Consider the following 57,671-nt stretch of genomic DNA (forward strand, 5'->3'; position numbering starts at 1 on the left):
CACGTGGAGCTGACGAATACTAATCGATCGAAGACTTAATCAATTTATTTCAACGTTTTGCGAAGCAAAATCATTTACTTACTATCTAGTTTTGAATGTATAATCATTCTCTTGTCTGGTGACAATGGCAAGGAGGTCACACCTGTTCCCATGCCGAACACAGAAGTTAAGCTCCTTAGCGCCGATGGTAGTTGGATTTACGTTCCGCTAGAGTAGGACGTTGCCAGGCAAATTATTGAGACCGAAAGGTCTCTTTTTTTATGCATAAAAACAAAACCGAAGGTTTAATAAGATAAAAACAAATAAAAGTGTAATAGCTTTACGAAGAGAAAGCGTTTGAAGCTGATGAATTGAAAAAATTGAGAAGCGAGTTTAGTTGAGCTAAAAAAGCAAGCAATTTTAGAAAATGAAGAAAGATGCGAGCGCTTGACTCGAAGTGAAGTAAGTTTCTTAGCGCCATGGTAGCAGATTTACGTTCCGCTAGAGTAGGACGTTGCCAGGCAAATTATTGAGACCGAAAGGTCTCTTTTTTTATGCATAAAAACAAAACCGAAGGTTTAATAAGATAAAAACAAATAAAAGTGTAATAGCTTTACGAAGAGAAAGCGTTTGAAGCTGATGAATTGAAAAAATTGAGAAGCGAGTTTAGTTGAGCTAAAAAAGCAAGCAATTTTAGAAAATGAAGAAAGATGCGAGCGCTTGACTCGAAGTGAAGTAAGTTTCTTAGCGCCATGGTAGCAGATTTACGTTCCGCTAGAGTAGAACGTTGCCAGGCAAATTAAAGAAAACACTCCCATCTCAAGGAATGGGAGTGTTTAATATTCAAATTAAAAGTGAGTATAACATTTTATTCTCATTGATATAAATATTTGATGGATCAAAATCATGAACATTATTTTTTAGTTGGTTAAGGTCATCATGATTCTTAAGTTGAATACCGATAATGACAGTACCAGTGTTTTGAGAAGTTTTCTTTAAATATTCAAACTTAGTAATATCATCCTGAGGTCCTAATACATCGTTAACAAATTCCTTCAATGCACCAGGACGTTGAGGAAAGTTAAGAATAAAGTAATGTTTCATCTCCTCGTAAAGTAATGAACGTTCTTCAATTTCTTTCATTCGATTAATATCGTTATTACCACCACTAACTACACATACTACTGTCTTACCTTTAATTTTTTCCTTATAGTGCTCTAATGCTGAAACACTTAATGCACCTGCTGGTTCAGCAACTATGGCTTGTTTAGAGTACATATCTAAAATAGTTGAACAAACAGCACCTTCATCTACTTGAATATAATCGTCTACAAATTTTTTAGCTATATCATAAGTGATATCACCAACTCGTGCCACAGAAGCACCATCTACAAACTTGTCAATATGATCAAGTGTCACTATTTTGTTTTGGACAACAACTGATTCATACATGCTACTAGCGCCAGAGGGTTCGACACCAATAATTTTAGTTTGTGGACTATATTGATTCATATAAATACTAATACCTGAAATCAAACCTCCACCACCAATAGCAGCAAATAGATAATCGAACGTAATTGAATCATTACTTGATTGATTCAAAATTTCTTTTGCTAATGTTCCTTGTCCAGCTATTGTATCTACATTATTAAAAGGGTCGATAAAAGTCATGTGATTTTGTTCAGTATAAATTAAAGCTTCTTTTAAGCAATCATCAAAAGTATCTCCAGTTAATATGATTTTAACGTTTTTAGAACCAAAAAATTTAACTTGTTTAACCTTTTGAAGAGGTGTGGTAACAGGCATGAAAATCACAGCTTTTAAATTTAATGCTTTAGCAGTATAAGCAACACCTTGAGCATGATTTCCAGCACTTGCGCATGTAATGCCTTTTTCTTTAGCTTCACTTATTAGAACAGAAATTGCATTATATGCACCTCTAAGTTTGAAAGAGCGAACCCATTGTAAGTCTTCTCTTTTTAAATACACATTACAGTCATATTTTTGAGAAAGATAGAGATCGAATTGTAAAGGTGTCTCTTTAACAACATCTTTTATTCTTAAGTATGCATTTTCTACATCTTCAGCATTTAAAGTTGTCTTCACAGTCATTTTATCTCAACCTTTATTTTTGTTTTCATATTGTTCTATTAAATCTTCATATTCTAATGTTATGGCTATATCATCTAAACCATTAACTAATTTATGTTTCCATGTTTCATCAATTTGAAAGTTAAATGATTTATCATTAGCTGAAACAGTTTGATTTGGTAAATCAATGGTAATTTCTTTTTGAGAAGCTAAATATTTTCTCTCGTTTTCACCTAAAGTAATAGGTAACATGCCATTTTTTGTACAATTCATAAAGAATATGTCACTAAAGCTACCAGCTATAATAATATTGAATCCATAATCTTTTAAAGCCCACGCAGCATGTTCACGACTTGAACCACAACCAAAATTGTCACCAGTGATCAAAATAGTAGCACCAGAGTATTCAGGTTTATTCGGATTAAAATCTGGATTATTTGTACCATCAGGAAGGTATCTCCATTCGTCAAATGCAAAAGGACCGAAACCACTTTTAGTTATTCGTTTAAGATGTACTTTGGGAATAATTTGGTCAGTATCAATATTGTCATTAAACAATGGTACAACTTTTCCTGTATAAGTTGTAATAGTTTGGATATCCATTACTAAACAACCACCTTTCTAACATCTACGAATCTACCTTTAATAGCCGCTGCAGCAGCCATAGCAGGGGACACTAGATGCGTTCTAGCGCCTTTACCTTGTCTTCCTTCAAAGTTACGATTGCTCGTAGAGGCACAATGTATGCCTTCAGGTACTTGATCAGGATTCATACCTAAACACATTGAACAACCTGGTTCTCTCCATTGAAATCCTGCATCTTTAAATATTTTGTCCAAACCCAATGCTTCGGCTTCTTTTTTAACTGAGCGAGAGCCAGGTACAACGATTGCAGTTATTTTTGGATGGACTTGTTTACCCTTAACGATTCGACTAGCTTCTACTAAGTCTGATAATCTTGCATTAGTACAAGAACCTAAGAACACATAACCTAAATCAATATCTTCAGCTTTTTGGCCTGGTTTTAAGCCCATATATTGATAAGCGCGTTCATCATTAATATTTTTAATTTTGGGGAAAGGTGTATTAAAACTAACACCCATTTCAGGATTTGTTCCCCATGTAACTTGAGGTTCTAAATCTGTAACTTCAAGTTTGATAACTTTATCAAATTTAGCATCGGCATCAGTATATAATTGACGCCAATCATTGATAGAACGGTCAAAATTTTGAGCATATTTTCTGCCATTGACATAAGCAAATGTCGTTTCATCTGGTTGCATCAATCCATATTTAGCACCAGCTTCAATAGCCATGTTGCAGATAGTCATTCTAGCTTCCATAGACAGAGATTTAATCGTTTCACCTGTAAATTCAATAGCGTACCCAGTACCAAAATCCACACCATATTGACTAATAAGATACAAGATAATATCTTTCGCATAGACGCCTTTTGGTAATTGACCTGTAACGTCTATCTTTAAATTTTTAGGTTTAGTTTGCCAAAGTGTTTGAGTAGCAAATACATGTTCAACTTCACTTGTCCCAATACCAAATGCAATTGCACCAAAGGCCCCATGCGTGGCAGTATGTGAATCACCACAAACGATTGTTTTTCCAGGTTGAGTGAGACCTGTTTCTGGACCTACCATGTGAACAATACCTTGTTCATCAGAACCCATATCAAATAATTGAACACCAAATTCTTTTGCATTCTTTTGAAGAGTAGTAATTTGTTTGTTCGCAATTTCATCTTTAATATTAAAAATATCTATTGTAGGAACATTATGATCTAAAGTTGCAAATGTTAAATCAGGACGTCTCAATTTACGATTTTGAAGTCTTAAACCTTCGAAAGCTTGTGGAGAAGTCACTTCATGAATTAAGTGTAAATCAATATATAATAATTGAGGTTCACCTTCATTCCCGGTTAAAACATGTTTATTCCAAACTTTATCGAATAACGTTTGTCCCATAAAAGCATTCCCCCTTATTAATAATTCTTTTTTAATTCATTGAATATATCTGATGTAGTATAGTGCCCATTTAAATCTTTAGTTGTTTTACCATCTTTAATAAGTTGATATACATCCTGTTCTAGTTCAGACGCCGCATCATCAAAGTTAAAACTTTCACGTAAACACATTGCTAATGAGAGTATCATACCAAATGGGTTAGCTAGATTTTGATTTGCAATGTCGGGTGCTGAACCATGTATAGGTTCATAAAGTCTTGGTCCTTCTAAACTAAAACTTGCAGAAGGTGATAAACCTAATGAACCTGGAATGGTAGAAGCTTCATCACTTAAAATATCTCCAAATAGATTTTCAGTAACAATGACATCAAAATTAGTAGGTTGGGAAATTAACTGCATGCTACAAGCATCAACTAGTAAATGATTCACTTTAACATCAGGAAATTCATGACTAATTTCATTAATAGTTTGACGCCAAAGTTTACTTGTAGCTAACACATTTTCTTTATCAACTGATGTTAATTTTTTCTTTCTTTGAGATGCTAATTCAAAAGCTACCCTTGCAATACGTTCAATTTCCTTTTTAGTATAAGTTAGTGAGTCTAGTGCACTTTGATTATCAATATGCCGTGGTTCACCAAAATATAAGCCACTAGTTAATTCTCTCACTATGATAAAATCCGTTCCTTTGACACGTGATTCTCTAATTGGAGAAAAATGACTTGTACCTTCAGTAACTTTAGTAGGTCGTATATTGGCGAACAAACCTAGAGATTTACGTAATGCTAATAATCCTTGCTCAGGTCTATTATTAGGATCAGTCCATTGAGGACCACCTACAGCACCCAATAAAATTGCGTCAGCATTTTTACAAGCATTTAAAGTATCATCAGGAAGGGGAACACCATGCGAATCTATGGCTGCACCTCCAAAATCATAAGATGTTAATTGATAATCAAATTTATATTTTTTACTGATTAGTTCTAATAATTCTAACGTACCACTTAAGATTTCTGGTCCTATTCCATCACCAGGCAAAGCTACAATATTATAAGTCATTACAGATTACCTTCCTTTTTGTGAATTTCATTAGCGTATTTAGCATGTGCTTCTACATATGCTTTGCAAGAGGCATATAACACATCATAATCAATACCAATACCATTAACAGGTTGACCTTCAATAGTTAATGAAACATGTACTTCTGCTTGAGCGTCGGTACCTTCAGTGACAGAATCAATACGGTAATCAATGAGTTCACTTTTATGTTTAAAAATTCGATCAACTGCATTATATATAGCCACAATTGAACCAGTTCCTATACTTGAATCTTGATAAATATTACCATTTTTATCTTTTATAACGACAACAGCACTTTGTAAACCATTGGAAACAAACTGTAATTGAAGCGTATCAACTTGATAAATTGCATTTTGCTCATGTTCAGTACCTTGGATAATCGCATGTATATCTCGATCAGTTACACTTTTCTTTTTATCGGCAATGGCTTTGAATTGTTTAAATAATTCAGCCTGATTTTGTGGTTCAATATCGTATCCTAAAGATTTCAATTTTTCAGCAAAAGCGTGTTTACCTGATAGCTTACCAAGAGGTAAATCATTTTTACTTATACCAACAAGTTGTGGCGTCATGATTTCATAAGTTTCTGGATTTTTTAAAACACCATCTTGGTGAATGCCAGACTCATGACTAAAAGCATTTTGACCAACAATGGCTTTATTTCTAGGAACGCGTATGCCAGCATAACGAGATATAATATCAGAAGTGTTTTTTGTTTCTGATAGTTTCAATCGTGTTTCATTGCCATAGTGATCTTTACGGACATACAGTGCTAAAGCTAATTCTTCTATAGCAGTATTGCCTGCTCGTTCACCGATGCCATTTACTGTTCCTTCGATTCGTGTGGCACCATTTTCAATAGCAGCCAGACTATTAGCAACTGCCATTCCTAAATCATCATGACAATGTGCACTATAAGTAATGTTTTGTTTAGAGTTAATGTTCTCAATCAAGGTTTTAAAAATTCGACCATATTCATTTGGATAACTATAACCGACTGTATCTGGGATATTAATGATTGTAGCACCACAGTCTACTGCCATCTGTACGCATTTTATTAAGAAATCTGTATCAGGTCTTGTAGCATCCTCAGGTGAAAATTGAACGACATCAAAGTATTGTTTGGCGTAACTGACGTGCGCTTTAATTGATTCCAAAACCTGTTGTTGAGTCATTTTGAGTTTATGCGTTAAGTGAATAGGTGAAGTTGCTATAAAAACGTGAATAACTGGTTTTACAGCATCTTTTGTAGCTTCATAAACAGCATCGATATCTGATTTTTTACAGCGTGCTAAACCACATACAGCTGTTTTAGTTAAAGTATTTGATATAGCTTGAACAGACTTAAAGCTACCAGCACTTGAAGCAGGAAAACCTGCTTCAAGTATATCCACACCCCACGTTTCTAACTGTTTGGCAATCTTTAATCGCTCATCAAAAGAAAAGTTAACTCCAGGTGTTTGTTCACCGTCTCTTAATGTTGTATCAAAAATTTGAATATGGCTTTCCATCGTTAACAACCCCTTAGCTTTTATTTTTGAATACTTTTAGATTTAATGAATGGCATCATTTTTCTTAATTCACGACCAACTGCTTCAATTTCATGACCGTGTTGTTGTTCACGTAATTTATAGAATTCTTTAAAGCCATTTTCATTGTCTTTAACAAAGCTATTTGCAAAATTACCATTTTGAATATCTTTTAATACTGCTTTCATATTGTCTTTAACATCAGGAGTGATGACTCTAGGTCCTGAAACATAGTCACCATACTCTGCTGTGTTAGAAATTGAGTAACGAACGTTCTCCATACCGCCTTCATACATTAAATCAACAATTAACTTCATTTCATGTAATACTTCGAAATATGCTAATTCTTTTTGATAGCCCGCTTCAACTAAAGTTTCAAAGCCACTTTGGATTAATTTATGAATACCACCACAAAGTACTGCTTGCTCACCGAATAAATCTGTTTCAGTTTCTTCTTTAAATGTTGTTTCAATTACACCTGCACGCGTAGCTCCAATACCTTTTGCATAACTTAATGAAATATCGCGTGCTTGACCAGTAGCATCTTGTTGTACACCAAATAGTGCTGGTACAGCAGTTCCTTCAACAAAGGTACGTCTTACTAAATGACCAGGTCCTTTAGGAGCTACTAAGAAGACATCAACATCTTTAGGTGGTTTGATAACTTCAAAGTGGATATTAAAACCATGCGCAAATGCTAGGGCATTTCCAGCTTCTAAGTTAGGTTCAATTTCATTTTTATAGACATTTCCTTGGATTTCATCTGGCAATAACACCATGATGACATCTGCTTGTTTAACAGCTTCTGCAACTGGATAAACATCGAAGCCATCTTCTTTAGCTTTATCAAAAGAATGACCAGGGCGAATACCAACAATAACGTCATAACCATTGTCTTTAAGGTTTTGTGCATGCGCGTGTCCTTGTGAACCGTAACCGATAATTGCAATTTTTTTACCTTGTAATGCATCTTTCTCAACAGATTGATCATAATAAACTTTAGTCATATTACATTCCTCCAAAAATTTAAATAACTTAATATTTAGAATATTCTTAAAATTTTAGATAAAGAAATTATCTAAATTATGTGATGTTAGTGGTGATTTATTTAATTATACTAGCGCATCAATGTACAGCTTATCTCAGTTATGACTAATATCTTGAACTTCGAGTACACTGACTTGTTTTTTTAACTTCGCAATTAAAATTTTAAATATAGCTTCATCTTCAATATCTGCAGTAATTTGCATATCAGAGATACCTTTTTCTTTAGATGGTTTAACTGTTAATTCATTAATATTATATTGTAGTCTAACGAATGCACTTGTAATTCTGTTTAATGTGCTCACTTGATCGGTTACTTTTAAATGTAAAATTCGTTTCATTCTAACCCCTCCATTTCATGGTTCGCTTTGCCACTTGGAATCATAGGATTAACTGGTTCAGTAGGTGAGATTCTCACTTCGATTAGCGCAGGTCCACTATAATTAAATGCTGAATCAAGTGTTTTAGTTAGTTTATTTGGATGATCAACTAAGAAACCTTTAACACCATATGCTTCTGCCATCTTCATGAAGTCAGGTTGATCATTAAATACTGAATGAGAGAATCGATGGTTAAAGAATTTATCTTGCCACTGTTTAACCATACCTAATGTGCCATTATTGATTAGAACGATTTTTACATTGAGTCCGTATTCAGGCAGTAACGCTATTTCCTGATTTGTCATTTGAAAACCACCATCACCAACAAAGCAAATAACTGTTTTATCGGGTTCAGCTAATTGAGCACCGATAGCTGATGGAATACCAAAGCCCATAGTACCTAAACCACCGCTAGTAACCCATTGACCATGATGTTTGAATGGATAAAATTGAGCTGCCCACATTTGATGTTGACCAACATCAGTAGTAACTATAGCTTCACCGTTTGTAATTTTTCCTATATATTCAATAGCTTCTTGAGGTTTGCAAAATGTGGCATCAGCTTTTTTATATTTAAAAGGATGTTTGTGCTTATTCTCAATACAATGGTTAACCCAGTGTTCATGGGAAGTTTTATTTGTAAATTTTTGAGATAAAGCTTCTAGTACTTTTTTGCAGTCAGCAACTATCCCTAGGTCAGTCGAAATCACCTTGTTAATTTCTGATTCATCAATATCCACATGAACTACGGTTGCATGAGGAGCAAATTCATTAGGATTACTTGCTAATCTATCATCAAACCGACTACCTAAATTAATTAATAAATCACATTCAGTTAAAGCCATATTACTTGCATAGGAGCCATGCATACCACCCATACCTAGAAATAGTGGATTGTCATAAGGAATAGCTCCCAGACCTAAAAGTGTAGTAGCTACTGGAATTTGATGTTTGGTTACAAATTGAGTTAATAATTCATTAGATTGTGAATGATTGATGCCAGCGCCTGCTAAGATAAGTGGTTGTTTTGCATTCTCTAAATATTGAATTAATTGACTAATATCTTTATCTTTAGGATTTTCAATGACATTATATGCCGGTAAGTCCACCTCATTTACAAGTGGTGCGGATGTTTTAAGCACACCCATATCTTTAGGAAAATCTATAACTACAGGGCCTTTGCGTCCAGAATTTGCTAAGTAAAATGCTTCATGAATGATTCTTGGAATATCATTTACATTTTTAACTTGGAAATTAGCTTTTGTAATTGGTGTAGTCATAGAAAGTAAATCTGCTTCTTGAAAAGCGTCTTTACCAATTCCTGGTGTTGCTACTTGTCCAGTGAATACAACTAAAGGGAGGGAATCACAGTACGCATCTGTTATACCGGTAATAGCATTTGTAGCGCCAGGACCACTTGTTACAACCACTACACCTGTTTTGCCAGATACTCTTGCATAACCTTCTGCAGCATGAGTAGCACCTTGTTCATGTCTTGCTAAGATGTGTTTAATTTTACCATCATAGAAAGTGTCGTATAATGGTAAAACTGCGCCACCAGGATAACCGAATATGAAATCAACACCTTCATGTAATAATGCCTCTACTAAAAGTTCTGAACCGGATCTGAAATTATTATTTGCGTCTAAATCACTATCTACTTTTAGACTAGTTTGTTTTGAATAGTCCATAGCATCAGGACTTACTATGCTACTTTCCTTTTTACTTGTCATGTCGAACAACTCCTCTAGTTAGATTAGATTTTCGGGAACTTGCATAATACCACCAGTATTCGCACTAGTGACCAAAGCAGTATATCTTGCCAGATAACCTGATTTCACTTTTGCCTTAAAAGGTTGTAATGCTTCTTTACGATGATTAAGTTCTTCTTCAGTTTGATTAACATCTAAAGTTCGATTGATTAAATCAATAGTGACTTCATCGCCGTCTTTAATGAGTCCAATAGGTCCACCTGAAGCTGCTTCTGGTGAAATGTGGCCGACAGCGATACCTCTCGTTGCACCAGAGAATCTACCATCAGTTATTAATGCGACATCCTTACCTAAACCTCTACCTACAATTGAAGAAGTAGGGGCTAACATTTCAGGCATTCCTGGTCCACCTTTAGGACCTTCATATCGAATAACAACGACGTGACCTTCGCGTACGATTTTATTATCAATTGCTTCAACAGCTTCATCGTGTGAATTGAAACAAATTGCTTTACCAGTAAATGTCTTAATAGAAGGATCAACGCCACCAACTTTAATGACAGCCCCTTTAGGCGCTATATTTCCAAATAATATTGAGAGACCACCTTGCTTATCATAAGGATCATCTAGTGAATGAATGACATCAAAATTCTTAATTTCTTTACCTTCATTATTTTCACGAAGTGTTTTTCCAGTAACTGTGAGTCTATCTGGATGTAATGTTCCTTCTTTTTTCATCAATTCATTGATGATAGCTGGACAACCACCTGCTTCGTGGACATCATGCATAGAATATGAAGAACTTGGTGCAATCTTAGATAAATAAGGCGTCTTTTTAGCGATTTCATTGATACGTTCCAAATCGTAATTAATACCAGCTTCGTTTGCAATGGCTAGCGTATGTAATACCGTGTTAGTTGAACCACCCATCGCCATATCAAGTGCAAATGCATCATCGATAGCTTCTCGAGTTACGATATCAAGTGGTTTGATATCTTTTTTGATATTATCTACTAATTTAAATGCAGCTTCACGAATCATTTCTCTTCTTTGTTCGCTTACTGCTAAAGCTGTACCGTTATATGGTAGTGCCAAGCCTAACACTTCCATTAAACAATTCATTGAGTTTGCAGTAAACATTCCCGCGCAAGAACCGCAAGTAGGGCAAGCGTTTTGTTCCATATCTAAAAATGCTTCTTTGGAGAGTTTACCTTCTTTAAATGCGCCAACCGCTTCAAACATTGATGATAATGTCAAAGCTTTACCTTGCGCTGATAAACCAGCTTTCATAGGCCCACCAGAACAGAATATAGCTGGTACATTGGTTCTAACGGCAGCTAATAACATACCGGGTGTTATTTTGTCGCAATTAGGAATGTAAAATACGCCATCGAACCAGTGCGCATTAATAACGGTCTCTGCAGCATCAGCAATGATTTCTCGAGAGGGAAGTGAGTAACGCATTCCAATGTGTCCCATAGCTATACCATCATCAACACCAATAGTATTAAACTCGAAAGGTATAGCGCCTGCCTCACGAATAGCTTCTTTAGCAATGTCAGCCAATTCTCTTAAATGCACATGTCCAGGTACAATATCGATATAAGAGTTACATATTGCTACAAAAGGTTTGTTCATATCTGTAGGATTTTTAAGTGCGCCCGTGGCGTGTAAAAGACTTCGAGCAGGTGCTTGATGATCACCTTTTTTTATCATGTCACTTCTCATAAATAATTCCCCCCATAAAACACAATAAGTTTAAAACATAAAAAGACGTCCCAATTTATGATTGGGACGTCTATAAGTCCCATTCAATGAGAAATAGGACTTAAACATTTAGTAACAGATAATTACTAAAGTTCCAGTCCTTGCGAGTATAATAAAATAATTAAATTGTCAGTCGGGTTATATGTTTGATTTGTCATTTTAATATACTCCTTTCTTGAATGGTTATATTAGAATAGTTAGAATTGTTTAAAAATTCGATAAACTTAATTTACTATATCATTTTTATTAAGTCAATAGAATTTTTAAGAATTTTCTAACAACTTAATCTCATCATTCTTGTGTTGAGTATAGGGAAATTGTTTAAGGAATTTGTTATAATTAGTAAGTTAAAATTTTTATGACTTAATTTAGTTTACGAGAATAAAATAAGTTACCATAAGTTCTGAAATGGTCATGAATAATCATTTGATTAAAAAAATTTGAAAGAGTGGGACTAATGATAAGTATTAATAATTTGGATGAATTAAATCATTTTGCAAACGTGTTAGTTCGACACTTAGAGCCTAGTGATTTAATCCTTTTAAATGGCGACCTAGGGGCAGGTAAAACTACACTAACACAATTTATAGGTAAACATTTAGGAGTTAAGCGTAATATTAATTCTCCTACTTTTAATATTATAAAATCATATAAAGGGAGTAATTTAAAATTACATCATATGGACTGTTATCGTTTGGAAGATTCAGATGAAGATCTAGGATTTGATGAATATTTTCAAGATGAAGGCATTACCATTATTGAATGGAGTCAATTTATTCAAGATTTATTACCTAAGGAACATTTAATAATCAATATAGAAACTTTATGTGAATCAAAAAGAACTATAAAATTAGAAGCCCAAGGAACCCATTATTTAAAAGTAAAGGAGGAAGTTGAAAGTGAATTTATTAATGATTGATACATCTAATCAACCGATGTCAATCGCAATCATGCAAGATGATATCGTCTTGGCAGAAACTACGTCGGAAGATAAAAAAGATCATACGAGTCAACTTATGCCTGGTATTCAGCACTTATTTGAAGAAGCAAAAATTGAAAAAAATGCTATTGATGGGATTGTGGTTGCTAAGGGTCCAGGTTCCTATACTGGAGTTAGAATTGGCGTAACCACCGCTAAAACGTTGGCCTATGCATTGAACACTAAATTATATGGTGTATCATCTTTAGCAGCATTAGCTGCAACAGTAGAGAATGATGAACAAAAATTATTAGTTCCAATCATTGATGCACGTCGTGAAGCGGTATACACTGGTGTTTATCAAAACGTTGATGGAAATATAACAACTATTTTAGAAGATCAATATTTACCTATTGAAGAATTAAAAAAGCAATTAACTAAAATGAACCAACCATTTCTTTATGTTGGTAGAGATGCTGATAAGTTATCCGAACAACTTGGTGGAGAAATAAAAAATAATTTACCTCATGCTCCAACTATGAAACAACTCATAACTAAAAGTGAACCGATTCATACATTTGTTCCTAATTATATTAAATTATCAGAGGCTGAAAGAAATTGGCTAAACCAACAGAAGCAGAATTAACAATTAGAGCAATGCAAGTAGATGATGTCCCCAGTGTATTCGATATAGAACGAGATAGTTTCAATGATAGTTCGTGGACAATTGATGCATTTTATCATGAATTGAATGAAAATAACTTTGCTAAATATTTTGTGATTGTTTTTAAAAATGAAATTATCGGATATCTAGGACTATGGATGGTTATTGATCAAGCTCAAATTACAACAATAGCAATTCATAAAGACTTTAGAGGTTATGGACTGGGACAATTATTATTAAAATATGTCATGGATTATGCAAGCCATTCATGTGAAGTGATGAGCTTGGAAGTTAGGGTAGATAATGTAATTGCGCAACATGTTTATACTAATTTGGGTTTTCAATATGGAGGTAAACGTAAAAATTATTATGGAGAAGGCGAGGATGCAATGGTAATGTGGGTGAACTTAAATGAATAAAGAAACATTAATATTAGCAATAGAAACGAGTTGTGATGAAACAAGTGTAAGTGTCATTAAAAATGGAAATTCAATTTTATCTAATATTGTATTAAGTCAAATTGAGAGTCATAAGCGTTTCGGTGGTGTTGTACCTGAAGTTGCAAGTCGACATCACGTTGAAGGGATTACGACAACGATTGATGAAGCATTAACAACTGCAAATATATCAATGAATGATATTGATGCAATAGCAGTGACTCAAGGACCAGGATTAATTGGTGCACTACTTATCGGTATTAATGCAGCGAAAGCACTAGCTTTTGCTTATGACAAGCCACTTATTCCTGTACACCATATTGCTGGTCACATTTATGCTAATCATTTAGAAGAAACATTAACATTTCCTTTAATTGCGCTAATTGTGTCAGGGGGCCATACTGAATTAGTATATATGAAATCTCATATGCATTTCGAAGTAATTGGTGAGACAAGAGATGATGCAGTGGGAGAGGCGTATGATAAAGTCGCTCGAACAATTGATTTATCATACCCTGGAGGGCCACAAATTGATAAATTAGCTCAATATGGTAAAGATACTTATGATTTTCCTAGAGTGTGGTTAGAAAAGGAAAGTTATGATTTTAGTTTTAGTGGATTGAAAAGTTCTGTTATAAATAAACTGCATAATTTGCGACAAAAGAATGAAGAAGTTGTAAAAGAAGATGTAGCAACTAGTTTTCAAAATAGTGTTGTAGACGTCTTAAGTACCAAAGCGATTAATGCATGTAAAGCCTATAAAGTTAACAGACTTATTATTGCTGGAGGTGTTGCAAGTAATAAAGGACTGCGACATCGTTTACAACAATTATGTGAAGATAATAATATTCATTTATCCATTCCAAGTCCTAAATTATGTACTGATAATGCAGCAATGATTGGTGCTGCAGCATATTACTATTATAAGTCAGGAATTACAGCTAAGTTAGATTTGAATGGCGAAAATAATATGGATATAGAAGAAGCTACTATAGACGTTTAAATTTATATTATTTATTTAATCGAATTAATTATTTCAATAATCATAAAGAACCTCTTTTAACGTAAGGATTAAGATCCACTGTTAACAGGAGGTTTTTTATTGAGATAAAAATAATTCAAAAGGTCAATAGGGAACGTTTGTACTTATCAACATTAAGTGCATAAGTTGTGGATAAATCGTTCTTAACAATGTGGATATGAATTTAATTTTGTGTAAAAAGTTTGTAAAATAATTTGAAACAAGTTGTGGATAAGTGGGATAACTATGTGGATAGTTGATAATATCGTATTTTAGCTGTTTACAACTTTTTTTGAAATTTGTATAAAAAATTAGCTAGAAAGTTAATTAATACTTTCTAGCTAATAGTAAAATGATGAGTTTTTAGATGTTTTCTTGTAAATTTTCCCATTCCAACATAACCTGTTCTAACTTCTGTTCGGTTTCAAATTTCTGATTCGCTAATGATGAGGCTTTATCAGGATTATTGAACACGTCAGGCTGAGTGAGTTGTTCATCAATGCGTGCTATTTCATTCTCAAATGTTTCAATTTTGGCTTCACAGTTCTCAATGAGTCGTTCTAATTTTCGTTGCTCACGACGTTGTTGCTTTTGAGAATCATAAGTATTTACATTTTCATTAGCTTCATTTTGTTTTGAAGTATCCTCTTTACTTAAATCATTTCGTTCATTTTTAAAAGCTTCAAGTGCCGCTGCTTCTTCTGTTTTCTCGATGTAATATTGATAATCTCCCAAATACATTTGGCCACCGTCATTATTTAAGTCGAATACTTTATTTGCTAATTGATTAATAAAGTAACGATCGTGTGACACAAAAAGAATAGTTCCTTCAAAATCTTTTAGCGCTTGTTCTAACATCTCTTTAGAATCTATATCAAGATGGTTTGTTGGTTCATCAAGGATTAATACATTATCTCTTTGAAGCATAAGTAGTGCTAATTGCAAACGAGCTTTTTCTCCACCAGATAAATCATTGATGACTTTTTTTACATCATCTTGCACGAATAAGAAACGTCCGAGTATAGCACGAATATCTTTTTCATTCATTGTTGGATATTGATCCCAAACATAGTCGATAATTGTTTTATTAGATTTAAATTCAGCTTGCTTTTGATCATAATAACCAATTTGAAGATTTGCACCAAAGGTAATTTCACCTTCTAATTGCTTTTGACGTCGAGCGATGGTCTTGATCAGAGTAGTTTTACCTACGCCATTTGGGCCAATAATAGCAATATGATCCCCCTTACTTACTTCAATATTAATAGGAGAAGTTATAGGCGAATCATAACCAATTTTCAGATTACGAATATGCATAACGTCATTACCTGTATTACGATTAAAGCCAAATTGAATGTTAGCACTTCTTGCGTCCAACATAGGTTTGTCAATACGTTCCATTTTTTCTAGTGTTTTTCGACGGCTTTTTGCCATTCCACTAGTTGAAGCACGTGTTATATTTTTCTCTACAAATGTTTCTAATCGTTTAATTTCATCTTGCTGACGTTCATATTCTTGCATTCTGCTTTCGTAATATTTATGACGTTGCTCAATAAATTGTTCATAATTTCCGACGTAACGTTTAACATCGCCAAGTGCAACATCATATATTTGAGTGACGATTTTATCTAGGAAATATCTATCGTGACTAATAATAACAATGGCACCTTTGAAATATTTTAAATAATCCTCTAACCACTTCGTCGTTTCTAAATCTAAATGGTTTGTAGGTTCGTCTAGTAGTAATAAATCTGGCTCATTCAATAGCATTTGGGCTAAGGATAATCGCGTTTTTTGACCACCACTGAAATCGTTGATAGGTTTATCGAAATCATCTTCATTGAAATTTAAACCATGTAGAACAGTTTTGATTTTACTCTCATACTGATAACCATCAAGTTGTTCGAATTGATTAGTTAAAGATTCATAGCGTTCCATATGTTGTTGATATTCTTCGGAATCATAGTTAGATGCTTGATCAGCTAGCCAGTTCGTTTCTTCTTTAATTAGAAGTTCCATTTTTTTTAAATGTTCAAACGGTTTTGACATTTCTTCGAAGACTGAAGCGGATGAATTAAGTGTCATTTGCTGTGTTAAATAACCCATACGTAAATTTTTGATTTTTGATATATGACCGCTATCATAGTCTTCAACACCGGCAATGATTTTCATTAAAGTCGATTTACCGGCACCGTTTCTGCCTACGACACCAATTCGTTCGCCTGTTTTTACTTCGAAATTCACACGCGTAAAAATATCTTCGCCATCAAATGATTTCGAAATATCGTTTAATTGCAAGAGTATCATTCAGGTTTCACCTTTCTATTTATAAGTTTATTACTCGAAATTAGATTGTATATTACTCTATATTTTACCGTATAACTTAGTTTCTTGAAACTAAGTTATTTATTTTTAAAATATGTTAAGGTATAATATTCCAGTATTCATAATAGGACATAATGACATTTTTAAATTTAAAACGTATAGCACTCAAAATAGTTTGGATAAATAGATTATAAAATTCAAACATAAAGGAGGGATATTTTAAATGGCTCATAATAAATCTAAAATTCCACGGGCAACTTTGAAGCGATTACCTTTATATTACAGATTCGTTAACACACTCAAGTCTAAAGGCATTGATAGGGTTAATTCTAAGGCTATTAGTGAGGCACTTAATATCGAATCAGCAACCATCCGAAGAGATTTCTCTTACTTTGGAGAATTAGGCAAAAAAGGTTACGGTTACAATATAGATAGTCTATTAGAATTCTTTAAAACAGCACTAAGTGATAGTGATAATATATACATAGCTTTAGTAGGTGTTGGTAATTTAGGTCGAGCACTTTTGACATATAACTTTTCAATTCATGATGAAATGACAATAACTGAGGCTTTTGATATAGATGAACAGATTGTCGGAACAGAGATTGGTGATGTATCTGTGCATCATATGAACGATTTAAAAAAAGTACTCAATGCTCAAAAAATAAATGTTGTAATATTAACTACACCAGAAGAAGCGGCACAACAGGTTGCGAATCAATTAGTTGAAGCTAATATTCAAGGTATACTAAATTTCACACCAGCTAGAATAGAAGTACCTAATACCGTACAAGTGCATCATATTGACTTGGGCATAGAATTGCAATCATTGCTATTCTTTATGAAAAACTATTCTAATTAAATTTTTATATTTATATTCTTACATCCTTCTTTATAAGAGGGATGTTTTTTAATTTACGTTTAAAATTCATTAATTTCATTTAGTATTGAAAACATCATATTATTAAAAATCAAAAGCGTTTAATTTTAAGATGTTGCCAAATTTAGTACAATTGATTATAATACCTTAGTAAAATAATCGGGAAAGGATGAAATGATAGTGATATGGATGATTATTAGTGGTCTTATAGTAGGTATATTATTAGGGTTTGTGATGCAACGTACACGCTTCTGTTTAGCTGGTGGCTTCAGAGATATGTACGTTCAAAAAAATAATAAAATGTTTTATGCCTTATTAGTTGCTATTACAGTCCAAAGTATTGGACTACTTATTTTAACCGGATTAAATGTTATATCTATCCCAGATAGTACATTTCCAATTATAGGTACAATTATTGGTGGTTTTATATTTGGAATCGGTATTGTATTAGCAGGAGGATGTGCTACAGGTACATGGTATCGAGCTGGTGAAGGTTTGATTGGCAGTTGGATAGCGCTCGTACTATATGCTGTAACTGCCGCTATTACTAAAACTGGTATTTTACTTCCAGTAATGACATGGATTAATAAACCTACAAACATTAATGCAAATATGTCTCAGACTACCGGTATTCCTATGTGGGTGTTTACGTTAGTATTAACAATTATAACTATCATTTTTGTAACTAAAACATTACGTAAACCAAAACCCAAATTTGCAGTTCCAAAGCTTAAACAAAAGTATAGTGGCTTGAGACACTATTTATTTGAAAAACGATACCATCCATTTGTGGCTGGTATTGCAGTAGGGTTAATTGCTTTGATAGCTTGGCCAATGAGTATTTCTACTGGAAGAGATTACGGCTTAGGCATTACTACACCTTCAGCAAACTTAATTACCTTTTTAATTACAGGTGATACTAAGCTAATTGATTGGGGAGTATTATTGATTTTAGGTATATTCTTAGGTTCTTATATTGCTGCTAAAGGATCACGTGAATTTAAATGGCGATTACCTGATAAGAAGACCATTCGCAATAGTGCTATTGGTGGTATTTGTATGGGATTTGGTGCTTCAGTAGCTGGAGGATGTTCAATTGGAAATGGTTTAGTAGAAACTGCTATCATGTCTTGGAAAGGATGGATAGCACTTGGTTCTATGATTTTAGGTGTATGGTTTATGAGTTACTTTATATTTATTAGACCAATGAAAAAATTAGAAAAACAAACATCTAAGTCTCAAGCAACAACAGCGACAAAACAAGTACAAACGACTTAATTAATTTGGAGGTAATACAATGTTATATGAATTAGGTACTGTAGGTATGGTTTGTCCATTCCCATTAATAGAAGCGCAAAAGAAAATGCAAACACTAGATAGTGGTGATGAACTTAAAATTGATTTTGATTGTACACAAGCAACAGAAGCTATTCCTAATTGGGCAGCCGAGCAAGGTTATCCAGTTACGAATTATGAACAATTAGACGATGCTTCATGGACAATTACAATTCAGAAAGCTTAAAACAAAATAAGCATGTAAAGCGTATGTGTTATATTATGTAACATATTGTGTCATTTTATCTTACGTATTTTTGCTATTTCAATTTAGTATCATTATGATATTTTTAAAGGAAGTGGTAATTATGAAGATGGATGACACAATTTTTTTATTTCTTTGCACTTTACTTGTATGGATTATGACACCAGGTCTTAGCTTATTTTACGGTGGTCTAGTTCAATCAAAGAATGTTTTGAATATAGTAATGCAAAGTATGGCAGCAATGGTTATCGTGACTTTCACATGGGTTGCATTAGGATTTTCATTAAGCTTTGGAACTGGAAATGCTTTGATAGGGAATTTTGATTTAATTGGGTTACAGCATGTTGGCTTTGCAGTTAATGATCAATTAAGTCCGCATATTCCATTTGCATTATTTATGCTATTCCAAATGATGTTTTGTACAATTGCAGTTTCAATACTTTCAGGTTCAATCGCTGAACGTATGAAATTCTTTCCATTTATTATCTTTATCTTTTTATGGGTGATTTTAATATATAGTCCAGTTGCGCATTGGGTGTGGGGCGGAGGTTGGATTCAACAACTTGGTGCTCTTGATTATGCAGGTGGTACAGTTGTACATATCACATCTGGACTCTCAGGACTAATTTTGGCTATTATGATAGGTAATGGTAAAAAAATTGAAAAAATACAGCCACATAATCTTTTAATCACTTTAATTGGTGGTATTTTAGTATGGATAGGTTGGTATGGCTTTAACACAGGTAGTGCATATACTTTAAATGATGTCGCTTTAACATCATTTGTAAATACGATTATTGCTGCAAGTGGTGGCGCTTTTAGCTGGTTAGTAGTTGGGTACTGTATTACTAAGAAATTAAGTTTACTTGGGTTGTTATCAGGCGTGTTGGCAGGGTTAGTCGCTATTACACCGGCAGCAGGCTATGTTAGTTATTTCAGTGCTTTTATTATTTCATTTGCAGGTGGAATCGTTTGTTACCTTGTTATTAATGTAATTAAAGTGAAATATAAATATAATGATACACTTGATGCATTTGGTATTCATGGAGCTGGAGGAATTGTTGGTGCTATTCTTACCGGTGTTTTTCAATCACACCATGTTAATAATGATGTATCAAATGGTTTAATCTATACAGGAGATGTACACTCAATCTTAATTCAAATACTAGCTGTTTTCGTGGTATTGTGTTATACCATTGTTTTAACATGGATTATAGGAAAAATTTTACAGAAAATAATGCCTATCGCTACTACTGAAGAAGAAGATAAAGCAGGTTTAGATCAACTTGTTCATGGTGAGAAAGCCTATTTTTATGGAGAACTAAACAAATTAAATAAGAGATATTGATAATATTATTAGGCTAATACATATTAAAAAAGTTACTTTGAGAGATTATTTCTGTGATAAAATAATCTTTAAATGAAAACTAATTTAGGTGATTAATCTAATGAAAAATATATCAGATATCGCAAAATTAGCGGGAGTATCTAAAAGCACGGTCTCCCGCTTTTTAAATGATGGCTCAGTAAGCCATCAAACTAAAGAAAAATTAAGTCGAATTATTGAAGAACATGATTATCAGCCGAATCAGTTTGCTCAAAGTTTAAGAGCTAAGCATACGAATCTTATTGGTGCTATCATTCCAAGGATGAATTCACATGCGGTTGATGAAACTGTGAAAGGAATTGTATCTGTATGCCATCAACATCAATATCAATTATTACTTAACTATACTGGTTTAGATATACGTGCTGAAATAGAGGCATTGGAGACATTTTCAAGAAGTAAAGTGGATGGCATTATATTAATGGCTACTACTTTGACTGATGAACACTTGGAAGTAATTGAAAAATTAAATGTACCGGTAATTCTGGTTGGACAATCCTATCCCAATTTACATAGTATAATTCATGATGATTATCAAGCTGGTTTTATAGTAGGGGAACAGATAGGGCGTAAAAAGCATAAAAACGTTGTGTTCTTTGGTGTAAGTGAGGAGGACGTTGCTGTAGGCATCAAACGTAAACAAGGTATTATTGATGGTTTGAAAAAATACGATGTTTATCCTGAAATTTATTTAACTTCTTTTAAATATGAAGAGGCAAAAAATGATGTTTCTAAGAAGTTAAAAAATGCTAGAGGTATCGATGCGTTAATTGGAGCAACAGATCCTATTGCATTAGCAATTCATAAATTTTATTCTCAACAAAACAATGCTACTGGAAATTATCATATTTTTGGATTTGGGGGAGACCCAATGACACAACTTGTTACACCCGCTATTACGACAGTTAAATTCAATTATTTTAAAGCTGGCACATATGCTATGAACCAATTGAATGAATTAATTTTTTCTAAAAATGCAGTATCTAAAACTGTCATTCCTGTTGAAATAGAGAATTTTTAAAAATATTTAAAACTATGGAACCGATACCATAATCAATGATAAAATTATATTAACTTTAGATTTAAATTATTTTGGAGGAATAATATGGCTGAATGGTCAAGAGAAGAACGTTATCGTCGTATTGAAGACGTTGATAAAAAGTACTTAGAAAATCTCAAGCAACAAGTTAAAGCGTCAAGATTTCGTCAAATATTTCATATTCAACCTGAAACTGGTTTGCTAAATGATCCTAATGGATTAATTTATCATAACGGCAAATATTATGTTTCACATCAATGGTTCCCATTAGGAGCAGTGCATGGATTGAAATATTGGTTTAATTATACTAGTGATGATTTAGTGGCATTTGAACCACAAGATACCTTAATCAAACCCGATACATATTATGATAGCCATGGTGTTTACAGTGGTAGTGCTTTTGATCATAATGGAGATTTATATTACATGTATACAGGCAATCATCGTGATGAACAATGGAATCGATATGCTAGTCAGATGATTGCTAAAGTTCAAAGTAATGGAGAGATTACTAAATTTGATGAACCCGTAATTCCTTCACAACCTGAAGGGTATACAAGTCATTTTAGAGATCCTAAAGTTTTTGAATTAAATAATGAATATTATGCGATTATAGGTGCTCAAACAAACGAGGAACTTGGTTGCTGCTTAATTTATAAAACGAATGATAAGCAACTAAATCAATGGTCATATTGTGGAGAAATTGATACTAAATTAAAAAACTTTGGTTATATGTGGGAATGTCCCGATTATTTTAAATTAGATTCTAAGGATATCTTACTGTTCAGCCCTCAAGGAATAGAACCACAAGGGGATCAGTTTAGAAATATATATCAATCAGGATATTTAATTGGGGATTTAAATTTTGATTCATTATCCTTTGATCATAGTGAATTTGTAGAACTGGATAATGGTTTTGATTTTTACGCACCCCAAACTTTCTTAGATGAAAATGGCAATCGAGTTTTAATAGGTTGGATGGGCTTGCCAGAAATAAATTATCCTACTGATGAAGAAGGATGGGCACATTGTTTAACGATACCTAGAGTACTAACAATTGAGAATAATCAATTACGACAACGCCCGTTTAAAGGTCTTGAACGATTACGTAAAAATAAAGAAACGGCATTAGGTTATGCAAATAAATTTAACCGAAAATTACATCCATATGAAGGCAAACAATATGAACTAATTATTGATATTATCGAAAATGACGCTTCAAAAATTTATTTTGAATTACGGACCTCAAAACAAAATAACACCAAAATTATCTACAATACAAGGGAACAAAAAATTACATTAGATCGCTCAGAAAGTGGATTATTGCCTGAAAATGTTCAAGATTTAACGAGAAGTACGATATTGGATTCTCCTCTCACACGTTTGCAAATATTTGTTGATACATCTAGTATTGAAATATTTTGTAATGATGGGGAACGTGTTTTAACATCAAGAATATTTCCAAATGAAAATGCTACAGGTATAGAAACTTCAACGGAGACTGGACAAGTATATTTAAAATTCACTAAATATGAACTTAAGGATGAGTAAAAAATGAGAAAGTTATATGGGATAGGTGAAGCATTAATAGATTTTATTCCAAATGTTAAGAACTCTGAACTTAAAGATGTTGAACAGTTTAGTAGACAGGTTGGAGGTGCACCAGCTAATGTTGTGAGTGTAGCTCGAAAAATGGGTGCCTCCACTGAAATGGTCACTCAATTAGGTAATGATGCATTTGGAGACATTATCGTAGAAACTTTAAAAGATATTGGTGTAGGTACTCAATTTATAAAGCGAACAGATCAAGCTAATACTGCACTAGCATTTGTGAGTTTAAAAGAAGATGGACAAAGAGATTTTTCATTTTATCGTAAACCCTCAGCTGATATGCTTTATAAAGCTGAATATCTAAATGAAATTACAATCAAGCCAAACGATGTATTACATTTCTGTTCTGTTGATTTAGTTGAAAGTAATATGAAAGAAGCTCACAAATCTATGGTAAATAAATTTAAGTCAGCAAATGCAACCATTGTTTTTGATCCTAATGTTCGTTTACCTCTTTGGCAAAACGCTGAAGCATGTAAAGAAGCAATTCATGAATTTTTACCGAAAGCTAATGTGATTAAAATTTCAGATGAAGAGCTAGAATTTATAACTGGTGAAGCGGATGAAGATAAAGCTATTCAATCATTATTTGAGGGTTCTGTAGAAGCAGTTATTTATACTCAAGGTGCTGCAGGTGCAAGTATCATTTTAAAAGATGGGACTAAGATACATCATGGAGGATTTAAAGTAAAAGCAATTGATACAACTGGCGCAGGGGATGCCTTTATAGGAGCTGCAATAAGTAGAATGCTATTGAGTGACGAATTAAATATTACTAAGTTGCTAAAAGAAGAAGGACAGGACATTCTCAGATTTAGCAACATGGTGGCCGCAAAGGTTACAACTAAATACGGTGCAATAGAGAGTATTCCTACAATTGAAGATGTTACAACTGAATTAAATAAATGATAAAAAGTGCCAGTAAATGATTTTATTAGTTCATTTACTGGCTTTTTTATACGTGATATTCTCAATTATTTTTACTTCTGTGATGAAATTTATATTTAAAAAGTTTGATAGACATAACTATATTTTTTTAACATTACGAACCGAAGCAAAACAGTGCTCACCGTTTTTAAAATTGACAATACGTTCTTTTGAATCTATGGATTCAATATTATGTCTGTTAACAACGAAGCTGTTGTGACATCTAAAGAACCGCTCATCAAGTTGTGCAAGTTCTTTTAAATTGCCATAGAACTCAATTTGACGATTATCTAAATGTGCGATTAATCGATGTGATTTTGTAGATGATTCGAAAAACATTACGTCATCATATTGAACATAAATTGAATTACTTCCTCGTTTCAATTCAATCGTTTCAACAGTACTTTCTTTAGATAATAATTTTAAGCGAGTGTGTGCAGTTTCTAAGCAATCAATAATTCTGGACTGTAATTGGCTTGGATCATCTTTAAAGATAAAATCCATTGCTGACACTTTGTAAACAAAGGTTAGGTATGTTAACTCACTATGACTTGTAACGAATATGATATTTCCAATAGGGTCATACTTACGAATTTCACTACCTAATTTAATACCGTTGATATCAGCCTCTAATTGAATATCTAGAAAGTAACATCCGACATCATTCATCTCTTTAGATTTTTCAATGACTTCATAAGGATCGTCTGTTGCAAGCGCAATCTCCATAGGTTTTTCTTCAATCATAATGTAATTATTAATAATTGAAACCATATTTTCGCGTTGTTTTACATCATCTTCACAAATGAATATTTTCATGATTACACATCCTTATGACTAATTGTTAATGATTTCTACTTTTTGTATAAAGTAGCCATTCTCTATTGTGGTATCTAGCAATACATTTTCAGTTGAATCAGTAATTTTTTTCAGAGTACTTAATCCTAGACCTCTATTTTCTCCTTTTGTTGAAAAGCGTTCTTGAAATAGTTCGTGAATACGTGGCATATCTTCTTTACATTTATTCATAACAATAAACATGACGGAAGAGTCTGTATTAATAAAAGCGATACGTATTAATGCATCTTCAAGCGTTTCAGATGCTTCTATTGCGTTATCAGTAATAATTCCAATGATACGACTAAGATCAATCGTGTTCATTTCTATATGTTCTACTAACTCTGGTACTTCTATGCTAATTGGAATGTTTTTTTCTTGAGCTTGTAAAATTTTAGTGGTAACTAAGCCTTTAATCGCACGTACTTTTAAATTCTCAGTTCCATTAATTTTAATAGACTTCATTTGAAGATTATCTTTCATAGGTACGATATTTTCATTAAAATATTGTCTTAATCCAGGCATATCATCTTCACGAATATATTCAGACATTGTAGTTAAGATGTTCACGTAATCATGTCTAAACTTACGCATTTCATTGTTAATTGACTCAATTTGTAACGTATATTCGTAATATGTTTCAATCTCTTCCATGTTACGTTTATAACGAAGTTCTTTAATCATATAGTTAGATATGAAAATAATTAGAACAGTAAAGAAAAGAATAATTCCAATGAAAATTAAACCGTACATTTTTAAGGATGAAATATCTAACTTCGGTGTTTGTGAGTAAGCGTATAATATTATAAAAGATAAAATCAAGACAAGCGAAATAATTGTAAGATACGTCTTGTTGATAGATAAATATGATTGTTTTAATTTATTTAATAAAAAGCGGAAAAAAACACCAAACAGAATTGAAAAGCCGCTAAATATTGTTATGTATACAATAAATATTAAAAATTTAGTGTTTAAGTAATTTTCAAAGAGCACAAATGTAATAACTGTTACAAAATTACTAAAAAACATTATGATAGCACAACTTAGTACAGTCAAAATAGAATAAAATTGAACTTTTGAATATAAAAAAATGGCACATCCTACTAATAAAACAATCAATGCAAAGCTATCAAAAAAATAATATAGAATAGAAGAAGGGATTATTATTCCTGCAATTAGTAAATAATCCCTTAATGAGTATTTTAAATTTAAAATTATATTTGAAACTATAAATAGTAGTATTCCTTGGAAAACTGCTAATGGCACATTTGATAAAAAATCCATACTTATACACACTTTCTACACTTTTTTATCATTATTTAGCGTTTGTTAGTTCCTCAGGTACTTCTGGTTCATCAAAATAAGTAGTACAAGGAGTGAATGAAGCTATTGTACCAATTGATTGTAAAAGAAATGTAAATAATTTGATGATTAAATCTAATAATACTGTCATAATTAATTCTCCTCCCTAGGAAAAAAGATTGGTAATAATGTAATGCTCTCAAGTGTAATTCCTAATAAAATTAATTGCTTAAACGGTTCTGGTGCTAAAAATGAAATTATTAATAAGACCATTGTTATGATGACTGATAATAACTTCTTTTTCATTTTTAAGTGACTAGGAATTGGTTGTTTCTTAGTTGCTGCAGGAGCATAGTAAATAATTAAAACAGTCCCAATTGCAACTACAGAATACATAATACCCAGATTCACTTGAAAATATACTAGCAACCAGGGTAATGCTACAAATAAAGCTAAATTTTGAACATGACATAGCAATGATGATTTTGCATGTGCCCCGTGTGCATTACGTCTAACTAAAAAATAACTTACATGTGTAAATAAAGTGTATAGAAATGTATGGAAGATAAGTGCAACACCATATGTCACAATTGTTTTTGATAGATTGCTTACAACAACTTGTAATCCCAATCTTACTTTCAAAAATTGAATATGATCAAGATTATTTTTGCGTTGCAAATATAATGCGAATTGCTCAATCTTATTATCAATTGCTTTCAATGGTGTGCCACTCTCCTTATATCAATTATACAATTTAGTGCAATTGGTCTGGGTATTTATGCTTAACTGTTCAAAATAAATACTTAACTGTTATATTGAAATTACAAGTAATATTTTAACATATAAAATATTACAGTTATGTATAAAAAAATGCGATTTAAGAAATAATTAATTATTTATTCATAGGTTGTGTTTAAATAGACTCATATCACTTACAAGTGATAAAAACTTAATAATCTTAGTCTTTAAATTTAATAGTTATTGTTTGGTAATTGAGTTAAATAATTTTGTTTGTAGTTGCGAAATTATTGACACCTTTACCATATGTTGTAAGTGTTATTAATGGTTATGAAACCATTGCAATAGTAGTAATGTCCCATTAATCATTATTACTAAAGTGACTTCTTGTTTATATGAAGTTTCTTACTTGGTTTTCTTCGTGTAGTTAAACGAGTTCATTAATAAGCCATCCCAACTTATTAATGAACTAAGTAAAGTTACTGAAGTTTAAACTCAGTGGAAAGTGTTTAACTTAGCTATTGTAAGATATAGAAGTTAAATATTTTCAGGATGTAAGCTATCGTAAAATTTTCATAATTAATAACATCCCCAAAAGATTGAAATAACTGTAAAAACATTCCCTTAATATGAAAGTCGCGAGTTCCTCCCAAGCTCGTGACTTTTTTTGTAAAAAAACTGTATCCATATAATTGGATACAGATTAGTAACTATTTATATAGATTTGGTTTTAAATTTTTGAATACAGGAATATTCTCACGTTGAACATCAACTTCATTTAAATCAATATTAAATGCGATTGTGTCCTCATCCTGGCTTAATTCAACTAATATATCACCATTTGGATTGATAATCATTGAATGACCAGCGTAATCAGTATTACCGTCATTTCCAGTTCCGTTACAAGCAACAACAAACATGTCATTTTCAATTGCACGTGCTTGAAGTAAGACTCTCCAGTGATTCAATCTAGGTGTTGGCCATTGAGCTACAAAAAAAGCTATCTGTGCACCATTACGCGCGGGATATCTTAATAACTCTGGAAATCTTAAATCATAACAAATAATTTGTGTAGCTTGAGTACCTGAAGATAGAGGAAATGGTTCTGGTACTGTTTTGCCATCTTCTAAATATGTCGGCTCATCTAGCATAGGGACTAAGTGAACTTTATCGTACTTATTTATTCTATGTCCGTTTTTAGAAACGGTAAATGCAGTATTATAAACTTTGCCATTTCTAATATTTGATACAGATCCAGCTACAATATCGACGTTATATTGTTTAGCTAAGGATTGGATAAAGGGAAAGCTTCTGCTAAGTTTTCTATCTGCTTTCTCATTTAATTCACCCAATGCATATCCGTTATTCCACATTTCAGGAAGAACAACAACCTCTGTATCTTCCTCCAACTTATTTTCGAACCAATTTATTATTTTATTTTCATTTTTTTCTACATTGCCGTATGATACATAAAATTGAAATAATTGTATTTTCATTTAAAAATCTCCTCATCCCATGATTATCTCTAATTTACTAAAATAGAATAAGAAAATCAAAATTTGAAAGTGATGATTAAAATGCTTTATTTTTGAAAATAAATATAAAAAGGACTCAATTTCAACAGAGAAATGAATTCTGGAGAGAAACTGAGTCTTGAATTGTTAATCTAATCGATATCAATGAATGTAGATTATTTTTTAACTATTAATCTATTCTTAGTTGGTTGTATTTCTTTTTCATCAGCTTTTTCACGGATGTCACCAAATGGCATTTGAGCAACAAGTTTCCATGAAGCAGGGATGTCAAATTCTTGTGTAGTGATTTGATCTACTAAAGGATTGTAATGTTGTAATGAAGCGCCAATTCCTTTCGAACTTAATGCAGTCCAAATTGCAAATTGATGCATTGCGTTTGTTTGAACTGACCAATTAGCAAAGTTATCAGCATAATTTGGCATTTGTTCTTGTAAACCTTTAATCACATCTTCGTCTTCGAAATAAAGAATTGTGCCATATGAATGTTTAAATCCGTCGATACGTTGTTCAGTTGGAGTGAAATCACGGTCAGGTCCCATCGCATCTTTTAATACTATTTTAGTATTGTCCCAAAATTTGTGATGTTGATCATTTAATAACAAAACGATTCTAGTAGATTGAGAATTAAAAGCAGAAGGAGTGTATTTAATAATATGTTCTATCATATCTTCTAGTTCTTTATCACTGATTGAAATTGTTGTTTCAGTGCTATAGATAGTACATCTATCTTCGATTTCTTGTAAAAATGGTTTTGTTTTTGATTTGCTAAATAAGCCCATGTTAAATCTTCTTTGTTTATATAAGTTATATCTCTAGTATAAATATTATACTTAAATATGTAAAATGTTTTTAACAAAAAATGTCAAAAATATTAATATTTTTTATCATTAACCTTATTTCAATGCATTATATGTAAATATTCTTTATACTGTAAGTGTTATAAAACAAGGAGGTGGAAGATTGATGAAAAAGAAAATAGCTCATACAGGTCTCATTTTAGCTCTAGGCACATCTATGCTAGGAAATGAGAACGTCGTAAAAGCTGTAGAAAATAATCAACAGGCTACGAATGAAGTTAATAGTAGTAAGGTTAGTTCAGACACGGATACCCAAGAACGTCAAAATAGTAGTAATAACATCAATGAAAATCATCAATCTGATACCCAAGATTCAACTCAATTAGAAAAAAATAATAATAATCAAAATAGCGGTGAAAGCGATACATCATCAAATAACGAGAATGATGCTAATCAAAATAGTGATAATACTGTGGATCAAAGTAACGCATCTGATAATAGTAACTCAGGCAGTAATACTGATTTAAATAATGGTGATGACACAAATAATTCTGGAGACAATGATACAATCAATCCGAATGATGGAGAGCAACCAGGAGACAATGATACAATCAATCCGAATGATGGAGAGCAACCAGGAGATAATGATTCATCAAGCAATCCAGATGACGGAAAGCAGCCAGGAGATAATGATTCAGGCAACCCGGATGACGGAGAGCAACCAGGAGACAATGATTCATCAAGCAACCCAGGTGATGGAAAACAACCAGGAGATAATGACTCATCAGGCAACCCGGATGACGGAGAACAACCAGGAGATAATGATTCAGGCAACCCGGATGACGGAGAACAACCAGGAGATAATGATTCAGGTAAACCAGACAATGGAAACAATCCAGGGAATAATGACTCAGGCGAGCAAGATGATGGAGGAAATAAACCAGGAGACAGTGGCAATCATCAGCAACCACCTAAACATGATGGGAATTCTGGTTCAAATCAAGGTGATAATCATTCAAATTCTGGATCAAATAATGGTTCGCAAAATAATTCCAATAGCAATTCAAATAATAATAGTAACTATCCTGGCAATCATTCAGGACACTCAAGTATCAATGATACAGTAAAACCTAATAAACCCGTTTTTAATAATAATGGTTCAACAAATGGAAACCAATCAACTGGTTCTAACCGTCATAACAACACTGTATCTGATTCAATAATCCATCAAATTTTCCCACATAAGAATAATGGCAACTCGACATCTCATTCTAACAGAAATCAAAATCAATCAATTATGAGTGGGTCTAATACTAACCAATGGCACTATGGCGATAACTTACAACAAAATCATCGACAAAGTCATATTGAAACTTATTCAAATAATGACAATATGCAAAGTGAAGTTCCGGTTTATAGCAAGTCAATGCTATTAAATAGATTAAATAGTTTAGCAACTGGTTCATATAAATACAATCCATATATTATAAATCAGGTAAACCGGTTGAGGAATAATAATGAGTATATCTCGAATCAAGATTTTTACAGGCTTTTCCGAAAACAATCATTTAATAATGAATACTTAGATTATTTACAAAAAGGTTCTAACTATTTCAGATTTGAATATTTTAACCCTTTGAATTCGAAAAAGTATTATAAAAATTTAGATGAGCAAGTATTGGCACTTATAACTGGGGAAATTGGATCTATGCCTGAATTGAAAAAGCCAAGTGATAGAGATAAAAAAGAGGATGCAGATATACAGAGCCATGATGATGATAAAATTATAGATACCAATGAAAAAAGTAAAGAAGCGGAAAATAAAGACAAATATAAAAACATAAATATTGCTTTAATTACATCTATAATTATGATTTTCGTAGGTGTTACAGGTAGGTTTATTTATAGGAAAATTAAAAACTAAAATAGAAAACGCATCTATTATTGTCATTTAAAATGATGAGATTAATAGATGCGTTCATTTATTAAAATAGAAAATGAATTATAAAATTACTTTGTTCTTGTAAATGTTTAACTGTGTCACCAAAGAAAAATTGGACTGCCACTACAAAACCATTTTGTAACATATGAATGATAATTGGAACCGCAATACGTCTAGTTAAAACATAAGCAAGAGAGAATAACATACCCATACCAAAATATATGAAGAAAAATTTAACATCGTTATGTGCTATCGCAAATAAAATTGAACTTACTATTGAAGCGATTAAGAACGCAACAATTCGATTTCCTTTAATTTTATTATAGATTTCACCAAATATAACTTTTCTAAATATGTATTCCTCTAGAATTGGGCCAACTATTGAGATTAATAATATGAAAACTGGAAGCTGTTTTGCAATTGCCATAATTCTCTCAGTATTTGGACTTTGCTGTGGTTGTCCAACTAACCACATAGTGATTAGACTAGCTACCATTTGATAAATCATCACGACAACAAATCCTAATAAAGCCCAAGGTAAAATGTAGCGTTTAGGTTCTTTATAACCTCGCTCCAGTGTTGTTGGATTTTTGATAATACTATTTAACCAAATTATTAATAATGCTGCTATTACAAATAAAATAACTTGAGTGTATACGCCTGCTTTAGCTAGTTCCATCCCTTTTAAATCTTTAAAGAAAGGTAATTGCTGTGCAAGTAAGGGTAAAAACTGTGCTAATCCATAAATAACAATGGTAAGAAATGCTACCCAAATTCTCCTCATACTATTCCTCCAAAAAAATTAATCAACATTAGTTAGTTTATCGCAAAATTGTGAGTTATACAAAATATAGATAACCTTTCGCTTGAAAAATTGACCAAATTTGATTAATATAAAATATAGATTAGCACTCATTATATTTAAGTGCTAAAAAGGAACCTGTTAAGGAGGAACGATCATGCTTAAACCATTAGGAAATCGTGTGATTATTGAACGCAAAGAACAAGAACAAACAACTAAAAGTGGCATTGTACTTACTGACAGTGCAAAAGAAAAGTCTAACGAAGGTATAGTAGTAGCTGTTGGAACTGGACGAGTTTTAGACAATGGTGAAAAGGTTGCTCCAGAGGTTAAAGAAGGAGATCGAGTAGTATTCCAAGAATACGCTGGCTCAGAAGTTAAACGTGGAGATGAAACATACTTAATTTTAAATGTTGAAGATTTACTTGCAATAATTGAAGGCTAAAATTTATAAATAATAATTAATAAGTAATAATAAACTATTTTAAACAATGGAGGTATAATCAATGGCTAAAGACCTTAAATTTTCTGAAGATGCAAGACAAGCTATGTTACGTGGTGTCGATAAATTAGCTAACGCCGTTAAAGTTACAATCGGACCTAAAGGACGTAACGTTGTATTAGATAAAGAATATGTAGCACCATTAATTACAAATGATGGTGTCACAATTGCTAAAGAGATTGAATTAGAAGATCCTTATGAAAATATGGGAGCTAAATTAGTTCAAGAAGTTGCTAATAAAACAAACGAAATTGCTGGTGATGGTACAACAACTGCAACTGTATTAGCACAAGCAATGATTCAAGAAGGATTAAAGAATGTAACAAGTGGTGCTAACCCAGTAGGATTACGTGAGGGTATTGATAAAGCAGTAAGAGTAGCTGTTCAAGCTCTACACGATATTTCTCAAAAAGTTGAAAATAAAAATGAAATCGCACAAGTAGGTGCAATTTCTGCAGCAGATGAAGAAATTGGTAAATACATTTCTGAAGCAATGGATAAAGTTGGTAATGATGGTGTTATTACCATTGAAGAATCAAACGGACTAGATACCCAATTAGAAGTTGTTGAAGGTATGCAATTTGATAGAGGGTATCAATCACCATACATGGTTACAGATTCAGATAAAATGATTGCTGAGTTAGAAAGACCATATATTTTAGTAACAGATAAAAAAATCTCTTCATTCCAAGATATCTTACCTTTATTAGAACAAGTTGTTCAATCTAGTCGTCCAATCTTAATTGTAGCAGACGAAGTTGAAGGAGACGCTTTAACAAATATCGTATTAAACCGTATGCGTGGAACATTTACTGCAGTTGCAGTAAAAGCACCTGGATTTGGTGATAGACGTAAAGCAATGTTAGAAGACTTAGCTATTTTAACTGGAGCTACAGTTATTACAGATGACTTAGGTTTAGAATTAAAAGATGCTTCAATCGATATGTTAGGTAGTGCTAATAAAGTTGAAGTTACAAAAGATAATACTACAGTTGTCGATGGCGATGGAGATGACAATAGTATTGATGCTCGTGTGAGTCAAATTAAAGCACAAATTGAAGAAACTGATTCTGACTTTGATAGAGAGAAATTACAAGAACGTTTAGCTAAATTAGCTGGTGGCGTTGCAGTCATTAAAGTAGGGGCTGCATCTGAAACTGAATTGAAAGAACGTAAATTACGTATTGAAGATGCCTTAAACTCTACACGTGCTGCAGTTGAAGAAGGTATTGTTGCTGGTGGTGGTACTGCATTAGTAAATATTTATAATAAAGTAGATGAAATCGAAGCTGAAGGTGATGTTGCAACAGGTGTTAACATCGTACTTAAAGCTTTATCTGCACCTGTACGTCAAATCGCTGAAAATGCTGGGCTAGAAGGTTCAGTTATTGTTGAAAGATTAAAACATGCAGATGCAGGTGTTGGATTTAACGCTGCGACAAATGAATGGGTAAACATGCTTGAAGAAGGTATTGTAGACCCAACTAAAGTTACACGCTCAGCTTTACAACATGCGGCAAGTGTTGCTGCGATGTTCTTAACTACAGAAGCAGTAGTTGCAACTATCCCTGAACCAGATAATAATGATAATCAAGGTATGGGTGGCATGCCAGGTATGATGTAAAACGATATATATTATGATAGAGTATGAAAAGGGTAGCTGAAGTAGCTACCCTTTTATTGTTCATATGAAGGTTCGATATTTTTAAGTTTTACTTAATAATGTTATCTAAAATACGACTAAAAAAACAAGTAAAAATGGCTTTGAAACAAATTTAAAGGATTTTTGGGTGATTATTGCTTTCTAAATATAGCATTATGACCTCCTCCGCCATCTAATTTGATAGTTTCGCCATTTTCTTCAACTTTATAATTTATACTTTCTTTATCATTACCATCAGTAAATATCATTTTTCCACCTTTTATTGTAAGTTTTAATGTTTCGCCACCATATGTTAATTTAGCTGTATTGGCATTATCTTTTGGAACTTCTAAAACCATGTCGACATTTAAATAGTCAATACCACTACTCTGTGCAAAATTATATTTTCCTTTTTTTAGTTCATTACCACATGCAGCAAGTAATAATACCAAGCAAGTAATTGAGATAAAATAAATTAATTTACGTTTTATAAATGATCCCCCGAATAAGTATTGTTAATATCTTATGATAATAATTAATTAGTTTTAGAAACTCTCCCATATGCTATTAATGAACCAGCTGCAAATAATATAGAAGCGACAATTGAAATTAAACCATAATTAGATTGCTTACCTGTTTCTGATAAAGATTTACTAGTTGATTTAGATTCGTTTAATGAAATGTTATTTTCATTTGTTATATTACTGATGTCATCAAGTTGATGTAGTTTTGTTAGTAGTATTTTGAACTGATTGATAATTATCGTTAGATAGCTTTTGGCTATTCAAAGATTTGTCCATTTCATATTTACCAATATAAGTAAAGTTACCTTTGTCAATAGTAGCATTGTATCCACTCTCTTTAGTTATATCACCGTTTTTATAAACCCTTATAGCTCCAGTTCCAGCACCAGATTTATTTCCATACTGAACTAAAATAGTAATTTCCTTTATTTTCTACATCATAATAATTTTCTAATCTAGGGCCATCCTTACCATTTTTATTCATAACTTCAACAGCGATATTAGTAGCATTGTTAGCATTTACTACGCTATCAGTAGCATGTACATGTTGACTTGCTCCGACCCCTGTAAATAATAATGTTCCGGCTAATACTGATGTTACTAAAACTTTAGATTTCCTCCTTGATAATTATTAAAAACCACTTTTTTAAGCGGTACTCAATACAAATTAACAAATAGAAAGGACATATTATGTCTATAAATAAGGTTTTTGTATAATGTTTGTAGGAAATAAGATGAGATTAATAAACTGAAGCCCTATATTAAGAATATTATTGAAAAAATAGTAATTTTGATTTTGAAAAATCAAATACAAGGAAAACATTAATGCTACTAAGCATTGACTTGTTATTTCTTACAAAGCGGAGGTTTATTGGTTCACAAATCCTATCACAATAGAAAATTTAAGAAGTAAATTAAAAAAGAAATTTTATTATATAATCGGTTTTAGTGGGGGTGAAGCTTTTTAACAATAAATATACCAATAATTTAAGTTCTAATATAGTTGATAAATACATATTTTAATTTAATGAAATATTATATAATAAATATATAAATGTTAGGCGGTGATAACATGCATACTTATTCAAATAAAGATGATTTAATATTTGAAATTAGTAAGAGGGCTGAACTTTTTATTAATGAATTTAGTGATGTATCAGAATCAGATAAGGATGTATATAAAATTGGTGTCGATAGAACACCTGCACAGATGATCGCATACCAGCTTGGATGGTTAAATTTAATTCAATCGTGGGAGAATGATAATAAAAAATATACCAGTTGTAACCCCAAGTCCTGACTATAAGTGGAATAATTTAGGAGGATTATATCAAGAATTCTATAAAACGTACTCAAACTACACATTAGAACAACTTATTAATCAGTTCAATAAGGAAGTAGATAGCATTATTAATTTAATTAAAAGTTTAGATAATGTAACATTATTTGAGAGCGGAAAAGGCAATGGGCTTCATCAACGCCTTCCAAATGGCCAGTTTGGAAATGGATTCACATTAACATCGTAGCACCATTTAAGTCATTTAGAACTGAAATTAGAAAATGGAAGAAACAGAAATATAAAGATAACTTAACTTTCGAAAGATTATAACAATTTGAAAAACCATATTATCTAAAATAAAGACGAGTCTAGGAATTAAACCCAAGACTCGTCTTTTAATTAAGAACTATAATCCGAAAATTTATAATAAATCTAATAACCATGCTCCAAATAAGATAAATAGGATGAGTGATACTATGAACAAATATAAATTTTTGGGTACATGTCCTTTCGAAGTAAAAGCGTAAAGATACAAATAATACGAAGTGGAGATTAATGTAATAATAAGCAATATTGAAAAAATAATTACCATTTATATCACAGCTTTCGAGTTATTTTTAATTTCGATAGATTGAATAAATCGAATATAAATACTTCTTCAATGTCATCCTAATTACTTTTTTTATTTATATCAATCTCTTACTTTAAATCATCGATTGCTTTTGCGATTGATTCAAAAACATGTGGGATGTCATCTTTTTCAATGCAACTGAAAGCAATACGGATATCTGAGTCATTTAACGCTATAATACCGATTGAATATTCGTTAATTAAATGCGTACGTAGTTCTTCAGGATTTACTCCATTGACTTTGACTGCCATGAAATAACCAGAATTGAAATCATAGGCTTGCCAATGATTTTTGTATTTATCGTCATAAACAACAGTTTTTGTAACTTCATATCTTTCTTGTAATGTATCTATATTTTGTTGGATTTCTTTATCAAATTCATCATTATTTTCTAAAACGTATTTAATAGCACTTTGAGAAGGCATTGGTCCACTTGAAATATTACTTCTTATTAAACCTTTAACTTTCGCTTCTAGCACTTCTTTAGCAACATTATTATTTAATCCAAATGTAAGGAAACCAACACGTAGCCCCCACGCAAAGAATTCTTTAGTAGCACCATCTAAACGAATTGGTAAAATATTGCTTGATTCAATTTGATTTAGTGCAGTAAAAATAGACTGACGATAAACATCTTCATAGAATAAACCATAATATGCATCATCTACTACAGCTATCACTTTTGTTCCTTTTTCAGCTAGTGAACGAACCGCTGAAACTATAGTTGTAACTTCATCATTGTTCGGTGTATAGCCGGTAGGGTTGTTTGGATAATTTAAAATTAAAATGACTTTGTCTTGATTGAAATTTTCTAAAGTAGTAACTAAATCATTTGTTGTGTAATGTCCTTCTTGGTTAAAGATTGAATATGTCTCAATATTTGCAGAATGACGTGTTTCATAAATTAATTTGTAGTTACCCCAATTATGTGTTGGTACTAAAACAGTATCTCCACTCTCTACAAATAAATCAGCAATTAAAGATAACCCATGAGTTAACGCATTAGTGACAATAGGTCTAGTAATTGTCTCTTTCGATAAATCAGGGTTTTCTTTTAGCATTTTGTCTTGCCATAAATCTCTTAAAGCTTCTAATCCTTGAGGTGGGGCGTACGGAAAGACTTCATCTGGAGATAAATGATTATAGACATCAAATAAAGTATCAGCATACATTTTCCCGTTTTTATTAGTAGCCATTCCAATTGTAGCGTTATATTTAGTTTTTTTAGCATCAGCAGATTGAGATAAAATGCCTTTTGGATAATACATTGATTGACCTAAATTTGATAGCATACTTAATATTTCTGGACAATGATCAACAAGTTGATTATTTAAATTTTGTGCTAATGGGTTCATTTATTTAACCTCACTTTATTTTAGTGTTTAATAATATATTATCTTTAAATCACTTAAAGATAAAGTGTTCTTATAATGATTACATAGAATTGAGAATTGAGTTTTTAAAAAATGCGAACATTTGTTCGTATTTTATGTTAGAATAATGTCAGGTCATCATAAGATATGACACTTTTCATTTGGAGGTGTAGTGTAATGTCGTGGCTATTAGATGGTATGGTGACATTAATTTCGGGTGGTATACTCGTTATATTTCGTGTTTGGTTAGAATCTAAGTGTAAAGATAAATAGATGACCATACACAAAAACCCCTAACTTGCCGTTACAAGTTAGGGGTTGTGTAATGTAATTCGTGGATACAATTAAATTGTAACACATGGATTAATATTTTCAATTTTAAATGTATTTAGTAAGCAAATTTATAATTTTAATTTGTTATAATACATGTATTGAGGTGTTGATTATGATGAAACATTTAACTAAGATTTTCGTTAGTTTGGCAATTATCTTATTTCTTATTGGATATTATTTACAGGCTACAGGACACGAGAATCAAGGTGTTAAATTATTATTAGCAGCAATTATGTTTATCATATGTGCTTTTATTAATCGTAATAATGATAGAAAGAAAAACAGAAAATAACATTTTTAAACTCTATACTAGCGTTTGACGTTAGATATAGAGTTTTATTTTTAAAAATAATTGTATCTATAATGTATATACAATTTGTATCTTTAATACCAATAATTATAAGTGTTTACATTATTTCCTTTACAAACGTGTATATAGTGTGTATATTATTTATATACAGTTATTAAAGGGGGACATCAATGAAAATTATATTGAAGAACACCAGTGAACAACCCATTTATGAACAAATCAAACAACAAATAAAAGAGAATATTTTAAAGGGTTATGTTGAAGCTGGTAGCCACTTACCTTCGATGCGTGAGCTTGCAAAGGATTTACAGGTGAGTTTAATTACAACTAAAAGAGCTTATGAAGATCTTGAGAAAGAAGGATTCGTAACAACTGTTCGAGGAAAAGGTACATTTGTTAAAGAACAAGATAGTTCCATATTAAAAGAAAAGCAATTCTTTGTAATTGAAAATCTTGCTCGATTAATGATTAAAGAAGCAAAAACAATAGATATGCCTCTCAAGGAATTAAAAGAAATACTAGCTTTAATTTATGAGGAGGAAGAAGAATGAATGTCATTGAAGTAAAAGATGTCTCGTTACAAAGTAGTGCATTTTCAATAAACAATCTTTCATTCAGTATTCCTCAAGGATTTGTAACTGGATTCATTGGGGCTAATGGGGCAGGGAAAACAACGATAATTCGTATGATAATGGATATTATAGAACCTAATCATGGTCATATATCAATATTTGGTGAACAAATAGCAAACAAACCGAAATGGATAAAAAATAAAATAGGTTTTGTTTATTCAGAAGTTTATTTTAACCAACAATGGACTGCAAAAAAACTTGAAAAAATGGTTTCACCATTTTATACCGATTGGGACTCACAAGCATTTAAAAATTATTTAGAAAAATTCAATTTACCTTTCAATGAAAAAATAAAACATTTTTCTACAGGTATGAAAATGAAATTGTCTTTAGCACTAGCTTTGAGTCACCATGCTGAATTGTTTATATTAGACGAACCAACTGCGGGGTTAGACCCTATTGTTCGTAATGAAGTGTTAGAAATTTTACAAAGTGAATTACTCGACGAACATAAGACTTTATTTATTTCAACCCATATTATTTCGGATTTAGAGAAAATTGCTGACTATCTTGTACATATAAAAGATGGAGAAATTATTATGCAAGGTTTTCGTCATCAACTTCAAGAACAATACTCAATTGTACAAGGTGATAATCAAGATTTAGACGAGGAATTAAATCGCTTGTTCCTTTATAAAGAAGTGAAGTCGACAGGTTTTGTTGGTTTTACTAAACAGGCACAAGTGTTTAAAGAATTGTTCGGAAAAAAAGTTAATATTAAACAACCTACGATTGAAGAACTTATGATCTACATCGAAAAGTCTAAAAGTAATGACAATCAACAGGATTTTCAGCAAAGTAGGTTGATAAAATGAAACAATTACTAATTAGAAATTTTAAATGTAGGAGTATAACGATTGCCATTTATATCTTATTACTTCTATTAAATCCGTTATATGCTTTCGTATTTTCTAAAACAGAACTTTATTTTTTATTCTATGCACCGATTGCAATCACATTAATGGCGGTTAGCATATTAGACTCTGGACACTTGTTTAGACTACATAGAAGATTAGGAGGTAAAAGTTCATATTTGTTTTACGAAAGTTTACCTGTCTCTAAAAAAGACATGCTTAATGCGAATTACCTTACCTGTATCGTATTAACACTTTTTGGTGGTGTTATTATCGCTTTGTACAATTTTCAATCTTCTAATATTGATTTTGGGGATTTAAGATACTCAACTGCGATTGCTTTTATATTTGTAAACTTTTTAAGTATTCCAATTGCATTTAGTAGGAATACTGAAAAGAAACGCGAAGGGATATCATATGCACCTTATATCTTGATAATGATGTTAGTTTTTCCATTCGCTATTACAATGGTTTTTACACTAATTAATGCATTCGTTTTTCATCATCATATTTCTTATAATATCTTTGGCATATATTACAATTATGGTTTATTAAGCTTAAGTATTGTTTGGATGGTTATAAATTATTTGATTCAATTAAGACGTATAATTCATCGTGAAAATAAAGGAGGGCCTATATGAAATTAGAAAATATTACAAAAACATATGGAGATAACAATGTTTTAGATAATATCAATTTTGATTTTGGAAATAGCAAAATTGTAGGTTTAATTGGTAAAAATGGTGTTGGTAAAACAACATTAATGAAAGTCATGAATGGAAATATTATTAATTTTAAAGGGAAAGTTCAATTAAATGATAACGAGAACGTTGGCTATCTTATTGAACATCCGAAATTATATGATAATAAAACAGGATTAAATAACTTGAAATTATTTGCTCAAGTTCTAGGCAAAGGTTTCGACAAAGAATATACAGATAAAATCATTGACGCATTTGGTATGAGACCATACATTAAGAAAAAAGTAAAAAAGTATTCAATGGGTATGAAACAAAAACTTGCGATAGCAGTTTCATTAATGAACAAACCCAAATATCTAATTCTTGATGAACCGACAAACGGTATGGATCCAGATGGCTCAATTGATGTATTAGAGACTATTCAATCATTAGTGAATGATTTAGAAATGAAAATTCTAATTTCAAGTCATAAATTGGAAGATATTGAATTGATTTGTGATAGAGCTGTCTTTCTACGTGATGGAAATTTTGTACAAGATGTCAATATGAAAGATGGTAGTGCACAAGATCATACATCGATTAAATTTGAAGTTAGTGAATTTAATACAGCACTAGACTATTTAACAGAACATTTTAACGTGCTTCAATCACACAAAGATAGTGGAGAAATAATGATTAAAGCACAAAAAGATTATAAACAATTACTCAAATCTTTAGCACAAAAAGATTTATATCCTAAGTATATTGAAACAAGAAAAAGTTCGCTTCGTGATACGTACTTTAATATTAATCAAAGAGGTGACAAATAAATGAGAAGTTTACAATTAGTTAAATATGATATATTGAGTTTTTGTAAAAGCTATTTAACATATATAGCACTAATTTTAATCTGGTTAGTTTTAGGATTAATAACGTTCTTAATGGCACGAAATAATGATCAAGTAAATTATTCATCTATTTTATCTATGGCAAATTGGATGTTCTTATTCTTTGGCTTGTTAGTAGTGATTAAGATAATTACACGTGATTATTCACAAGGTACGATTCAACTTTATATGAATAAAGTGAAAAATAGAATTGGATATATTATTGCTAAAACAATTTCAATTATTTTATTTTCATTCATTTTTGCACTCATCACATATATCACATTAATGTTAGTACAAGCATTTACTGATGGAAAAAATTTAGACGGAGATAAGTTCTTAACGAACATATGGTTCTATCTTATCTTCTTACTGTTCTTTGGTTTACTCTTATTCTTAGTTACATTAATTGTTCAAAAACCGGCAGTAATCTTTACACTAGGTATATTCTTAGTATTTATAGTTCCATTTATTCAACCTTTTATTGGTTTGATTCCTGACTGGGGAGAAAAAATTCAAAAATCATTAAAGTATATTCCGTTTAGTTACTTAACTGAGAAATCTCAAACGGATAGTATTAAATTTTCAAATTGGCAATGGTTTATTTCTTTAGCATCAATTGTTGTTTTATTCATTGCTAATATTGCTTATGCAGCTAAAAGGGATATATAATATATGCCAAGAAATTGATATCCAAAAAAGAGGGTAGTAAAACAAAATTTGTTTTATTACCCTCTTACTTTATATACTTTTATAGCATTAACTTACTGATTATAGAGTCATAAACTTGATTCCATAACTCAGTATCTGATTTATATTTAGAAGCGATTTCATGATGTACTTCTTTTTCTTTATCCTCATAATTGTGTGCATCTTTAGGTGGTAGTTTTTCAGCTCTAAGTTGAGTAACAAATTCTTGAGCTTCACGAGCTCTAGGGCCCCAAACATTTACCTGTTCAAATTGATCATTCATAAAGATAAAGATTGGAATCGAGCGTGCTGTACCATTTGTTAAATATTGATCAATGAGATTTGTGTCTTCATCTCTATGGAATACGCGTACTTCTAGCTGTAGTGATTCACTTATACGCTTTAATATAGGTAAGTTCATCATAGCGTCGCCACACCAATCTTCACTTATAACCAAGACTTTAGAATAAGAACTATCTTTAAGTTGATTGATTCTATCGTCAGATGAAGGTAGTGTGAATGCATTGTAAATTGTTAATACATTATCTTTATTCAAAGTCATGCTATCGATATATTCATCAAGTGGCTGACTATTATTAAAATATGTTTCTAAATTAGCCATAAATAAAACCTCCCCGTTAAATTTATATCATTATAACAATTTTTACTAAGAAAGAATAATTATAAAACTTAAAATATATTAGTTTTATCACAATAATAAGAACGTTAAAGCAACGTTACAATTCTATAAGAAATGATTGTAGTGGTTTAGATGTTTCTCAGTAAGTGGTTATGATATATTTAAGTTAATAAGAATAGAAGTGGTGGTACGTTTGCGCATTCAAAATCGATGGATAATCTTTAGTATTTTTACAATAATAGCTATTATAGTGGTTACGTGTCTTACAATCTATAAAAATGAAAAAACTATTGATCTTACTGAAGTGAAGATAAATGATATTCAATTGAATGGACCATTTAATGAAAATGATTATGAGATAAATCATCACATAAAGTTGGATAGATACAAATTCTATAACGATAAAAATCATAAAGATTTAACTGTAAAAGTAAAAAATAAACACCAAACAGTAAAAGGGATCGTATTGATTAATGATCATGATGTAACAACCAACTTCGGTGTTAAAATTGGAGATAGAGTGGATCATGCAATCAATTATTTAGGTGATAATTATCGTAAAGATAAAGTAGGTAAAGGATATGATGCGTTAATTTATGTTGATAAAGAGCACCATATGAAGCTGTCCATTTTATATAAAGATAATGTGGTTAAACGAATTGAATTTTTTAGTCGTTAAAAAGTGATACTTTTACAATGCACATCAAAATAAGCTACTTTTCGATAAGATAGAGATAATTCAATTAAGAAAGTAAGTGAGATAATGGATAAGATTACCTTTTTAAATGAACTTGAATTAGAACTTGATGAATTACCAAGAGAAGAAAAAGATAAACTCATGGATGATTATGAAAATCATTTCTATGAACAAGAATCGAAAGGGAAATCAGAAAAAGATATTATATCGGATTTAAAAGAACCACATGATATAGGTAATGAAGTTAAAGCCAAAGAAGCAATATCCAATGCTAAAGTAACTCCCAACCTACGGAATATTATTAGGGCTATAATGGCTTCATTAAGTCTTGGCGTGCTTTCTTTTTTCATCATCATCATCCCTATTGTAATATTTATAGCGTTATTGTTTGTTGTGTTTATATTCTCTGTTTTTTTAATTTCTCTTCCATTAATAATAATATCAATGAGTATCATTAAAGGGATTGTTGATTCGTTTAGTAATTTCTTATTTAGCATTTCATATGCCGGATTAGGTATCGTCTTATTTGTAGTTACCATGAAAATTACACAAAATTTATATCGACTTGTATTAAAATATTTAACTTGGTATATCCAAACGGTTAAAGGAAGAATTAAACAATGAAGAAAGCAATGATAACAGGCATAGTAATATTTGTAGGATTTTTCTTAGCAGCAACTTTAGTCTGGTTTGTGCATGATAAAGATGAATTTAAAAAGCTAAAATATGATAGAGCATACAGTGATGTGAAAATGAATAATTTAGATATTTACAACTATAATTCAGAAGTCACAATTAAGCAAGGAGAACATTGTGGTGTTAAATATTATGGTGATAATGATGTTAAGGTATATCGCAAAAAAGATACATTAAACATAAAAGAGCATAAATCTGACAAGAGGGGTTATAGCGTTAATATTAATCCTTTTAATCAAAGTAAATCAAAAATTGAAGTTACACTTCCAAATAAAAGTATTAATAATTTAGATGTATATTCAGGATTTGGAAATGTGAATCTTAATGGCATTAACGTTAAGAAAGGTTCGATTTATCAAGACAACAAATATTTAAAAATTCAAAATTCAAAATTTGATAATCTTTCCTACAAGAGCGATGCTGGTGGAGTAAAAATTAAAAACAGTTATATCATTAATAGTGAATTTAAGACAGGGGTAGGTAACGTCGAAGTAAATAATTCAAAGATAAAAAAATCGTTATTTGTAAGTGAACTTGGTTATCTTAATTTCACAAACATGAATAGTGAAACAGATGTAAAAGGATCAAGTAAGCATGATTATATTCATTTGGACTATAAAGATGAACCTAAAAATACTTTATTAAAATTACACCCAGGTACAGGAGAGGCAAAAGTTGAAAATAAATCTTTTAATAAAGGTAAGGTAGGAAATAGTAATAATGTAATTGAATTTTATACGGTAAAAGAAGATATCACAATAAAGTAAAATGATTGCCTACACAATAAGAGGCAATCACTTATATAAGACGACGAACGATTTTAAAGTTCGTCGTTTTTTTAATGATTTGCGAATGTTAAATCAGTATCAATTAGACCACTAAATTGTTGGATAGTTAACTCATTTCCATCTAACCAGGATTGAAAATTTATTGATGTGGGTGTTTGATTTTCACCTAGTGTCATCCAAGCGGTTAAGTTTTGCGGTTCATACATTGAAGTGTGTATCGTACCTGACCAACTTTTAAATAATTTGCTATATATTTCGAATTTTGGATTATTAAATAATTTAAAAGCTGTATGTTTATCTAAGCTTTGAGAGGTTTGTGAGACAGTACGTTCTAAACGTTCACGTGATTCTTTTGTGTAATTACGATTTTCATGCGTTAAGATTTCGAAATGATTTGTACATACTTTATCATATCTGACATCAAATGAACGTGGTGTAACCTCAACGATTGCGTGATTAAGCTTTTTATCCATTAAAATATAACTGAATGAGCTTCTATGAGGAAGTTCTTTCAAGAATCTAACGGCTTCATCAACGTCTTTGCAATATTCTAAAACAAGACGACCAATCATATAACATACAAAGCCATTAGCGGGGTGTTTACGATGCATAAAGTTATAGCCCATCGTCAAGCCAGCTTCATTCATACCATCCATACGACCTGTCACTCTAGACGTAGGCCCAATTTGCGCTAGCCCACCGTCATTAGGTTGGAATAATAAATATCTCCCATCGTATGTGGCAGGATGATAATCATAATTGCGCACCATAAAATCCTTACCTTGAAATACAGTACATCCACTCTCTTGTAAATCTGTGAAACGGTAATGTGCAAAATTTAATATCATTTGTTTTGTAGGTAAGTTCAGTACTTCTTGCATACCCATTAACTCTTCCCATATTTCTGGAGCGTATGTTTGAAATACTTGATACGTTTCGTTAACATCTATATCAAATCGGGGCATACGTTTTTTCCATTCACGTTCACGATTTTGCAATAAGGGTGTTTGTTTTAGCCATAGCGCTGTTTTGACCCCTAAATCATAATGTGATCCTTTAAACATCATAATATCTGATTTCACTTGTTGCATGAGAAGGCCTCCTGAAAATTCTAAATATTGTAAAATAGCACTAATTGAAAACGAATATAATTATTATTATACTGAACATGATAGCAAGAAAAATTTAAAAAACAAGGAGGGGTACTATGTTTAAGGACGCATATTTAAAAGTATATAACAAAGTAAAAGCTTGGTGGTTGTATTAAACTAATTTACAATTGAAAGTTTATGAAGTTTTTGAATTTTGAAATTTATTTTATAGTTATTATTATAAGACGTAAAAAGGTATCTATTTAACCATAACAGTAAGTATGATAATATATAGTATTGTAAACATACTTATATCTATTTAGAGGTGAAACATACATGTGGGATTTAATTAAAGGTTTATTCAAATTCTTATTAAGCTTAGTAGTTATTACATCAGTAGTAGTTGGTGTAGGTGTTGTAGCATTTGCTTACATCTTCAAGAAAGACTTTGAAGATATCGAAAGAAAAACTAAAGAAATCGTTTCAGATATCGAAAGTAATAACGCGTAATAATATTAATTTAACCAGTGACTTCAGTTTTGGAGTTACTGGTTTTTTATTTCAATAAATTCAAACAATGATTAAGAATAATTGTCATAGACACCAATCTTTTAATAAAATAAAGGTAATTAGAAAATAGGAGGTATTCTGATGACGACGAAGGGTTATATCGGTTCATACACAAAAAAAGAAGGTAAAGGTATTTACTTATTCGAATTAAATGAAGACAGTGGACAAATTAGTTCTGTTAATACTGGTTATGAGATTGAAGCATCTACTTATCTTGCTCAAACAGATGATTATTTATACGCAATCACTAAAGAAGGCGCACACTGCGGGGTAGCTGCTTTTAAAAAAGAAGCTTCTGGTTCGTTAACATTAATTAATAAATGCTTAGAATCTGAAGAGGGTACAGGTTGCTATATATCGGTATCATCAGACCAAAATTTTTTATTTGAAGCAGTATACGGCGCTGGTATCGCTAGAATATATCAATTGAATAAAGATACAGGTGAGATTATTAAGTTAATTCAAGAATTAAATCACGACTATCCACTTGGAAGTCATGAGCGTCAAGAGCATTCACATGTCCACTATATAAATGAAACACCCGATTGCAAATATGTTGTAGCTACTGATTTAGGTACAGACAGTGTTGTAACTTATGAATTCAGTAATGAAGGTCTTAAAGAATACAAAGTTTCTAAATTTAAAGATCAAGATGGTCCAAGACATATTGCATTTCACAATAATGGTGAATATGCCTATATTGTTCATGAATTATCTAATTATGTTAGCGTAGCTAAATATAAAGATGGTCAATTTGAAGAACTAGAACGTCATTTAACTGTTCCTGAAGATTTTAATGATGACACTAAATTAGCGGCTGTTCGCTTATCGAATGATCAACAAACTTTATATATTAGTAACCGTGGTCATGACAGTATTGCGGTATTCACGATTACAGAGAATGGCGCGGGACTAAACCCTGTAGAAATCGTTAAAAGTGGGGACCAATTCCCAAGAGATTTTAATATTACTGAATCAGATGACTATCTAGTTTGTGCCCATCAAGAGGGTAATTATGAAATTACAGTTTTTAAAAGAGACACAAATACAGGTAAATTAACGCCAACAGATAATCAGCAAATTGCACCTGAAGGTGTACATGTTAGTTTTATTTAAGTAAAAATACAAAGCCACGGCAGTGTAAAATGTCGTGGCTTTTTACAAATTTTTATAAATTTTTAAAAAATGTTCTAATATATTTAAATTTACCTTTATAGGGCGGATACATAACACTTGAATCTAATCGGGTAGACTTAAAGATGTATGACTTGCTATGGCTAAAGGTTTGGAAAGTATATTTACCATGATATTGTCCCATGCCAGACATTCCGACACCACCAAATGGTAAATTAGGATTAGCAAGATGCATTAAAGTATCATTAATTGCACCGCCACCGAAAGATAATTCGTTTAATACACGGTGTGTAGTATTCTCATCTTCACTAAATAAATATAAACTTAACGGTTTAGCTTTACTCTGAATAATATCTACTGCCTCATTAAAATCATCATAAGTAATAATAGGTAAGATAGGTCCAAAGATTTCTTCTTGCATGATTTTAGAACTTGACGTAATACCATCTAAAATAGTTGGTTCTATATAGCGTGTTGTAGCATTTGCATTACCACCGAAAATAACATGGTTTTGATGCACATTAAGTAATTCATTTAAGCGATTAAAGTGTTTATCATTGACTATGCGACCAAAATCTGGACTTTCATCTATGTTAGTACCGTAAAATTCTTGAATACTTTGTTTAAGTGCTTCAATCAATTCGTTTTTAACCTTCTTGTTAACTAATATATAATCTGGAGCCACACATGTTTGTCCTGCATTAGTAAATTTACCGAAACTAATACGATCACTAGCAACTTTAATATTAGCGGTATCATCTACAATAACTGGAGATTTTCCGCCTAATTCAAGGGTAACAGGAACTAAATTTTTGCTTGCTGCTTCATACACGATTTGACCAACCTTGTCACTACCTGTAAAGAATATGTAATCAAATGGCAGCTTAATTAATGTTTGTGTTTCTTCTATACCCCCCTCGATAACATCTATATAATCCGTAGTAAATACGTCTTCAATAATTTGACGAATGACCGTGGCAACGTGAGGTGTTAATTCAGATGGTTTTATAATAGCAGTATTTCCAGCTGCAATAGCTCCAATTAGAGGTTCAAATAGTAACTGTACGGGATAATTAAACGGACCAATGATTAATACTGTGCCATATGGTTCTTGTTTGATATAACTTTTTGCAGGAAACATAAATAGAGGTGTATCAACTTGTTTTGTTTTAGACCAATTTTTAAGTTCTTTTCTTGCAGTTTTAATACTTTTTAGTGTGATACCAATTTCTGTGGCATATGCTTCAACAGGACTTTTTCCTAAATCAGTCTTTAGAGCATCTAGTAAATCATTTTCATGATTTTTAATACTTTTACTTAGAAGTTTTAATTGATGTTTTCGAAATTTTAAATCTTTCGTTTTATGTGTTTTGAAAAAAGCTTTACTTTCTTCAAATTGTTGCTCAATGCTTGGCAATGTGTGATACCTCCTAAATAGTAAAATCTATATTAAAGAATTAAATTAAAATAAATGATGTAATTCATCATATCTATACCCTAAATATTTTTCAATAAAAAACAGTTGAATGAAAAGATTCATTCAACTGCGTATATAAAGGCGATAACTAAATTGCCAATATGTTTTATTTAGTTAAAGCTTCAGTAATTTGAGGTACCACTTGTTTTTTACGTGACACAACGCCTGATAAGAATGCCATGCCATCATCTAATTGAACTTTAAATGCCTCGCCGACTTTATCTTTTTCTGCACCTACTACTAAGATTTTAGAATCACTATTAATAATGTCAGTAACTACTAATACAAATAAATCATACTTTTCATTAGCACTTGTTTCTAACATTGCTTTTTCAAGATCATCTTTACGATTTAATACTTCAGCAATGTCGACAGTATTTACTTGGGCAATGCGTGTAACATAGTCGCCCATATTAAATGATTTAGCATCCATGTCTAATAATTCCTCTGCAGATTTATCAGTAGTTGATGCACCAGCTTTTAACATTTCTAAGCCATACTCATCTAAATCAACATTTGCTAAATCTTTTAAAGCTTTAGCTGCATTTACATCTTCATCAGTACAAGTAGGAGATTTGAATAATAAGCTATCAGAAATAATTGCTGAAATCATCAAACCTGCGATATGCGGTTTAATTTCAAAGCCACGTTCTTTGTACATTTTGTAAAGAATAGTAGCAGTACAACCAACTGGTTCTGCGCGGTACCAAAGCGGTGAAGCAGTTTCGAAATTAGCGATTCTATGATGATCCACAACGTGTTTAATCTCTGCGTCAGAAATTGTTTCTGCACTTTGTTGGAACTCATTGTGATCGACTAAGATTACTTCTTGACCATCTAAATTATCACTTAATAATTCTGGTGCTTTAACTTCAAAATAATCTAAAGCAAATTTAGTTTCAGGATTAATATCTCCTAAACGATATGGCGTTGCTTCAGAGTTACCAGTTAATTGTTCAAAATCAGCCATGATGATAGCTGAAGCTATTGCATCTGTGTCTGGATTTTGATGTCCAAAAATATAAGTTTTTGCCATTGTTATTATCCACCCTTATCATTTAATTTTTCATCTTATTTTATCATGTTTTATTTAGCTACATCTACCTCTGCGCCTAATGAGTTTACAAAATGTCCTAATGCCCATTTATGACCACTCTCATTGAATGAAGCAACACCATCTTTAGGAATTGTAATGTTATACCCTAAGTTATAGGCTGAAACAGCAGTGTGTAGAATACAAATATCAGTACAAACACCTACTATTTCAATATCCTTTATATTTCTCTCTTTCAATAGACTATCTAGAGGTGTACCATAGAATGAATCATAACGGCGCTTATTTAAGTAATGAATATTACTGTTTCCACTAAAGTTATTATAAAAGGCTTTAATCTTACCATATAATTCACGTCCTGCTGTGCCCTCAATATTATGAGGGGGGAATAATTGTGTCTCAGGATGGAACATATCGTTCTCATAATGTAAATCCATCATAAAGAAAATGTCATGGCCTTCAGACTGATATGTCTCTAAACGCTTCAGTATAAAAGATTCAATATCTTGCCCAGGTTTACCACATGTTAATCGACCATCATCTGCAATGAAGTCATAAGAATAATCTACTACTATTAGTGCTTTTCTAGTCATGATCAATCTTCCTCTCTATTAAATGTTTGAGGTATTTAAAAATTGTATAATTATATAGAAACGATTAAATTATTACCTCATTAATCATTATATATATTATAGCTAATCTCATTCTAAAATGGTATATAACAATATAATAGGTTTGAAAGTTTAGGTAGGGGATACGTTATGTTAATAAATGCTCAAGATTATGGATTAAAAGGATGTAATAAACGCAAAGACACTAAAGCAATACAACGAGCACTGAATAAAGCAAGATATGGTGAACACACTGTACTTATACCTAGCGGTACATATTATATTTCGAAAGCACTCATCATTTATGACTCAACAACTTTATTACTAGAAGATGATACGACATTAATAAGATGTGGTAAAGATGCACTTTTAAAAAATGGCCATCGTTTCGGTTTTTATAAAGGGTATCAAGGTAATAGTCATATTTATATCAAAGGTGGTACGTTTGATATGAATGGCTCTAAATATCCATACAATAATACTGCGATGTCAATTGGACATGCAGAAGATATTCAATTAATAGGTGTAACAGTATTAAACGTAGTTGGCGGACACGCTCTAGACGCTTGTGGTATTAATGGTTTGTATATCAAGAATTGTAATTTTAAAGGTTTTAATGATTTTGATGGGGATCGTTCATTTTCTGAAGCAATTCAATTAGATATTCAAGTACCTGGTGCGTTTCCTAAATTTGGGACGACAGACGGAACCATCACTAAAAATGTAGTCATTGAGAATTGTTATTTTGGGAATTCAGATGACCATCAAATGCGTCCATGGAATAGAGCAATTGGCTCACATGCAAGCAGGTATAACAAGTTCTACGAAAATGTGCATATAAAAGATAATTGTTTTGAGGGAACTCAAGACTATGCATTAACACCTCTAAAAGCTAAAAATATGATTATTTCACGCAATAAATTCAAAAATTGTAAAGGTGGTATTCGATTTTTAGGGGTAAAAGATGGAAAAAATGCTGCTGACCCTGTTACTGGCAAAGTTATGGAATCTCAAGCTGGTGAGAATTTCAGTGTGATTGGTAATCACTTTATTGGAGAAATGAAAAAAGATGCCATTCACATTAGAAGCTATAATAATATAAAACATCAGCAAGTGTTTATCGCCGGTAATACTTTTGATAAAGCATCACAAACCATACATTTAGAAGATATAGAAGATTTAACCCTAAACCAGGGTGAAGACGTTACTATTAAAAAAATTAATGTAGACTGAGTAGAGATAATGTTTTCGAACACAACCCAACAATAAATAGCCAGTAAATACGTTTTGAAGACGCATTTACTGGCTATTTAATTTCGATACATCAGTGTTAAATAAGGGCAAGACAACAATTTTTTATAATTTCGTCATAATGCCTTACGATACTTATCTAATGGCGATTAAATGCACCTATAATTTTAACTTCAAAATCTAAAGTCTGTAATATTGTGATAACCTTATTGAGTTTTTCATTTTTCCCAATATCGGTTTGAACAAAAAATCTGTACATACCTAACTGCGTCTTAAGAGGTCTAGACTCAATCCATGACAAGTTAATGTCAAATAATGCAAATGTGTTAAGTATACTAGCTAATAATCCAGCTTTATCATGTTTAGGTGTTATCAGTAATAGCGTACTAGAAGCAGATTCATTGTAGTGATCGTTACTTTTTACTACCAAAAAACGAGTGACATTATGTGGATAGTCTTGTATATGTGTGTCTATCGGTTCGAAACCATATGACTCTCCGCTTCCTAATGGTGCAATAGCAGCGATATGTGTGTCAATTTTCTCTAAACTTTGAATAGTACTATCAACATAATCATATAAGAAATGATGTCGATGGATATATTGACTCGTTTGACTTATTGCAGGTGCAATGGAATAAACCTTTTCAATATCATCCAGTGAAGTACCTTTATTAGCGTATAAACCAAAATTAATATCTAAATGGATTTCGCCATGAGCGTATATATCTTCTTGTGCAAGTGCATCAGCTACAATATTAATAGTACCTTCAATTGAGTTCTCAATAGGTACGATACCAACAGCATCACTATGACTATTAACGGCTTTAATTACTTCATAGAGATTTGATTTAGGTGAATATGTAACTTCTTCCTCAGATAAATAAGTTTTTGCAGCTAAATAAGAAAATGTTCCCTTAGGGCCTAAATAATATAAACGCATCTTTGTTCGTCACCTCGTATTATCGAACACTAGTGAAATGGACATTTCATTGACTGTTTCATTTTATAATGAAAATTAGGATCCTTGATTTCATTATTATAGCCATGATGATAATTTGAGGTTAGGGTCGGTGAAAGTGGTGGGGCTAACCACGACCATTTACCCGTGACATCACGGTTATTTGCTAATTCCTTTTCTTCAAATAATTGAAATTGTTTTGATGCAGTTAGGTGATCAACAATAGAAACACCTTGAGATTTAAATGAATGGTATACCGCATAATTAAGTTCAACGAGTGTTCGATCTTTATTAAAAGAATTATTTTTTAGTGTACCAAATTCAAACGCTTCTGCAATACTTTCTAATAAATTATAGCGGTAAGAGTCAGTGAAATTGCGTACTGCTATTTCGGTTACCATATACCATCCATTAAACGGGGCAGTTGGATAAGTAATGCCACCAATTTTCAAATCCATATTAGAAATGATTGGAACACCATACCATTTTAAATTTAAATCTTTTAATTTTGGATAATGTTCATGTTCTATTTCAACTTCTTTTATTAATTCATGGGGTAATTCATACCATTTTATAGAATCATTAGGTAATTGATAAATGAGTGGTAGTACATCGAAATCAGTACCTTTGCCTTTCCAACCTAAATGCTCCGCTAATTGTGTGATTTCACGTTCAGATGGATCACCGGCATGTTCATAACCAGCATATCTAATAAGTTGATTATTATAGATACGAGGTGCTTGATTAGGTGAAAAAATCGTTATATAAGGCTTGATCTTACCATTATTCGTCGCATGTTTAAGATGATGATTGATTGTATCTATAAAATCACGCTCATTATCAACATTCCTAGCATCTTCTACATATAAAGAATCCCAAAATAAGCGTCCAATACAGCGATTAGAATTACGCCAAGCAAGTTTAGCACCATACGTCAATTCTTCCGAAGTATGCGTATATGTACCAGTATGTTCAATTTCTTTTCCTATCTCTTTTATTCTTTTATCAAAAATAGATGGATTGTAATTAAGTTCACGATACATCGTTTCGATAAAACTTCTTGCTTCTTCCAATAACATATAACCACCTCGGTTCATATTATAATCTAGACATTGAATTAACTCATTCAATTACATAGATTGTCACGAATTTGTCTTATTGGTACTTATTTAAATTTTAATTGTATCAATGGTATGTGAATACGCACTTCTACTGAATTATGATAAAATGTACTAAAACATCGTTAGGAGAGATTGTGGTGTATCGTTACGAAGATGACAGTTTAATGTTACATAATGACTTATACCAAATTAACATGGCAGAGAGCTATTGGAATGATGGTATTCATGAACGAAATGCAGTATTTGATTTGTATTTTAGAAGTATGCCATTTGAGAGTGGATATGCAGTTTTTAATGGTTTAAAAAGAGTAATTCAATTTATTGAACATTTTCATTTTAGTGATTCTGATATTGAATATTTACAGTCAATAGGTTATAAAAATGATTTTTTAAACTACTTAAAAAATTTAAAGTTCACTGGTAATATTCGCTCAATGCAAGAAGGTGAATTGTGTTTTGGAAATGAACCCTTACTTAGAGTGGAGGCACCATTAATTCAAGCGCAACTTATAGAAACCGTATTACTTAATATAATCAACTTCCATACATTAATTTCGACTAAAGCAAGTAGAATTCGTCAAGTAGCACCTGATGATACATTAATGGAATTTGGAACTCGCCGTGCTCAAGAGTTAGATGCTGCGCTCTGGGGTGCTAGAGCTGCTTATATCGGTGGTTTTGATTCTACTAGTAATGTGCGTTCTGGTAAATTATTTGGTATACCTGTTTCTGGTACGCATGCACACGCTTTAGTTCAAACATATGGTGATGAATATAAAGCTTTTAAAATTTATGCAGAACGCCATAAAAATTGTGTGTTCTTAGTTGATACGTTCCACACGCTTAAATCAGGTGTTCCTACAGCTATTAAAGTAGCGAAAGAACTAGGGGATAAAATCAATTTCATTGGTATCCGTTTAGATTCTGGAGATATTGCTTATTTATCTAAAGAAGCACGCAGAATGCTAGATGAAGCGGGATTCAAAGATGCTAAAATCATTGCATCTAATGACTTAGATGAACAAACGATAATGAGTTTGAAATCTCAAGGAGCTAAAGTTGACTCATGGGGTGTAGGTACAAAATTAATTACTGGTTATGATCAACCAGCACTTGGTGCAGTATATAAACTAGTAGCAGTTGAAGATGATAACGGTCGATATGTTGATAGAATTAAACTGTCCAACAATGCAGAAAAAGTGACAACACCTGGTAAGAAGAAAGTGTATCGCATCATCAATACTAAAACAGGTAAAGCAGAAGGTGACTATATTACTCTAGAACATGAGAATCCAAATAATGAAAAACCTTTAAAAATGTTCCATCCAGTTCACACGTATAAAATGAAACATATCAAACACTTTGAAGCGATTGATTTGCATCATTCAATCTTTGAAAATGGGAAACTTGTATACCAATTGCCGAGTGAAAAAGAGGCACAAGAATACTCTAAAAATGCATTATCTAAATTATGGGATGAAAATAAACGTTATTTAAATCCTCAAGAATACCCTGTGGATTTAAGTACAGCTTGTTGGGATAACAAACATAAGCGTATTTTCGAAGTTGCAGAACACGTAAAAGAGATGGAGGAAGACAATGACTAATATACAAGATATTGTAGTCAATGAAATGAAAGTGAAGAAACATATTGATAGTGAACAAGAGTCACGTGAAATTATTCAATTTATTAAAAGCTATGTGCAATCACATTCATTTATTAAATCTTTAGTGTTAGGTATTTCTGGTGGTCAAGATTCTACTTTGACTGGTAAATTAGCGCAGCTAGCAGTTGGGGAATTACGTAATGAAGGGCGAGATTGTCAATTTATCGCTGTGAAATTACCATATGGTGTGCAGAAAGATGCAGAAGAAGTTGAAGACGCATTAAACTTTATTCATCCTGATGAAATCATTACTGTCAATATTAAACCTGCTGTTGATCAAAGTGTTAAATCTTTAAACGAGGCTGGTATTGAATTAACGGATTTTCAACGTGGTAACGAAAAAGCACGTGAACGTATGAAGGTTCAATTTTCAATCGCATCAAATCGTAGTGGTATTGTTATTGGTACGGATCATTCTGCAGAGAATATTACAGGATTTTATACTAAGTACGGTGATGGTGCTGCTGATATTGCACCTATCTTTGGTCTAAATAAAAGACAAGGAAGACAGCTACTTAAATATTTAAATGCACCAAAGCATTTATACGAAAAAGTTCCCACAGCAGATTTAGAGGATGATAAACCACAATTACCTGATGAAGAAGCTTTGGGTGTTACTTATGATCAAATTGATGACTATTTAGAAGGAAAACACATATCTAGTGAAGCCCGTGATACGATTGAAAATCACTATGTCAAAAATGCACATAAACGTGAATTAGCCTATACGCGTTACACTTGGCCTAAAAATTAAAAAAGATTTTCTAGTGACAAAATAAAAATTCACTGATAAAATTATCTCGATTTTAGATATCCATGTAAGAAAAGGGGATTAGTATGTCAGTGATAACTTCAAATCCATGGTCAATGGTATTAGCGATATTCGTCATCAACGTTTTTTATGTTACATTTTTAACAATGCGTACAATATTAACGTTAAAAGGTTATCGTTATATGGCGGCTGCAGTAAGTTTCCTTGAAGTGTTAGTATATGTAGTTGGTCTTGGTATGGTAATGTCTAGTTTAGACCAAATTCAAAATATCTTTGCTTATGCGTTTGGTTTTTCGATTGGGATTTTAGTAGGTATGAAAATTGAAGAAAGACTCGCATTAGGGTATACAGTCGTAAATGTAACCTCATCAGAGTATGAAATTGATTTACCAAATGAGTTAAGAAATTTAGGTTATGGTGTTACACACTATGCAGCATATGGTCGCGATGGTAGTCGAATGGTAATGCAGATTTTAACGCCAAGACGTTATGAACGTAAATTAATGGAGACAGTACGAAATTTAGATGAGAAAGCGTTTATTATAGCATA

The 57,671-nt window shown here is 31.9% G+C and carries 56 protein-coding genes, 1 rRNA gene and 2 pseudogenes (1 of these 59 running past the window's edge); 33 read left to right on the forward strand and 26 right to left on the reverse strand.

What is annotated here, in order from left to right; translation table 11 throughout:
• The first annotated feature begins 114 nt into the window (after positions 1–114).
• Positions 115–229: ribosomal RNA gene (gene rrf / locus BB045_RS09860) — 5S ribosomal RNA — on the forward strand.
• Positions 230–822: 593 nt separating this feature from the next.
• Here rrf and ilvA read toward each other — a convergent pair.
• The 9 genes from ilvA to ilvD all read right to left on the reverse strand — a co-directional run bounded on the left by ilvA (position 823) and on the right by ilvD (position 11,518).
• Positions 823–2,091: a threonine ammonia-lyase IlvA gene (gene ilvA / locus BB045_RS09865; RefSeq protein WP_075140727.1), complete on the reverse strand. Its 1,269-nt coding sequence runs from the start codon at positions 2,089–2,091 to the stop codon at positions 823–825.
• A 6-nt stretch (positions 2,092–2,097) separates the two neighbouring features.
• A complete protein-coding gene (gene leuD / locus BB045_RS09870; protein ID WP_075140728.1) occupies positions 2,098–2,673 on the reverse strand; it encodes a 3-isopropylmalate dehydratase small subunit in 576 nt (191 codons plus the stop codon).
• Between the two features lie 2 nt (positions 2,674–2,675).
• Positions 2,676–4,046 (reverse strand): 3-isopropylmalate dehydratase large subunit, encoded by a 1,371-nt coding sequence (gene leuC / locus BB045_RS09875; RefSeq protein ID WP_053025139.1) that lies wholly within the window; start codon positions 4,044–4,046, stop codon positions 2,676–2,678.
• 17 nt (positions 4,047–4,063) lie between these two features.
• Entirely contained in the window at positions 4,064–5,104 is a 1,041-nt protein-coding gene (gene leuB / locus BB045_RS09880) for a 3-isopropylmalate dehydrogenase (protein ID WP_053025138.1), read from the reverse strand.
• Positions 5,104–6,636, reverse strand: a complete 1,533-nt coding sequence (locus BB045_RS09885) for a 2-isopropylmalate synthase (RefSeq protein WP_075140729.1) — start codon at positions 6,634–6,636, stop codon at positions 5,104–5,106. Before BB045_RS09885 ends, leuB begins: the two co-directional genes overlap by 1 nt.
• Before the next feature lie 20 nt (positions 6,637–6,656).
• Positions 6,657–7,661 carry a ketol-acid reductoisomerase gene (gene ilvC / locus BB045_RS09890; RefSeq protein ID WP_011275285.1) on the reverse strand — a complete coding sequence of 335 codons (1,005 nt, stop codon included), beginning with the start codon at positions 7,659–7,661 and terminating at the stop codon, positions 6,657–6,659.
• A gap of 135 nt (positions 7,662–7,796) precedes the next feature.
• Complete coding sequence (locus BB045_RS09895; protein ID WP_049426572.1) at positions 7,797–8,039, reverse strand: ACT domain-containing protein; 243 nt, start codon at positions 8,037–8,039, stop codon at positions 7,797–7,799.
• Positions 8,036–9,769, reverse strand: a complete 1,734-nt coding sequence (gene ilvB / locus BB045_RS09900; protein ID WP_053025141.1) for a biosynthetic-type acetolactate synthase large subunit — start codon at positions 9,767–9,769, stop codon at positions 8,036–8,038. The genes BB045_RS09895 and ilvB overlap by 4 nt, the downstream gene beginning before the upstream one ends.
• A 60-nt stretch (positions 9,770–9,829) precedes the next feature.
• The gene (ilvD, locus tag BB045_RS09905; protein ID WP_053025136.1) at positions 9,830–11,518 is read right to left on the reverse strand and encodes a dihydroxy-acid dehydratase; all 1,689 of its coding nucleotides are present in this window, start codon (positions 11,516–11,518) and stop codon (positions 9,830–9,832) included.
• Positions 11,519–12,014: 496 nt separating this feature from the next.
• On the opposite strand from ilvD, the gene tsaE reads away from it, so the two are divergent.
• The 4 genes from tsaE to tsaD are packed head-to-tail and all read left to right on the forward strand — an operon-like array spanning position 12,015 to position 14,580.
• Positions 12,015–12,476, forward strand: a complete 462-nt coding sequence (gene tsaE / locus BB045_RS09910) for a tRNA (adenosine(37)-N6)-threonylcarbamoyltransferase complex ATPase subunit type 1 TsaE (RefSeq protein ID WP_037551274.1) — start codon at positions 12,015–12,017, stop codon at positions 12,474–12,476.
• Positions 12,457–13,122 (forward strand): tRNA (adenosine(37)-N6)-threonylcarbamoyltransferase complex dimerization subunit type 1 TsaB, encoded by a 666-nt coding sequence (tsaB, locus tag BB045_RS09915; RefSeq protein ID WP_037551272.1) that lies wholly within the window; start codon positions 12,457–12,459, stop codon positions 13,120–13,122. Before tsaE ends, tsaB begins: the two co-directional genes overlap by 20 nt.
• Entirely contained in the window at positions 13,095–13,559 is a 465-nt protein-coding gene (gene rimI, locus BB045_RS09920) for a ribosomal protein S18-alanine N-acetyltransferase (RefSeq protein ID WP_053025135.1), read from the forward strand. The genes tsaB and rimI overlap by 28 nt, the downstream gene beginning before the upstream one ends.
• Complete coding sequence (tsaD, locus tag BB045_RS09925) at positions 13,552–14,580, forward strand: tRNA (adenosine(37)-N6)-threonylcarbamoyltransferase complex transferase subunit TsaD (RefSeq protein ID WP_053025134.1); 1,029 nt, start codon at positions 13,552–13,554, stop codon at positions 14,578–14,580. The genes rimI and tsaD overlap by 8 nt, the downstream gene beginning before the upstream one ends.
• A 381-nt stretch (positions 14,581–14,961) precedes the next feature.
• Here tsaD and BB045_RS09930 read toward each other — a convergent pair whose 3' ends face one another.
• On the reverse strand, positions 14,962–16,905 hold the full coding sequence (locus BB045_RS09930; protein ID WP_075140731.1) for an ABC-F family ATP-binding cassette domain-containing protein: 1,944 nt from the start codon (positions 16,903–16,905) through the stop codon (positions 14,962–14,964).
• A gap of 241 nt (positions 16,906–17,146) precedes the next feature.
• On the opposite strand from BB045_RS09930, the gene BB045_RS09935 reads away from it, so the two are divergent.
• From BB045_RS09935 to BB045_RS09965, 7 genes are all read left to right on the forward strand, one after another.
• Positions 17,147–17,785 carry a redox-sensing transcriptional repressor Rex gene (locus BB045_RS09935; RefSeq protein WP_037551263.1) on the forward strand — a complete coding sequence of 213 codons (639 nt, stop codon included), beginning with the start codon at positions 17,147–17,149 and terminating at the stop codon, positions 17,783–17,785.
• Between the two features lie 198 nt (positions 17,786–17,983).
• A complete protein-coding gene (locus tag BB045_RS09940; protein ID WP_070581827.1) occupies positions 17,984–19,081 on the forward strand; it encodes a YeeE/YedE family protein in 1,098 nt (365 codons plus the stop codon).
• 19 nt (positions 19,082–19,100) lie between these two features.
• Complete coding sequence (locus tag BB045_RS09945; RefSeq protein WP_037538043.1) at positions 19,101–19,325, forward strand: sulfurtransferase TusA family protein; 225 nt, start codon at positions 19,101–19,103, stop codon at positions 19,323–19,325.
• 121 nt (positions 19,326–19,446) lie between these two features.
• Entirely contained in the window at positions 19,447–20,691 is a 1,245-nt protein-coding gene (locus BB045_RS09950; RefSeq protein WP_075140732.1) for an ammonium transporter, read from the forward strand.
• Positions 20,692–20,791: 100 nt separating this feature from the next.
• Positions 20,792–21,751 carry a LacI family DNA-binding transcriptional regulator gene (locus tag BB045_RS09955; protein ID WP_075140733.1) on the forward strand — a complete coding sequence of 320 codons (960 nt, stop codon included), beginning with the start codon at positions 20,792–20,794 and terminating at the stop codon, positions 21,749–21,751.
• Positions 21,752–21,835: 84 nt separating this feature from the next.
• On the forward strand, positions 21,836–23,320 hold the full coding sequence (locus tag BB045_RS09960) for a sucrose-6-phosphate hydrolase (RefSeq protein ID WP_037551256.1): 1,485 nt from the start codon (positions 21,836–21,838) through the stop codon (positions 23,318–23,320).
• Between the two features lie 3 nt (positions 23,321–23,323).
• Positions 23,324–24,289 (forward strand): carbohydrate kinase family protein, encoded by a 966-nt coding sequence (locus tag BB045_RS09965; RefSeq protein WP_011275300.1) that lies wholly within the window; start codon positions 23,324–23,326, stop codon positions 24,287–24,289.
• 117 nt (positions 24,290–24,406) lie between these two features.
• Here BB045_RS09965 and agrA read toward each other — a convergent pair whose 3' ends face one another.
• From agrA to BB045_RS09995, 6 genes are all read right to left on the reverse strand, one after another.
• Positions 24,407–25,123 (reverse strand): quorum-sensing response regulator AgrA, encoded by a 717-nt coding sequence (gene agrA / locus BB045_RS09970; RefSeq protein WP_011275301.1) that lies wholly within the window; start codon positions 25,121–25,123, stop codon positions 24,407–24,409.
• An 18-nt stretch (positions 25,124–25,141) separates the two neighbouring features.
• Positions 25,142–26,425 carry a quorum-sensing sensor histidine kinase AgrC gene (gene agrC, locus BB045_RS09975; protein ID WP_053025127.1) on the reverse strand — a complete coding sequence of 428 codons (1,284 nt, stop codon included), beginning with the start codon at positions 26,423–26,425 and terminating at the stop codon, positions 25,142–25,144.
• Positions 26,426–26,456: 31 nt separating this feature from the next.
• The gene (agrD, locus tag BB045_RS09980) at positions 26,457–26,594 is read right to left on the reverse strand and encodes a cyclic lactone autoinducer peptide AgrD (protein WP_037551251.1); all 138 of its coding nucleotides are present in this window, start codon (positions 26,592–26,594) and stop codon (positions 26,457–26,459) included.
• 2 nt (positions 26,595–26,596) lie between these two features.
• Positions 26,597–27,163 (reverse strand): accessory gene regulator AgrB, encoded by a 567-nt coding sequence (locus BB045_RS09985; protein ID WP_053025126.1) that lies wholly within the window; start codon positions 27,161–27,163, stop codon positions 26,597–26,599.
• Between the two features lie 728 nt (positions 27,164–27,891).
• The gene (locus BB045_RS09990; RefSeq protein WP_053025125.1) at positions 27,892–28,677 is read right to left on the reverse strand and encodes a carbon-nitrogen family hydrolase; all 786 of its coding nucleotides are present in this window, start codon (positions 28,675–28,677) and stop codon (positions 27,892–27,894) included.
• 194 nt (positions 28,678–28,871) lie between these two features.
• Positions 28,872–29,495 (reverse strand): nitroreductase family protein, encoded by a 624-nt coding sequence (locus BB045_RS09995; protein ID WP_075140734.1) that lies wholly within the window; start codon positions 29,493–29,495, stop codon positions 28,872–28,874.
• A gap of 184 nt (positions 29,496–29,679) precedes the next feature.
• On the opposite strand from BB045_RS09995, the gene BB045_RS10000 reads away from it, so the two are divergent.
• Complete coding sequence (locus BB045_RS10000; RefSeq protein ID WP_075140735.1) at positions 29,680–31,437, forward strand: SdrH family protein; 1,758 nt, start codon at positions 29,680–29,682, stop codon at positions 31,435–31,437.
• Between the two features lie 61 nt (positions 31,438–31,498).
• On the opposite strand, the gene mroQ is transcribed toward BB045_RS10000, so the two are convergent.
• Complete coding sequence (mroQ, locus tag BB045_RS10005; RefSeq protein ID WP_053025122.1) at positions 31,499–32,239, reverse strand: intramembrane glutamic endopeptidase MroQ; 741 nt, start codon at positions 32,237–32,239, stop codon at positions 31,499–31,501.
• Between the two features lie 175 nt (positions 32,240–32,414).
• Between mroQ and groES the strand changes: the two genes are divergently transcribed.
• Positions 32,415–32,702, forward strand: a complete 288-nt coding sequence (groES, locus tag BB045_RS10010) for a co-chaperone GroES (protein ID WP_053025121.1) — start codon at positions 32,415–32,417, stop codon at positions 32,700–32,702.
• A 61-nt stretch (positions 32,703–32,763) separates the two neighbouring features.
• Entirely contained in the window at positions 32,764–34,383 is a 1,620-nt protein-coding gene (gene groL, locus BB045_RS10015) for a chaperonin GroEL (RefSeq protein WP_053025120.1), read from the forward strand.
• 170 nt (positions 34,384–34,553) lie between these two features.
• On the opposite strand, the gene BB045_RS10020 is transcribed toward groL, so the two are convergent.
• Complete coding sequence (locus tag BB045_RS10020) at positions 34,554–34,853, reverse strand: hypothetical protein (RefSeq protein WP_053025119.1); 300 nt, start codon at positions 34,851–34,853, stop codon at positions 34,554–34,556.
• Between the two features lie 861 nt (positions 34,854–35,714).
• Between BB045_RS10020 and BB045_RS12510 the strand changes: the two are divergent.
• Both BB045_RS12510 and BB045_RS10025 read left to right on the forward strand, forming a co-directional pair.
• A pseudogene (locus BB045_RS12510) lies at positions 35,715–35,893 on the forward strand (hypothetical protein); the annotation flags it as partial.
• Between the two features lie 104 nt (positions 35,894–35,997).
• Positions 35,998–36,534 (forward strand): annotated as a pseudogene (locus BB045_RS10025) (ClbS/DfsB family four-helix bundle protein).
• Between the two features lie 369 nt (positions 36,535–36,903).
• Here BB045_RS10025 and BB045_RS10030 read toward each other — a convergent pair.
• Positions 36,904–38,190: an aminotransferase class I/II-fold pyridoxal phosphate-dependent enzyme gene (locus BB045_RS10030; protein ID WP_070861649.1), complete on the reverse strand. Its 1,287-nt coding sequence runs from the start codon at positions 38,188–38,190 to the stop codon at positions 36,904–36,906.
• Positions 38,191–38,385: 195 nt separating this feature from the next.
• Here BB045_RS10030 and BB045_RS12590 point away from each other — a divergent pair, with 195 nt between their 5' ends.
• From BB045_RS12590 to pmtD, 7 genes are all read left to right on the forward strand, one after another.
• Positions 38,386–38,481, forward strand: a complete 96-nt coding sequence (locus BB045_RS12590) for a Trp-rich small protein (protein WP_240556674.1) — start codon at positions 38,386–38,388, stop codon at positions 38,479–38,481.
• A gap of 175 nt (positions 38,482–38,656) precedes the next feature.
• Positions 38,657–38,833: an SE1626 family protein gene (locus BB045_RS10035; protein WP_141738631.1), complete on the forward strand. Its 177-nt coding sequence runs from the start codon at positions 38,657–38,659 to the stop codon at positions 38,831–38,833.
• A gap of 188 nt (positions 38,834–39,021) precedes the next feature.
• The gene (pmtR, locus tag BB045_RS10040; protein ID WP_011275327.1) at positions 39,022–39,402 is read left to right on the forward strand and encodes a PSM export ABC transporter transcriptional regulator PmtR; all 381 of its coding nucleotides are present in this window, start codon (positions 39,022–39,024) and stop codon (positions 39,400–39,402) included.
• A complete protein-coding gene (gene pmtA / locus BB045_RS10045; protein ID WP_070582073.1) occupies positions 39,399–40,298 on the forward strand; it encodes a phenol-soluble modulin export ABC transporter ATP-binding protein PmtA in 900 nt (299 codons plus the stop codon). Before pmtR ends, pmtA begins: the two co-directional genes overlap by 4 nt.
• Complete coding sequence (gene pmtB / locus BB045_RS10050; protein ID WP_053025114.1) at positions 40,295–40,978, forward strand: phenol-soluble modulin export ABC transporter permease subunit PmtB; 684 nt, start codon at positions 40,295–40,297, stop codon at positions 40,976–40,978. Before pmtA ends, pmtB begins: the two co-directional genes overlap by 4 nt.
• A complete protein-coding gene (pmtC, locus tag BB045_RS10055) occupies positions 40,975–41,847 on the forward strand; it encodes a phenol-soluble modulin export ABC transporter ATP-binding protein PmtC (protein WP_011275330.1) in 873 nt (290 codons plus the stop codon). The genes pmtB and pmtC overlap by 4 nt, the downstream gene beginning before the upstream one ends.
• Positions 41,848–42,576, forward strand: coding sequence for a phenol-soluble modulin export ABC transporter permease subunit PmtD (gene pmtD, locus BB045_RS10060; protein ID WP_075140736.1), 729 nt, complete (start codon positions 41,848–41,850; stop codon positions 42,574–42,576).
• A 79-nt stretch (positions 42,577–42,655) separates the two neighbouring features.
• Here pmtD and BB045_RS10065 read toward each other — a convergent pair whose 3' ends face one another.
• Complete coding sequence (locus BB045_RS10065; RefSeq protein ID WP_070441509.1) at positions 42,656–43,216, reverse strand: thioredoxin family protein; 561 nt, start codon at positions 43,214–43,216, stop codon at positions 42,656–42,658.
• Positions 43,217–43,427: 211 nt separating this feature from the next.
• Between BB045_RS10065 and BB045_RS10070 the strand changes: the two genes are divergently transcribed.
• The 3 genes from BB045_RS10070 to BB045_RS10080 all read left to right on the forward strand — a co-directional run bounded on the left by BB045_RS10070 (position 43,428) and on the right by BB045_RS10080 (position 45,394).
• The gene (locus BB045_RS10070; RefSeq protein WP_053025110.1) at positions 43,428–43,913 is read left to right on the forward strand and encodes a hypothetical protein; all 486 of its coding nucleotides are present in this window, start codon (positions 43,428–43,430) and stop codon (positions 43,911–43,913) included.
• A gap of 84 nt (positions 43,914–43,997) precedes the next feature.
• A complete protein-coding gene (locus tag BB045_RS10075; RefSeq protein WP_075140737.1) occupies positions 43,998–44,555 on the forward strand; it encodes an HAAS signaling domain-containing protein in 558 nt (185 codons plus the stop codon).
• A complete protein-coding gene (locus BB045_RS10080; RefSeq protein WP_070582075.1) occupies positions 44,552–45,394 on the forward strand; it encodes a DUF4097 family beta strand repeat-containing protein in 843 nt (280 codons plus the stop codon). Before BB045_RS10075 ends, BB045_RS10080 begins: the two co-directional genes overlap by 4 nt.
• Before the next feature lie 71 nt (positions 45,395–45,465).
• On the opposite strand, the gene BB045_RS10085 is transcribed toward BB045_RS10080, so the two are convergent.
• Positions 45,466–46,506 carry a C45 family autoproteolytic acyltransferase/hydrolase gene (locus tag BB045_RS10085; RefSeq protein WP_075140738.1) on the reverse strand — a complete coding sequence of 347 codons (1,041 nt, stop codon included), beginning with the start codon at positions 46,504–46,506 and terminating at the stop codon, positions 45,466–45,468.
• Between the two features lie 336 nt (positions 46,507–46,842).
• Between BB045_RS10085 and BB045_RS12040 the strand changes: the two genes are divergently transcribed.
• Positions 46,843–47,016, forward strand: a complete 174-nt coding sequence (locus BB045_RS12040; RefSeq protein WP_011275337.1) for a hypothetical protein — start codon at positions 46,843–46,845, stop codon at positions 47,014–47,016.
• A gap of 141 nt (positions 47,017–47,157) precedes the next feature.
• Positions 47,158–48,192 carry a 6-phosphogluconolactonase gene (pglS, locus tag BB045_RS10090; RefSeq protein WP_070441518.1) on the forward strand — a complete coding sequence of 345 codons (1,035 nt, stop codon included), beginning with the start codon at positions 47,158–47,160 and terminating at the stop codon, positions 48,190–48,192.
• A gap of 52 nt (positions 48,193–48,244) precedes the next feature.
• Here pglS and BB045_RS10095 read toward each other — a convergent pair whose 3' ends face one another.
• From BB045_RS10095 to BB045_RS10105, 3 genes are all read right to left on the reverse strand, one after another.
• Positions 48,245–49,627 (reverse strand): aldehyde dehydrogenase, encoded by a 1,383-nt coding sequence (locus BB045_RS10095; RefSeq protein ID WP_070839460.1) that lies wholly within the window; start codon positions 49,625–49,627, stop codon positions 48,245–48,247.
• 166 nt (positions 49,628–49,793) lie between these two features.
• Positions 49,794–50,723 (reverse strand): manganese-dependent inorganic pyrophosphatase, encoded by a 930-nt coding sequence (locus BB045_RS10100; protein ID WP_070441523.1) that lies wholly within the window; start codon positions 50,721–50,723, stop codon positions 49,794–49,796.
• A 50-nt stretch (positions 50,724–50,773) separates the two neighbouring features.
• Entirely contained in the window at positions 50,774–51,334 is a 561-nt protein-coding gene (locus BB045_RS10105; RefSeq protein ID WP_053025103.1) for a cysteine hydrolase family protein, read from the reverse strand.
• Between the two features lie 168 nt (positions 51,335–51,502).
• Between BB045_RS10105 and BB045_RS10110 the strand changes: the two genes are divergently transcribed.
• Complete coding sequence (locus BB045_RS10110; protein ID WP_053025102.1) at positions 51,503–52,585, forward strand: glycosyl hydrolase family 28-related protein; 1,083 nt, start codon at positions 51,503–51,505, stop codon at positions 52,583–52,585.
• A 157-nt stretch (positions 52,586–52,742) separates the two neighbouring features.
• Here BB045_RS10110 and BB045_RS10115 read toward each other — a convergent pair whose 3' ends face one another.
• Both BB045_RS10115 and BB045_RS10120 read right to left on the reverse strand, forming a co-directional pair.
• Complete coding sequence (locus BB045_RS10115; protein WP_053025101.1) at positions 52,743–53,543, reverse strand: prephenate dehydratase; 801 nt, start codon at positions 53,541–53,543, stop codon at positions 52,743–52,745.
• Between the two features lie 29 nt (positions 53,544–53,572).
• Positions 53,573–54,640: a nitric oxide synthase oxygenase gene (locus BB045_RS10120; RefSeq protein WP_053025100.1), complete on the reverse strand. Its 1,068-nt coding sequence runs from the start codon at positions 54,638–54,640 to the stop codon at positions 53,573–53,575.
• A gap of 179 nt (positions 54,641–54,819) precedes the next feature.
• Here BB045_RS10120 and BB045_RS10125 point away from each other — a divergent pair, with 179 nt between their 5' ends.
• The 3 genes from BB045_RS10125 to BB045_RS10135 form a co-directional block, all read left to right on the forward strand.
• Entirely contained in the window at positions 54,820–56,289 is a 1,470-nt protein-coding gene (locus tag BB045_RS10125) for a nicotinate phosphoribosyltransferase (RefSeq protein ID WP_070441532.1), read from the forward strand.
• Positions 56,282–57,103, forward strand: a complete 822-nt coding sequence (gene nadE, locus BB045_RS10130) for an ammonia-dependent NAD(+) synthetase (RefSeq protein ID WP_053025098.1) — start codon at positions 56,282–56,284, stop codon at positions 57,101–57,103. Before BB045_RS10125 ends, nadE begins: the two co-directional genes overlap by 8 nt.
• A gap of 83 nt (positions 57,104–57,186) precedes the next feature.
• On the forward strand, positions 57,187–57,671 hold the 5' portion of the coding sequence (locus tag BB045_RS10135) for a DUF2179 domain-containing protein (RefSeq protein ID WP_053025097.1). 124 nt of this gene lie beyond the right edge of the window; 485 of the gene's 609 nt are visible here — the first part of the coding sequence; the start codon lies at positions 57,187–57,189; its stop codon lies beyond the right edge, outside the window.

Origin of the sequence: Staphylococcus sp. MB377, assembly GCF_001922505.1 — a bacterium.
GTDB lineage: Bacteria > Bacillota > Bacilli > Staphylococcales > Staphylococcaceae > Staphylococcus > Staphylococcus haemolyticus.

What these genes read in the sequence shown, in the direction of transcription:
- mroQ (WP_053025122.1), bottom strand. Translation starts at nt 32,239, where the DNA reads ATGAGGAGAATTTGGGTAGCATTTCTTACCATTGTTATTTATGGATTA.
- BB045_RS09935 (WP_037551263.1), top strand. Translation starts at nt 17,147, where the DNA reads ATGGCTCATAATAAATCTAAAATTCCACGGGCAACTTTGAAGCGATTA.
- leuC (WP_053025139.1), bottom strand. Translation starts at nt 4,046, where the DNA reads ATGGGACAAACGTTATTCGATAAAGTTTGGAATAAACATGTTTTAACC.
- BB045_RS12040 (WP_011275337.1), top strand. Translation starts at nt 46,843, where the DNA reads ATGTGGGATTTAATTAAAGGTTTATTCAAATTCTTATTAAGCTTAGTA.
- agrD (WP_037551251.1), bottom strand. Translation starts at nt 26,594, where the DNA reads ATGACAGTATTATTAGATTTAATCATCAAATTATTTACATTTCTTTTA.
- BB045_RS12590 (WP_240556674.1), top strand. Translation starts at nt 38,386, where the DNA reads ATGTCGTGGCTATTAGATGGTATGGTGACATTAATTTCGGGTGGTATA.
- pmtB (WP_053025114.1), top strand. Translation starts at nt 40,295, where the DNA reads ATGAAACAATTACTAATTAGAAATTTTAAATGTAGGAGTATAACGATT.
- BB045_RS10080 (WP_070582075.1), top strand. Translation starts at nt 44,552, where the DNA reads ATGAAGAAAGCAATGATAACAGGCATAGTAATATTTGTAGGATTTTTC.
- BB045_RS10030 (WP_070861649.1), bottom strand. Translation starts at nt 38,190, where the DNA reads ATGAACCCATTAGCACAAAATTTAAATAATCAACTTGTTGATCATTGT.
- BB045_RS09995 (WP_075140734.1), bottom strand. Translation starts at nt 29,495, where the DNA reads ATGGGCTTATTTAGCAAATCAAAAACAAAACCATTTTTACAAGAAATC.
- BB045_RS09930 (WP_075140731.1), bottom strand. Translation starts at nt 16,905, where the DNA reads ATGATACTCTTGCAATTAAACGATATTTCGAAATCATTTGATGGCGAA.
- BB045_RS09965 (WP_011275300.1), top strand. Translation starts at nt 23,324, where the DNA reads ATGAGAAAGTTATATGGGATAGGTGAAGCATTAATAGATTTTATTCCA.
- pmtD (WP_075140736.1), top strand. Translation starts at nt 41,848, where the DNA reads ATGAGAAGTTTACAATTAGTTAAATATGATATATTGAGTTTTTGTAAA.
- leuB (WP_053025138.1), bottom strand. Translation starts at nt 5,104, where the DNA reads ATGACTTATAATATTGTAGCTTTGCCTGGTGATGGAATAGGACCAGAA.
- pglS (WP_070441518.1), top strand. Translation starts at nt 47,158, where the DNA reads ATGACGACGAAGGGTTATATCGGTTCATACACAAAAAAAGAAGGTAAA.
- agrA (WP_011275301.1), bottom strand. Translation starts at nt 25,123, where the DNA reads ATGAAAATATTCATTTGTGAAGATGATGTAAAACAACGCGAAAATATG.
- BB045_RS09895 (WP_049426572.1), bottom strand. Translation starts at nt 8,039, where the DNA reads ATGAAACGAATTTTACATTTAAAAGTAACCGATCAAGTGAGCACATTA.
- BB045_RS10100 (WP_070441523.1), bottom strand. Translation starts at nt 50,723, where the DNA reads ATGGCAAAAACTTATATTTTTGGACATCAAAATCCAGACACAGATGCA.
- BB045_RS10115 (WP_053025101.1), bottom strand. Translation starts at nt 53,543, where the DNA reads ATGCGTTTATATTATTTAGGCCCTAAGGGAACATTTTCTTATTTAGCT.
- ilvA (WP_075140727.1), bottom strand. Translation starts at nt 2,091, where the DNA reads ATGACTGTGAAGACAACTTTAAATGCTGAAGATGTAGAAAATGCATAC.
- ilvB (WP_053025141.1), bottom strand. Translation starts at nt 9,769, where the DNA reads ATGGACTATTCAAAACAAACTAGTCTAAAAGTAGATAGTGATTTAGAC.
- BB045_RS10075 (WP_075140737.1), top strand. Translation starts at nt 43,998, where the DNA reads ATGGATAAGATTACCTTTTTAAATGAACTTGAATTAGAACTTGATGAA.
- groES (WP_053025121.1), top strand. Translation starts at nt 32,415, where the DNA reads ATGCTTAAACCATTAGGAAATCGTGTGATTATTGAACGCAAAGAACAA.
- leuD (WP_075140728.1), bottom strand. Translation starts at nt 2,673, where the DNA reads ATGGATATCCAAACTATTACAACTTATACAGGAAAAGTTGTACCATTG.
- ilvD (WP_053025136.1), bottom strand. Translation starts at nt 11,518, where the DNA reads ATGAGAAGTGACATGATAAAAAAAGGTGATCATCAAGCACCTGCTCGA.
- BB045_RS10120 (WP_053025100.1), bottom strand. Translation starts at nt 54,640, where the DNA reads ATGTTATTGGAAGAAGCAAGAAGTTTTATCGAAACGATGTATCGTGAA.
- tsaE (WP_037551274.1), top strand. Translation starts at nt 12,015, where the DNA reads ATGATAAGTATTAATAATTTGGATGAATTAAATCATTTTGCAAACGTG.
- BB045_RS09950 (WP_075140732.1), top strand. Translation starts at nt 19,447, where the DNA reads ATGAAGATGGATGACACAATTTTTTTATTTCTTTGCACTTTACTTGTA.
- nadE (WP_053025098.1), top strand. Translation starts at nt 56,282, where the DNA reads ATGACTAATATACAAGATATTGTAGTCAATGAAATGAAAGTGAAGAAA.
- BB045_RS10000 (WP_075140735.1), top strand. Translation starts at nt 29,680, where the DNA reads ATGAAAAAGAAAATAGCTCATACAGGTCTCATTTTAGCTCTAGGCACA.
- BB045_RS09945 (WP_037538043.1), top strand. Translation starts at nt 19,101, where the DNA reads ATGTTATATGAATTAGGTACTGTAGGTATGGTTTGTCCATTCCCATTA.
- BB045_RS10110 (WP_053025102.1), top strand. Translation starts at nt 51,503, where the DNA reads ATGTTAATAAATGCTCAAGATTATGGATTAAAAGGATGTAATAAACGC.
- BB045_RS09885 (WP_075140729.1), bottom strand. Translation starts at nt 6,636, where the DNA reads ATGGAAAGCCATATTCAAATTTTTGATACAACATTAAGAGACGGTGAA.
- pmtR (WP_011275327.1), top strand. Translation starts at nt 39,022, where the DNA reads ATGAAAATTATATTGAAGAACACCAGTGAACAACCCATTTATGAACAA.
- BB045_RS09955 (WP_075140733.1), top strand. Translation starts at nt 20,792, where the DNA reads ATGAAAAATATATCAGATATCGCAAAATTAGCGGGAGTATCTAAAAGC.
- pmtC (WP_011275330.1), top strand. Translation starts at nt 40,975, where the DNA reads ATGAAATTAGAAAATATTACAAAAACATATGGAGATAACAATGTTTTA.
- agrC (WP_053025127.1), bottom strand. Translation starts at nt 26,425, where the DNA reads ATGGATTTTTTATCAAATGTGCCATTAGCAGTTTTCCAAGGAATACTA.
- BB045_RS09960 (WP_037551256.1), top strand. Translation starts at nt 21,836, where the DNA reads ATGGCTGAATGGTCAAGAGAAGAACGTTATCGTCGTATTGAAGACGTT.
- BB045_RS10035 (WP_141738631.1), top strand. Translation starts at nt 38,657, where the DNA reads ATGAAACATTTAACTAAGATTTTCGTTAGTTTGGCAATTATCTTATTT.
- ilvC (WP_011275285.1), bottom strand. Translation starts at nt 7,661, where the DNA reads ATGACTAAAGTTTATTATGATCAATCTGTTGAGAAAGATGCATTACAA.
- BB045_RS09990 (WP_053025125.1), bottom strand. Translation starts at nt 28,677, where the DNA reads ATGAAAATACAATTATTTCAATTTTATGTATCATACGGCAATGTAGAA.
- BB045_RS10065 (WP_070441509.1), bottom strand. Translation starts at nt 43,216, where the DNA reads ATGGCTAATTTAGAAACATATTTTAATAATAGTCAGCCACTTGATGAA.
- groL (WP_053025120.1), top strand. Translation starts at nt 32,764, where the DNA reads ATGGCTAAAGACCTTAAATTTTCTGAAGATGCAAGACAAGCTATGTTA.
- BB045_RS10105 (WP_053025103.1), bottom strand. Translation starts at nt 51,334, where the DNA reads ATGACTAGAAAAGCACTAATAGTAGTAGATTATTCTTATGACTTCATT.
- pmtA (WP_070582073.1), top strand. Translation starts at nt 39,399, where the DNA reads ATGAATGTCATTGAAGTAAAAGATGTCTCGTTACAAAGTAGTGCATTT.
- BB045_RS10085 (WP_075140738.1), bottom strand. Translation starts at nt 46,506, where the DNA reads ATGCAACAAGTGAAATCAGATATTATGATGTTTAAAGGATCACATTAT.
- tsaD (WP_053025134.1), top strand. Translation starts at nt 13,552, where the DNA reads ATGAATAAAGAAACATTAATATTAGCAATAGAAACGAGTTGTGATGAA.